Origin of the sequence: Streptomyces sp. G5(2025) (genome assembly GCF_049542075.1) — a bacterium.
GTDB lineage: Bacteria > Actinomycetota > Actinomycetes > Streptomycetales > Streptomycetaceae > Streptomyces.
In genome coordinates this window covers 4,015,805-4,071,631 of sequence record NZ_JBMUZT010000006.1, presented here as the reverse complement: position 1 = coordinate 4,071,631, position 55,827 = coordinate 4,015,805, and the positions used below count along the sequence as shown (strand labels likewise).

At 71.5% G+C, this 55,827-nt stretch carries 51 protein-coding genes and 3 pseudogenes (2 of these 54 only partly in view); 28 read left to right on the top strand and 26 right to left on the bottom strand.

The features are described 5' to 3' along the window. Window positions 1-722 carry the 3' portion of an NAD(P)H-dependent oxidoreductase gene (locus ACOBQB_RS29300; protein WP_423595819.1) on the top strand. Its footprint begins 103 nt before the window's first position, so the window shows 722 of its 825 coding nt (coding positions 104-825); its start codon lies off the left edge, out of view; it ends in the stop codon at window positions 720-722. Between the two features lies 1 nt (window position 723). Here ACOBQB_RS29300 and ACOBQB_RS29295 read toward each other — a convergent pair whose 3' ends face one another. After that, window positions 724-927: a hypothetical protein gene (locus tag ACOBQB_RS29295; protein WP_423595817.1), complete on the bottom strand. Its 204-nt coding sequence runs from the start codon at window positions 925-927 to the stop codon at window positions 724-726. Between the two features lie 233 nt (window positions 928-1,160). Here ACOBQB_RS29295 and ACOBQB_RS29290 point away from each other — a divergent pair, with 233 nt between their 5' ends. The 3 genes from ACOBQB_RS29290 to ACOBQB_RS29280 all read left to right on the top strand — a co-directional run bounded on the left by ACOBQB_RS29290 (window position 1,161) and on the right by ACOBQB_RS29280 (window position 3,191). Then, entirely contained in the window at window positions 1,161-1,526 is a 366-nt protein-coding gene (locus tag ACOBQB_RS29290; protein WP_423595815.1) for a PH domain-containing protein, read from the top strand. 109 nt (window positions 1,527-1,635) lie between these two features. Next, on the top strand, window positions 1,636-2,565 hold the full coding sequence (locus tag ACOBQB_RS29285; protein ID WP_423595813.1) for an SGNH/GDSL hydrolase family protein: 930 nt from the start codon (window positions 1,636-1,638) through the stop codon (window positions 2,563-2,565). 167 nt (window positions 2,566-2,732) lie between these two features. Then, on the top strand, window positions 2,733-3,191 hold the full coding sequence (locus ACOBQB_RS29280; RefSeq protein WP_423595811.1) for a DUF7144 family membrane protein: 459 nt from the start codon (window positions 2,733-2,735) through the stop codon (window positions 3,189-3,191). Window positions 3,192-3,210: 19 nt separating this feature from the next. Here the strand turns inward: ACOBQB_RS29280 and ACOBQB_RS29275 are convergent, their stop codons facing one another. After that, window positions 3,211-4,119, bottom strand: coding sequence for a LysR family transcriptional regulator (locus tag ACOBQB_RS29275; RefSeq protein WP_423595809.1), 909 nt, complete (start codon window positions 4,117-4,119; stop codon window positions 3,211-3,213). Window positions 4,120-4,312: 193 nt separating this feature from the next. Here ACOBQB_RS29275 and ACOBQB_RS29270 point away from each other — a divergent pair, with 193 nt between their 5' ends. Then, on the top strand, window positions 4,313-5,650 hold the full coding sequence (locus tag ACOBQB_RS29270; protein WP_423595807.1) for an SGNH/GDSL hydrolase family protein: 1,338 nt from the start codon (window positions 4,313-4,315) through the stop codon (window positions 5,648-5,650). Between the two features lie 30 nt (window positions 5,651-5,680). On the opposite strand, the gene ACOBQB_RS29265 is transcribed toward ACOBQB_RS29270, so the two are convergent. Both ACOBQB_RS29265 and ACOBQB_RS29260 read right to left on the bottom strand, forming a co-directional pair. Further along, on the bottom strand, window positions 5,681-6,073 hold the full coding sequence (locus ACOBQB_RS29265) for a hypothetical protein (RefSeq protein WP_423595805.1): 393 nt from the start codon (window positions 6,071-6,073) through the stop codon (window positions 5,681-5,683). 49 nt (window positions 6,074-6,122) lie between these two features. Then, the gene (locus tag ACOBQB_RS29260; protein WP_423595803.1) at window positions 6,123-6,542 is read right to left on the bottom strand and encodes an SH3 domain-containing protein; all 420 of its coding nucleotides are present in this window, start codon (window positions 6,540-6,542) and stop codon (window positions 6,123-6,125) included. A 180-nt stretch (window positions 6,543-6,722) separates the two neighbouring features. Here ACOBQB_RS29260 and ACOBQB_RS29255 point away from each other — a divergent pair. The 6 genes and pseudogenes from ACOBQB_RS29255 to ACOBQB_RS29230 form a co-directional block, all read left to right on the top strand. Then, window positions 6,723-6,821, top strand: a pseudogene (locus tag ACOBQB_RS29255) (ABC transporter permease); the annotation flags it as partial. Between the two features lie 131 nt (window positions 6,822-6,952). Then, the gene (locus ACOBQB_RS29250; RefSeq protein WP_423595801.1) at window positions 6,953-7,789 is read left to right on the top strand and encodes a hypothetical protein; all 837 of its coding nucleotides are present in this window, start codon (window positions 6,953-6,955) and stop codon (window positions 7,787-7,789) included. 146 nt (window positions 7,790-7,935) lie between these two features. Then, window positions 7,936-8,394, top strand: coding sequence for an ADP-ribosylation/crystallin J1 (locus ACOBQB_RS29245; protein WP_423595799.1), 459 nt, complete (start codon window positions 7,936-7,938; stop codon window positions 8,392-8,394). After that, window positions 8,369-9,190 carry an ATP-grasp domain-containing protein gene (locus tag ACOBQB_RS29240; protein WP_423595797.1) on the top strand — a complete coding sequence of 274 codons (822 nt, stop codon included), beginning with the start codon at window positions 8,369-8,371 and terminating at the stop codon, window positions 9,188-9,190. Before ACOBQB_RS29245 ends, ACOBQB_RS29240 begins: the two co-directional genes overlap by 26 nt. 125 nt (window positions 9,191-9,315) lie before the next feature. Next, a complete protein-coding gene (locus ACOBQB_RS29235; protein ID WP_423598833.1) occupies window positions 9,316-10,296 on the top strand; it encodes an endonuclease/exonuclease/phosphatase family protein in 981 nt (326 codons plus the stop codon). 77 nt (window positions 10,297-10,373) lie between these two features. Next, window positions 10,374-12,374, top strand: coding sequence for an FUSC family protein (locus ACOBQB_RS29230; RefSeq protein WP_423595795.1), 2,001 nt, complete (start codon window positions 10,374-10,376; stop codon window positions 12,372-12,374). Between the two features lie 28 nt (window positions 12,375-12,402). On the opposite strand, the gene snpA is transcribed toward ACOBQB_RS29230, so the two are convergent. Beyond that, the gene (snpA, locus tag ACOBQB_RS29225; RefSeq protein WP_423598831.1) at window positions 12,403-13,071 is read right to left on the bottom strand and encodes a snapalysin; all 669 of its coding nucleotides are present in this window, start codon (window positions 13,069-13,071) and stop codon (window positions 12,403-12,405) included. 237 nt (window positions 13,072-13,308) lie between these two features. Here snpA and ACOBQB_RS29220 point away from each other — a divergent pair, with 237 nt between their 5' ends. Continuing rightward, a complete protein-coding gene (locus ACOBQB_RS29220) occupies window positions 13,309-14,283 on the top strand; it encodes a LysR family transcriptional regulator (protein WP_423595793.1) in 975 nt (324 codons plus the stop codon). A 197-nt stretch (window positions 14,284-14,480) separates the two neighbouring features. Then, the gene (locus tag ACOBQB_RS29215) at window positions 14,481-15,383 is read left to right on the top strand and encodes a hypothetical protein (protein WP_423595791.1); all 903 of its coding nucleotides are present in this window, start codon (window positions 14,481-14,483) and stop codon (window positions 15,381-15,383) included. A 21-nt stretch (window positions 15,384-15,404) separates the two neighbouring features. Here ACOBQB_RS29215 and ACOBQB_RS29210 read toward each other — a convergent pair whose 3' ends face one another. Then, window positions 15,405-17,504 (bottom strand): PhoX family protein, encoded by a 2,100-nt coding sequence (locus ACOBQB_RS29210; protein WP_423595789.1) that lies wholly within the window; start codon window positions 17,502-17,504, stop codon window positions 15,405-15,407. A gap of 254 nt (window positions 17,505-17,758) precedes the next feature. Here ACOBQB_RS29210 and ACOBQB_RS29205 point away from each other — a divergent pair, with 254 nt between their 5' ends. Further along, window positions 17,759-19,210 (top strand): VWA domain-containing protein, encoded by a 1,452-nt coding sequence (locus tag ACOBQB_RS29205; RefSeq protein WP_423595787.1) that lies wholly within the window; start codon window positions 17,759-17,761, stop codon window positions 19,208-19,210. A gap of 126 nt (window positions 19,211-19,336) precedes the next feature. Beyond that, entirely contained in the window at window positions 19,337-20,992 is a 1,656-nt protein-coding gene (gene metG / locus ACOBQB_RS29200) for a methionine--tRNA ligase (protein ID WP_423595785.1), read from the top strand. A 73-nt stretch (window positions 20,993-21,065) separates the two neighbouring features. Here metG and ACOBQB_RS29195 read toward each other — a convergent pair whose 3' ends face one another. Continuing rightward, entirely contained in the window at window positions 21,066-21,323 is a 258-nt protein-coding gene (locus tag ACOBQB_RS29195) for a hypothetical protein (protein ID WP_423595783.1), read from the bottom strand. A gap of 82 nt (window positions 21,324-21,405) precedes the next feature. Between ACOBQB_RS29195 and ACOBQB_RS29190 the strand changes: the two genes are divergently transcribed. The 4 genes from ACOBQB_RS29190 to ACOBQB_RS29175 all read left to right on the top strand — a co-directional run bounded on the left by ACOBQB_RS29190 (window position 21,406) and on the right by ACOBQB_RS29175 (window position 22,742). Next, window positions 21,406-21,894 (top strand): hypothetical protein, encoded by a 489-nt coding sequence (locus tag ACOBQB_RS29190; RefSeq protein WP_423595781.1) that lies wholly within the window; start codon window positions 21,406-21,408, stop codon window positions 21,892-21,894. A gap of 87 nt (window positions 21,895-21,981) precedes the next feature. Then, the gene (locus ACOBQB_RS29185; RefSeq protein ID WP_423595779.1) at window positions 21,982-22,155 is read left to right on the top strand and encodes a hypothetical protein; all 174 of its coding nucleotides are present in this window, start codon (window positions 21,982-21,984) and stop codon (window positions 22,153-22,155) included. After that, a complete protein-coding gene (locus tag ACOBQB_RS29180; protein WP_423595777.1) occupies window positions 22,152-22,412 on the top strand; it encodes a hypothetical protein in 261 nt (86 codons plus the stop codon). Before ACOBQB_RS29185 ends, ACOBQB_RS29180 begins: the two co-directional genes overlap by 4 nt. 150 nt (window positions 22,413-22,562) lie before the next feature. Beyond that, entirely contained in the window at window positions 22,563-22,742 is a 180-nt protein-coding gene (locus ACOBQB_RS29175; RefSeq protein ID WP_423595775.1) for a hypothetical protein, read from the top strand. A 23-nt stretch (window positions 22,743-22,765) separates the two neighbouring features. Here the strand turns inward: ACOBQB_RS29175 and ACOBQB_RS29170 are convergent, their stop codons facing one another. Both ACOBQB_RS29170 and aspS read right to left on the bottom strand, forming a co-directional pair. Further along, window positions 22,766-23,482, bottom strand: coding sequence for a sigma factor (locus ACOBQB_RS29170; RefSeq protein WP_423595773.1), 717 nt, complete (start codon window positions 23,480-23,482; stop codon window positions 22,766-22,768). 146 nt (window positions 23,483-23,628) lie between these two features. Next, the gene (gene aspS, locus ACOBQB_RS29165) at window positions 23,629-25,392 is read right to left on the bottom strand and encodes an aspartate--tRNA ligase (protein WP_423595771.1); all 1,764 of its coding nucleotides are present in this window, start codon (window positions 25,390-25,392) and stop codon (window positions 23,629-23,631) included. A gap of 177 nt (window positions 25,393-25,569) precedes the next feature. Between aspS and ACOBQB_RS29160 the strand changes: the two genes are divergently transcribed. Continuing rightward, window positions 25,570-27,792 carry a SpoIIE family protein phosphatase gene (locus ACOBQB_RS29160; RefSeq protein WP_423595769.1) on the top strand — a complete coding sequence of 741 codons (2,223 nt, stop codon included), beginning with the start codon at window positions 25,570-25,572 and terminating at the stop codon, window positions 27,790-27,792. Between the two features lie 162 nt (window positions 27,793-27,954). On the opposite strand, the gene ACOBQB_RS29155 is transcribed toward ACOBQB_RS29160, so the two are convergent. The 4 genes from ACOBQB_RS29155 to ACOBQB_RS29140 all read right to left on the bottom strand — a co-directional run bounded on the left by ACOBQB_RS29155 (window position 27,955) and on the right by ACOBQB_RS29140 (window position 32,271). Continuing rightward, window positions 27,955-28,992 (bottom strand): AI-2E family transporter, encoded by a 1,038-nt coding sequence (locus ACOBQB_RS29155; RefSeq protein ID WP_423595767.1) that lies wholly within the window; start codon window positions 28,990-28,992, stop codon window positions 27,955-27,957. An 82-nt stretch (window positions 28,993-29,074) separates the two neighbouring features. Further along, complete coding sequence (locus tag ACOBQB_RS29150) at window positions 29,075-30,031, bottom strand: pirin family protein (protein WP_423595765.1); 957 nt, start codon at window positions 30,029-30,031, stop codon at window positions 29,075-29,077. A 129-nt stretch (window positions 30,032-30,160) separates the two neighbouring features. Further along, window positions 30,161-31,624: a glycerophosphodiester phosphodiesterase family protein gene (locus ACOBQB_RS29145; RefSeq protein ID WP_423595763.1), complete on the bottom strand. Its 1,464-nt coding sequence runs from the start codon at window positions 31,622-31,624 to the stop codon at window positions 30,161-30,163. A gap of 155 nt (window positions 31,625-31,779) precedes the next feature. Next, window positions 31,780-32,271: an SseB family protein gene (locus tag ACOBQB_RS29140; protein WP_223775762.1), complete on the bottom strand. Its 492-nt coding sequence runs from the start codon at window positions 32,269-32,271 to the stop codon at window positions 31,780-31,782. A 121-nt stretch (window positions 32,272-32,392) separates the two neighbouring features. Here ACOBQB_RS29140 and ACOBQB_RS29135 point away from each other — a divergent pair, with 121 nt between their 5' ends. From ACOBQB_RS29135 to ACOBQB_RS29125, 3 genes are all read left to right on the top strand, one after another. Next, entirely contained in the window at window positions 32,393-34,219 is a 1,827-nt protein-coding gene (locus ACOBQB_RS29135) for an acyl-CoA dehydrogenase (RefSeq protein ID WP_423595761.1), read from the top strand. Between the two features lie 119 nt (window positions 34,220-34,338). Continuing rightward, a complete protein-coding gene (locus ACOBQB_RS29130; protein WP_423595759.1) occupies window positions 34,339-35,634 on the top strand; it encodes a M18 family aminopeptidase in 1,296 nt (431 codons plus the stop codon). Between the two features lie 89 nt (window positions 35,635-35,723). Then, window positions 35,724-35,951, top strand: a complete 228-nt coding sequence (locus ACOBQB_RS29125) for a hypothetical protein (protein ID WP_423595757.1) — start codon at window positions 35,724-35,726, stop codon at window positions 35,949-35,951. A 90-nt stretch (window positions 35,952-36,041) separates the two neighbouring features. Here ACOBQB_RS29125 and ACOBQB_RS29120 read toward each other — a convergent pair whose 3' ends face one another. Then, window positions 36,042-36,845 (bottom strand): carbon-nitrogen family hydrolase, encoded by an 804-nt coding sequence (locus tag ACOBQB_RS29120; protein WP_423595755.1) that lies wholly within the window; start codon window positions 36,843-36,845, stop codon window positions 36,042-36,044. A gap of 183 nt (window positions 36,846-37,028) precedes the next feature. Here ACOBQB_RS29120 and ACOBQB_RS29115 point away from each other — a divergent pair, with 183 nt between their 5' ends. Then, window positions 37,029-37,853: a maleylpyruvate isomerase family mycothiol-dependent enzyme gene (locus ACOBQB_RS29115; RefSeq protein WP_423595753.1), complete on the top strand. Its 825-nt coding sequence runs from the start codon at window positions 37,029-37,031 to the stop codon at window positions 37,851-37,853. Window positions 37,854-37,871: 18 nt separating this feature from the next. Here ACOBQB_RS29115 and ACOBQB_RS29110 read toward each other — a convergent pair whose 3' ends face one another. After that, a complete protein-coding gene (locus ACOBQB_RS29110) occupies window positions 37,872-39,179 on the bottom strand; it encodes an MFS transporter (protein WP_423595751.1) in 1,308 nt (435 codons plus the stop codon). Beyond that, window positions 39,176-39,868, bottom strand: a complete 693-nt coding sequence (locus tag ACOBQB_RS29105; protein ID WP_423595749.1) for a GntR family transcriptional regulator — start codon at window positions 39,866-39,868, stop codon at window positions 39,176-39,178. The genes ACOBQB_RS29110 and ACOBQB_RS29105 overlap by 4 nt, the downstream gene beginning before the upstream one ends. 175 nt (window positions 39,869-40,043) lie before the next feature. On the opposite strand from ACOBQB_RS29105, the gene ACOBQB_RS29100 reads away from it, so the two are divergent. Next, on the top strand, window positions 40,044-40,940 hold the full coding sequence (locus tag ACOBQB_RS29100; RefSeq protein ID WP_423595747.1) for a D-alanyl-D-alanine carboxypeptidase family protein: 897 nt from the start codon (window positions 40,044-40,046) through the stop codon (window positions 40,938-40,940). 82 nt (window positions 40,941-41,022) lie between these two features. Here ACOBQB_RS29100 and ACOBQB_RS29095 read toward each other — a convergent pair whose 3' ends face one another. The 3 genes from ACOBQB_RS29095 to pdhA are packed head-to-tail and all read right to left on the bottom strand — an operon-like array spanning window position 41,023 to window position 44,662. After that, window positions 41,023-42,477, bottom strand: a complete 1,455-nt coding sequence (locus tag ACOBQB_RS29095) for a dihydrolipoamide acetyltransferase family protein (RefSeq protein ID WP_423595745.1) — start codon at window positions 42,475-42,477, stop codon at window positions 41,023-41,025. Between the two features lie 11 nt (window positions 42,478-42,488). Then, window positions 42,489-43,469 carry an alpha-ketoacid dehydrogenase subunit beta gene (locus ACOBQB_RS29090; RefSeq protein ID WP_423595743.1) on the bottom strand — a complete coding sequence of 327 codons (981 nt, stop codon included), beginning with the start codon at window positions 43,467-43,469 and terminating at the stop codon, window positions 42,489-42,491. A 2-nt stretch (window positions 43,470-43,471) separates the two neighbouring features. After that, a complete protein-coding gene (gene pdhA, locus ACOBQB_RS29085; protein WP_423595741.1) occupies window positions 43,472-44,662 on the bottom strand; it encodes a pyruvate dehydrogenase (acetyl-transferring) E1 component subunit alpha in 1,191 nt (396 codons plus the stop codon). Between the two features lie 392 nt (window positions 44,663-45,054). Between pdhA and ACOBQB_RS29080 the strand changes: the two genes are divergently transcribed. After that, window positions 45,055-45,717, top strand: a complete 663-nt coding sequence (locus ACOBQB_RS29080) for a response regulator (RefSeq protein WP_423595739.1) — start codon at window positions 45,055-45,057, stop codon at window positions 45,715-45,717. Window positions 45,718-45,868: 151 nt separating this feature from the next. Further along, window positions 45,869-46,315, top strand: coding sequence for a pyridoxamine 5'-phosphate oxidase family protein (locus ACOBQB_RS29075; protein WP_423595737.1), 447 nt, complete (start codon window positions 45,869-45,871; stop codon window positions 46,313-46,315). A gap of 39 nt (window positions 46,316-46,354) precedes the next feature. On the opposite strand, the gene ACOBQB_RS29070 is transcribed toward ACOBQB_RS29075, so the two are convergent. Beyond that, window positions 46,355-47,914 carry a protein kinase domain-containing protein gene (locus ACOBQB_RS29070; RefSeq protein WP_423595735.1) on the bottom strand — a complete coding sequence of 520 codons (1,560 nt, stop codon included), beginning with the start codon at window positions 47,912-47,914 and terminating at the stop codon, window positions 46,355-46,357. 306 nt (window positions 47,915-48,220) lie between these two features. Between ACOBQB_RS29070 and ACOBQB_RS29065 the strand changes: the two are divergent. Further along, a pseudogene (locus ACOBQB_RS29065) lies at window positions 48,221-49,884 on the top strand (protein kinase domain-containing protein). Window positions 49,885-49,964: 80 nt separating this feature from the next. Here ACOBQB_RS29065 and ACOBQB_RS29060 read toward each other — a convergent pair. The 6 genes and pseudogenes from ACOBQB_RS29060 to ACOBQB_RS29035 form a co-directional block, all read right to left on the bottom strand. Further along, on the bottom strand, window positions 49,965-50,507 hold the full coding sequence (locus ACOBQB_RS29060) for a bacterial proteasome activator family protein (RefSeq protein WP_423595733.1): 543 nt from the start codon (window positions 50,505-50,507) through the stop codon (window positions 49,965-49,967). Window positions 50,508-50,572: 65 nt separating this feature from the next. After that, on the bottom strand, window positions 50,573-50,956 hold the full coding sequence (locus ACOBQB_RS29055; RefSeq protein ID WP_423595731.1) for a hypothetical protein: 384 nt from the start codon (window positions 50,954-50,956) through the stop codon (window positions 50,573-50,575). Between the two features lie 191 nt (window positions 50,957-51,147). Next, window positions 51,148-52,125 (bottom strand): NAD(P)H-quinone oxidoreductase, encoded by a 978-nt coding sequence (locus tag ACOBQB_RS29050; protein WP_423595729.1) that lies wholly within the window; start codon window positions 52,123-52,125, stop codon window positions 51,148-51,150. Window positions 52,126-52,314: 189 nt separating this feature from the next. After that, complete coding sequence (locus ACOBQB_RS29045; protein ID WP_423595727.1) at window positions 52,315-53,421, bottom strand: potassium channel family protein; 1,107 nt, start codon at window positions 53,419-53,421, stop codon at window positions 52,315-52,317. Next, window positions 53,409-54,809, bottom strand: a complete 1,401-nt coding sequence (locus tag ACOBQB_RS29040) for a molybdopterin molybdotransferase MoeA (protein ID WP_423595725.1) — start codon at window positions 54,807-54,809, stop codon at window positions 53,409-53,411. The genes ACOBQB_RS29045 and ACOBQB_RS29040 overlap by 13 nt, the downstream gene beginning before the upstream one ends. A 317-nt stretch (window positions 54,810-55,126) precedes the next feature. After that, window positions 55,127-55,827 (bottom strand): annotated as a pseudogene (locus ACOBQB_RS29035) (NTP transferase domain-containing protein) (its annotated part continues 328 nt past the right edge of the window); the annotation flags it as partial.

Genomic DNA, 55,827 nt, shown 5'->3' with positions numbered 1-55,827 from the left:
ACGAGGTGCGGGTGTCCGACCTGTACGCGATGAAGTGGAAGGCGACAGTCGATGCCGATGACTACCCGGATGACTACCCGGAGGGGCACGGGGACGGGGATGCCGGGCTCACGTCTCGGCTGCATGTGATGGCCGCTTCGCAGGAGGCCACCCTCGCCGGGCGGTTGACGCCCGATGTCGCGGCGGAGCAGGAGAACGTGCGGTGGGCGGACGCGGTGGTGTTCCAGTTCCCGCTGTGGTGGTTCTCCGCGCCCGCGATCCTGAAGGGCTGGATCGACCGGGTGTTCACCGCCGGGTTCGCCTACGGGCCCGCCGTGCCGCCGCCTTACAGCGAGGGGGTCCTCGCGGGGCGGCGGGCGCTGGTGTCGGTGACGGCGGGGGCGCGGCAGACGTCGTTCTCGGACCGGGGCATCCACGGGGAGATAGGGGATGTGCTGTACCCGATCCAGCACGGCCTGCTGTGGTTCACGGGCATCGCGCCGCTCGCGCCGTTCGCCGTGGGCGGCGCCGACAAGATGTCCGAGGAACAGTTCGTGGCGGTGCGAGAGGCGTACGCGGCGCGGCTCGACGGGCTGTTCACGGACGAGACCGTGCCGTTCCGTACGCTCGTCGGCGGCGACTACGACCACGACATGCGGCTGTTGCCGGGTGTGGAGGAGCCGGGCGTCACCGGGCTGGGGCTGCACCGCCGCCCGGGGCGCGTACGCGAGCGGCTCACCTGATCTAGTCCCCGGAACCGCTGCTGCCGCCGGTGCTGTTGCTGCGGCCCTTCTTGGCGGCCACGGCGGCCAACTCGGCGGCGACGGTGGTGGCCTTGGCCACCCCGTGGACCCAGCGCGGGCCGCCCCGCGCCGCCCATACGACGGCTCCGAGGCCCGCCGCCGCGATCAGCACCGCCACGCTGAGCACCAACACCATCATCGACATCCCCACCCCACCTGACGCGGGTCTCCGTAGAGCCCTTCGTTCGGGCCCCGATCATCTCAGACCCATGGGCAGAGCTTCACTGATTCACGTCCGGCCGTGCCGCCGGAAAGCCATGGGAAGGGGGCGGGTCACGAGGGCCACGCGGTTAGGGTTGGCCTGATCCCGTGGTTCATCCGGGCCACGGGGCATGGGGAACGATCCACCGCGTGGATCCACACAGTGGGGGGCCTGACATGGCACTTTTCGGCAACGCGCACACCGTCGATCCGGCGAAGGCACAGAACGAGTACGCCCGACTGCTCGGGCACGGCGAGCAGGTGCACGCCGCGTACCTCCTGATACGCGACACCATGCTGTTCACCGACCGCCGCCTGATCATGGTCGACAAGCAGGGGATCACCGGAAAGAAGGTCGAGTACCACTCGGTGCCCTACCGCAGCATCACGCATTTCGCGGTGGAGACGGCCGGCCATTTCGACCTCGACGCCGAGTTGAAGATCTGGATCTCCGGCAACCAGGTGCCGCTGCAGAAGACGTTCACCAAGGGTGTCGACATCTACGAGGTGCAGGCGATCCTCACGCAGTTCGTGGCGCGCTAGGGCCACGCCGCGCGGCTCCGGCCGGAGTTGGCACGCCGATGCCTTCCGCCCGGTGCCGCGCGTGTGCTTGCCTGGGGGTCGTTTCGGCTGTCTGGGGCGGGAGTTGCCGGTGAGGAAGCTGTGGGCCGCGGGGGTGCTGGCCGGGGCGTTGCTGCTCGCCGGGTGCGGGGACCCGGGGGCCGGGGGCGAGGCGGCGCCGCAGAACGTGCCGGACGCCCCGCGCGCCGCGCCGGCCGAGCGCGAGCCCTCCGCGCCGCCGCCCTCGGCGACCTCCACCGCCCGGCAGCGGATCGCCGACAAGCCCGCCCCCAAGGTGCTCTATCTCGGGGACTCCCTGGCCATGGAGAACCAGGACGTCCTGGGCGCCCGGCTCAAGGACCGTCTCGGGGCCCGGTACCGCAGCGCGCCCTACTCCGGCACCACCCTCTGCGACTACCTCGAAGGCGCCGGCAAGGACTCCCTCGTCCCCGACGCCGACAAGGCCGCCGCCCTGGTGCGTGCCGAGCGGCCGGATTACGTGGTGCTCCAGTTCTGGGGCAACGCGTGGGGTTATACGCCGTGCATGGACGGCATCACGTACGACAAGGCGCGCGAGAGGTATTTCGACCGGTACGCCGCCGACGCGAAGTCACTGGTCCAGCAGATCGACGCCGCCGGTGCGGGGCGGACGCGCGTCGTGTGGGTGCTCCAGGGGCCCGATCCGATCTCGCCCGACCGCGTCCGCCGCGTCAATGACCTCTACCGGGCGCAGGCCCGCGCCCCAGATGGTCTCGTGGCCGACGCCGGCAAGGCGGTGGCCCCGGCGTCCGCGCGGTACACCTGGGCGGAGAAACTGCCGTGCACCGCGTACGAGACGCAGCACCCGGCGTACTGCACGGAGCCCGGGCGGGGCGTCACCTCGCTCCACCGCGACGACGACTACCTGCACTTCTGTCTGGCGCCGACCACAGCCAAGTCACGGCCGTGTCCGGCCCGTTCACCGGGCATCCGCCGTATGGCCACCGCCATCGCCGGGGCTCTCGCGTCCGACCTCCGGTAGCGCGTGCGTTCGGCGCGCACTCGGCGCGCGCTCGCCGGGCGGCCGCGGCGGCCCGGCCGAGGGACGCCCATTCGGAGTAGGCCCGGTCGCCGCCCACGGCCCGCCGTCACACGCTGTGAGTCCGCGACAGAGGACTCCGCGACGGAGGACCGAGGAAAGAGGCGGCCATGAGCAGCGCGACGCCCCCTACGCCGGGCGGCCACCCCCACCCCCATACGCCGGGCCACCCCCACCCGGTGGAGGAGAACCCGTGGGCCACCGGCGGCACGATGTTCGCCGGTGTCCTGATGCTGGTGAACGGCGTCCTCGGCGTGTTCGTCGGCATCGCGGGCATCGCCAAGGACGACGTGTACGAACGCGTCGGCGACTACGTGTACAAGTTCAACCTCACCACGTGGGGCTGGATCCACCTGGTGCTCGGGCTCGTCATCGCGGTCACCGGCTGGGGCGTCCTCAAGGGTGCGGCCTGGGCGAAGGCGGCCGGCGTGGCGCTGGCGGCGCTCGGCGTGGTGGCGCAGTTCCTGTGGCTGCCGTACACGCCGGTGTGGGCGTTCATCTCGATCGCGCTCGGCGTCTTCGTCATCTGGGCGCTGTGCACGGACCGTTCGGACGTGGCCGGGCCCTGAAAAGGGACCCGGGGCCGGGCTAGTACGCGGCGGGGCCGCCGTTCGCCGCGACGGTGTCGGAGACCGCGCGGACGAACGCCTCGGAGCGGGCGTTGGTGCCCGCCGTGCGCCAGATCAGCGCGACGTCGGCGGAGGGCACGTCACGCAGTGGTACGAAGACGACGTCGGGGCGGGAGTAGTACCGCTGCACGGAGGCGACCATCGGGGAGATCCCCTGGCCGGTGGCGACCAGTGTCATCAGTTCCTGGAAGCTGGCGACGGCCTGGCCGCGGCGGATCTCGCGGCCGCTGGGCGTGCGGCGCGGCACGTGGAAGTCCCACCAGTAGGCGGGCGCGCCGTTGGCGACGCCGAAGAAGGTCTCGCCCGCCATCTCCTCCAGGGAGACCGACGCGCGTGCGGCGAGCGGGTGGCCGAGCGGCAGGGCGAGGACGCGCGGTTCGTTGACGACGACGGGGCCGACCGTCAGGTCCGGCTCGGTCACCGGCAGGCAGGTGAAGAGCACGTCGATCTCGCCGCCGCGCAGGGGGCCCAGCGGGTCGTGGAACTGCGTCTCGCGTATGGCGATCTCGCAGCCGGGGCAGCGGTCGCGGAACGTCGCGAGGATCGGCGCGGTCAGCGAGCCCGCGCCCGAGCCGAGGAAGCCGACGTGCAACTCGCCCTCGACGCCCCGCGCGGTGTCCTTGGCGCGCGCCACGGCCGCCTCCAGCTGCGCGTGCAACGGCGCCACGTCCTCGTACAACTGCCGTCCCAGGGGTGACATGCGCACCACCCGGCTGGTGCGTTCGAAGAGGGGGGCGCCGATCTTGCGCTCCAGCTTCTTCACCGTCTGGCTGACGCGGGCCTGGGAGAGCAGGAGGCGCTCGGCGGTGCGGCCGAAATGCAGCTCCTCGGCCAGTGTCAGGAAGGTCTCCAGCTCCTGCCGTTCCATCGCATACCCCCTGTGACCTGCGTCGATAAGCGTGAACGCAGGGATCGTTTCATGGATCGCCGTTGATCGGGCCGGGTGGCCGGTGGATCTTTGGAGCACCGGTTCGGCACCCGTGCCGGCACCCGCACCCCGTCTTCTTGGAGCGGGCCTTTCTCTCAACTCTCCGGAGATCACGATGATTTCGCGTGCCCGTATGACCGCCGTCGCCACCGCCACCGCCACCGCCACCGCCCTCGCGCTGACCGCCGGGGCCGTCCTGAGCGGTGCCCATGCCACTTCGCCCGCCACTTCGCCCGCCACTTCGCCCGCCACTTCGGCCGCCACTTCGGCCGCCAAGAAGTCGGAGGCGGGGTGGTCGGCCGCCTGGGCCGCCGCCCCGCAACGGCCCAGCACCGGCTTCAAGGCCAACTGGTCGGAGGCCGGTTTCGACGGGCAGACGCTGCGCCAGGTCGTCCGCGTCACCGAGGGCGGCGACCGGGCCCGTATCAGGCTCTCCAACCGGTACGGCGCCTCACCGCTGCGAATCGAGAGCGCCACCGTCGCGCGGACGGAGAAGGGGGCGGAGAAGAGAGTGAAGAAGGGGGCCGCGGTGGAGAAGGGCTCGGTGCGGCGGCTCACCTTCGACGGGAAGCGCTCGGTCACCATCCCGGCGGGCGCCGACCTGTCCAGCGACGCCGCCGCGCTGGACCTCGCGCCCCGGGAGTCCGTGACCGTCACGCTGCACCTCGCGGGGACGACGGGCCCGGCCACCTTCCACGCCCAGTCCTTCGCCACCAGCTACCGCGCGGACGGCGACCACACCGCCGACACCGGCGCCAAGGCCTTCGGCGAGTCGACGGAGTCCTGGTATTACCTGGCGGGCGTGGACGTGAGCGGCGGCGAGCGCCCGGCCCGGCGGGACGGTGTCGTCCTCTTCGGCGACTCCATCACGGACGGCTTCGCCTCCTCCACCGACAAGAATCGCCGCTGGTCCGACGCTCTCGCCGAACGTCTCGCCGCGGCGGGCGACCAGCGGCCCGTCCTCAACGCCGGCATCGGCGGCAACCTCGTCCTGAACGACTCGGCCTGGTACGGCGAGCGGAGCGCCAACCGTTTCGCGCGGGACGCCCTCGACCTGCCCGGCGTCGGCACGGTCGTCATCCTCGAAGGCCTCAACGACATCGGGTTTTACGAGGGCGACCACCCCACCTACAGGCCCGCTCCGAAGGTCACCGCCCGGCAGCTCATCAACGGCCACCGCGAGCTGATCCGCGAGGCCCGCGCCAAGGGCGTGCGGATCGTCGGCGCGACGCTGCTGCCGCTCGGCGGCTCCGACCACTACGGCACTCACTCGGCGAAGGTGAGCGACGCGTTCAACAAATGGGTGCGCACGTCCGGTGAGTACGACGCGTACGTCGACTTCGACAAGGCCCTCGCCGACCCGGGCGACCCGGAGCGGATCGCCCCCGCGTACGACAGCGGCGACCACCTGCACCCGAACGACGCCGGGTACCGGGCGATGGCCCGCGCGGTCGACCTGAAGTCGCTGTAACCGCCGGGCGCGTTCCCTGGGTTCCCGGGCTCACTCCGTCGTGTAGTAGCGGTAGAACGTCACCGCGAAGACGCTCGCGGCGGCCAGCAGTCCGAAGATCGTGGACCGCACCACGCTCGCCCCGCCCGCGCTGACCAGGAAGCCGAAGCTGATCCCCGCGAACACCGCCCACGACATGGCGCGCAGTTCGCGGGGGAGCGTGGGCGCGATCCGGTGCAGGGCGTACATGAGGACGGCGAAGACGAGACCGGCGAGGACGCCGAACAGGGCGCTCCCGGCGGTGAGCGGGCCGCCGTCGCGCCGGATCAGGCCGGCCCAGAGGCCGTAGACGATGCCCATGGCCAGGGCGAGGCCGGCCCAGCGGGCGGCGTTCGACGTGGCCCGCGAGCGGCGGGTGCGGAAGGCGGGTGCGGCGTGTGCCATGACGGTTCCCTTCTCTGTGCCCTGTCTGTCCGTCCGTGCCGGACGTACGTCAGCGGTCGCGGTACGCGCACGGGTCGTGGTGGCAGTCCCGGTCCCGCCACTGCGGGCACGGGTCGGCGGCGGAGCAGCTCGGCACGTGACGGCCGTGGGTGTCGACGTAGGCCGCGCTCACCCAGCCACGGACGCCGGTCAGCCAGTACCAGTGCGCGTTGCCGTGCACCGTGGTCGTGCCCTTGACGGAGCACTCGACGCGGTCCTGGCTGCCGTGCGGGAGCTTCGCGACGATCCTGCCGTCGGTGCCCGGCCGGTCCCTGACCTTGAGGTCGGGGCCCGAGACGACGGTGCCCCAGATGACTCCGCGGTCGTTGTCGGCGGGGGTCGCGGCGGTGGCCGCGGCCGCGCTTCCGGCGGGTCCGGCGGTCAGCACCGCCGCCGCGCACGCGGCCCCGAGCGTCAGAGCGATTCGCATGATCGGCCTCCTCGTTCCCTGATCCGGGAAACGCCGGTTCATCCAGGAAACACCCGTTCGGCCCAGCGCTCCACCGGAGCCCGCGCCACACCGGAAACCGATGAGTTTCCGGGGCGGACATGAGCGGCACGGCCATCGAGACCGTGGGTCTGATGAAGACCTTCGGCGACAACCGCGCGCTTCCGGCCGGACGGCGGGTTCGTGGGCGTCGTGGCCGGGATCGCGGTCCTGCTCGTCTTCTCCTTCGCGTTCTCCTGGATCTGGACGATCTTCGGGCTGCGGGCCGGTGACGATGCGGTAGTACAGCCGCAAGTAGAGGTGCGGTGGTCGGACCGGCCACGGTGGACGCCGTTGCCCCATATGCAGTCACCCCGGTCGCATCCCGCGTGGCCGGGGCTTTGCCTGTAGACGTGCCGAAAACCGCCCTGTCCGCCGTCCTGCTCGTCCTCGCCTGCCTCCTGGTCCCGCTCGGCGCGCTCTCCACCTGGGCGAAGTACGAGATCGGGGACCGGGACAGTTACGTCGCCACGATGGCGCCGCTCGCCTCCGACGACGCGGTGCGCACGGCGGTGGCGGACGAGGTGACCGGCGCGGTGATGAAGGAGGTCGACGTGGGCCCGCTCCAGGGCGCGGTCGAGGCGTTCGTACGCGACGCGGTGCGGTCGTTCACGGAGACGGCGGCCTACAAGATGGCCTGGGACGCGGCGAACCGCGCGGCGCACGACGCCGTGCGGCGGGCCTGGAGCGACGACTCCGACGGTGCGGTCACCATCGACCTCGCCCCCATCACCCAGCAGATCAAACAGCAACTGGACGACGACGGCGTGCCGTTCGCCTCGAAGATCCCGGTACGGCACACCGAGATCACGGTCCTCCAGTCCAAGGACCTCGGACAGCTGCGGCAGTGCTTCCACGTTCTCCAGGTGGCCGGAGCCCGGCTCGCGGTGGCGGCAGCCGTCCTCGCCGTCACCGGCGTCCTCCTCGCCACGCGCCGCCGCAGGGCGGCCATCGCCACGGCGCTCGGCGCGGCCCTCGCCGCCGCGGCCCTGGCGGCCGCCGTCGCGATCGGCCGCGCCCTCACCCTCGACGACCTGCCCTCCGACATCTCGCGCGAGGCGGGCGCCGCGGTGTACGACGCGCTGACGGCGTCCGTGCGGGCCGCTTCGTGGGTACTGGTGGGCGCGGGGCTGCTGGTGGCCTTGGGGGCGTGGCTGTTTCCCCGGCTGCGCCGAGCGGCGGCCGCGTGAGCGATATCGGGGAGCGGGTGCGGCGGGGCGGGCGGGGCCGGAGGATCGCGTGAGGCCTCACACCACCACGCCTCGCGCCTTCTGCTGAAAGGCCGCGTCGCGAAACTCGCGGGCCAGGGCAGCTCCCCGTCGATTACGGTCCGATGATGCGCACGACCACAGCCACGACCACGGCCACGACCTCGCCCGCCGCCCGACCGACGACCACCCTTTGGCGGCCCACCGGGCCCGAGGAGCTGGACCTCGTCGCGGCGTCCGGGTGGGTGGCCTGGCCGCCACGGCTGCCCGAGCAGCCGATCTTCTACCCGGTCCTGAACGAGGACTACGCGATCCGGATCGCCCGCGACTGGAACGTCCCGGCATCCGGCTCCGGGTACGTCACCCGCTTCGAGGTCGACTCCGCGTTCCTGGACCGCTACCCGGTCCGGCAGGCGGGCGGCGAGACGATCCTCGAACTGTGGGTGCCCGCCGAGGAACTCGGCGAGTTCAACCGGCACATCGTGGGCCGCATCGAGGTCGTCCGTGAGTTCCACGCTGAATTCCACGCTCAGTTCCACTCTGAGTTCCACTCCGAGTTCCGTGCTGCATTCCACGCCCAGCCCTGAACCGGCCGCGCTCCTGGTCCCGTACCCGAGGAGCAGCACCGCCGTGCTGCTCACCGAGGCGGCCGCGCGGCGCGGGCTGCCGGTCGTGGAGCGGGCGCCCGGCGTGCCCAGGGACCTGCACTGGTACGGCGGCCCGCTCGCCGCCGACCGGATCGCCGCCCCCGCCGGCATCGCCCTGCTCGAACCGTCCGACGCCTGGCTCGCCGCCCTGCCGTACGAACTCACCTGCCGCCTCGTCGAGTCGACGACGCTCGGCGAAGCGCGGAAGCTGCCGCGGCCAGCCTTCGTCAAGCCGCCGTCGGACAAGACGCTCCCGGCGGCCGTGTACGCGGACGGCTCCCGGCTGCCGCCGCCGGACGCCGCGGCCCGGATCACGGACGACGCCCCCGTACTGGTCAGTGAGGTCGTCGAGTTCGCCGCCGAGTACCGGTGCTTCGTACGGGACGGGCACGTCGTCACCGGCAGCCGGTACGCGGTGCGCGGGCTGCTCGATCCCGGGCCGCTCACCGCCGGCGCCCGCGCCTTCGCCGGCCGGGTGCTCGCGCGGTGTGCCGGGACGGGGCCGTGCATGCCCGGCGCCGTCGTCCTGGACGTCGGGTCGCTGGCCGACGGCCGCTGGGCCGTGGTCGAGGCCAACATGGCCTGGTACGCCCACTGCTACGCCGCCGACCCGGAGCGCGTCCTCGACGTCGTCCTCGCCGCCACCGGCCCGCACCACGCCGTCGCCCTCGCCGACCGCCCCTTCCTCCGGTCTCCTCGGCCCGGGCAACCGCCGTCCGCCCCGCCCCGTCTCTGAGGGAGGATGCGGGCAGCCAGTGCGGCAGCCAGCCACCGAGACGAGAGGTCCACCCCTTGCGCAGTAGGGACAGCGGGGACAGCTTGACCCTCACCCCCGACGCCGACGCCGACGCCGACGAAGACATGGCGGAACGTGCGCCTCGGCGCCGGGGGCGCGGCGCTGCGTGGGTGGCCGGGCTGTTGCTGGCCGGGGCCAGTGGGGTCCTCGGCTTCCGCGTCGCCGACTCCGACGGCTTCACACCCGTACCGCAGTTGCTCGCCTTCCTGCCCTGGCTGCTCGTGCCCGCCGTCGGCGGCCTGGCGCTCGCCGTGCTCGGCCGCTGGCGGGTCGGCATGGTGTGGGGCGTCGTCGTGCTCGGCCTCGTCGCCTGGTACGTGGAGCCCTACGGCAACACCGACGCGCCGCGCGGCCCCGCCGTCGCCGAGCTGCGCGTGATGACGTCGAACGTCGAGTACGGGCGCGGCACGAAGGGGCTGATCGAGGCCGTACGCGAGGAACGGCCCGACCTTTTGTTCGTCCCGGAGTGCGACCACGCCTGCGCCGCCCTGCTGCGCGAGGAGTTGCCCCGCGCCGACTACCCCCACCGCGAGGCCGTCGCCGCGTACGGCCCCGAGGGCTCCGTCATCCTCTCCAAGGTGCCGCTCAAGGACCCGCACCGCGTGCGGGCCACCCTCGGCATGCCGGGTGCCGTCGCCGACGTGCAGGGCCATCCGGTACGCATCCTGCTCGCGCACCCCATGCCGCCGATGCCCCGCGAGGTCGGCCTGTGGCGCTCGGAGATGCGCAAGCTCCAGGAGTACGCCGCCGCCGGTGACGGCAGGTCCACCATCATCGCCGGGGACTTCAACGCCACCCAGGACCACGCCGCGTTCCGCTCGGTCCTCGACCAGGGGCTGCGCGACGCCGCCCGCCTCGACGGCGCCTCGCGCGCGCCCAGCTGGCCCACCACCGTGCCCGCGCCGCTCGGCACGCAGATCGACCACGTCCTCGCGACCCCGGACTTCGCGGCCCGCGACGCCCGTTTCCTGGAGATCGGCAACACCGACCACCGGGCACTCGTCGTCACGCTCACGCTTCACCGGCCGGAAGCAACAGACCGCTGATCCACCGGCCGTCCACCAGCCGCCTACCGGCCGCCCACCCGCCGGGGCAAGCCACGTAAAGCGGCGATAATGGGCACATGCCCCGTGAGACCCCCGCCGCCCCTCCGGAATCACGCGGCCCGCTGCGCCCGCTCACCCCGCCCGACTGGCTCGTCCGGTCCCTCAAGCCACAGTCCGCGCCCATCCCCTGGGCGGCCGTCGCCCGCGCCTCGGTCGCCATGGCCCTGCCGCTGGCCGTCGGCATCCTCGCCGGACAGCCCACGTACGGCGCGCTCGCCTCCATGGGCGCCCTCTCCGGTGTCATCGGCGACACCGCCGACGCCTACCGCATGCGCGTCCTCAACATCGCCGTGCCGCAGCTCTTCGGCGCCCTCGGCGTCACCCTCGGCTCGCTCGTCTTCGGGCACGGCTGGGTGGCGGTCGGCGCCGTCACGTTCCTGGCGCTCGTCTCCGGGATGATGTCGACGATCGGCGCCGTCGCCTCCGTCGGCGGCCTGCTCCTGCTGCTCAACTGCGTGGTCGGCGCGGGCCTTCCGATGCCGGGCCAATGGTGGCTCGCCCCGGCCCTGATGACCGGCGGCGGCCTCCTCGTCCTCGCGCTCGGCCTGCTCGCCTGGCCGCTGCGCTCCGGCGTCCCCGAACGCGCCGCCGTCGCCGACGCCTACCGCACGGTGGCCGCGCTCCTCGACGCGGCGGGCACGGACACGTACGACGACGCCCGCGCCGCCGTCACGGCCTCCCTCAACCAGAGCTACGACCTCGTCCTCGCCCGGCGCGCCCGCGACCACGGCCGCAATCCGGAACTGGTGCGGCTCGTCGCCCGGTTGAACGCCCTCACCCCGATCGTCGAAGCCGCCCCCGCCACCCACCTGAGCGCCCGCCACGCCTGCGTACGCCTGCCGTCCGAGATCCCCGCCGTCATCCGCGACATGGCGCGGGCCATCGAGCACGGCGGCGGCGCCCCCACCGCCTGGACCCCGGACGCCGAACGCCTCCCCGAGCCCCGCGACCATGCCGCCCGCGCCCTCGACCACGCCGTGCTGCACGCCGTGGAGACGCTGGGCGACGCCGACCCACTCGGTGTCATCGAGGCCGACGACCGCCTCGGCCACCCCGCCGCGCTGCGCGTCCGAGTCCGCCGCGCCGCCCGCAACGTCGTCCTGTCCGGCGCCTCCTGGCGCTACGGCCTGCGGCTCGCGCTCTGCATCGGCATCGCGCAGGCCCTGGTCTCGCTGATCGACGTGCCCAGGTCGTACTGGGTCGCGCTCACCGTCACGTTCGTCCTCAAGCCCGACTTCGGCTCGGTCTTCTCCCGCGCGGTCCTGCGCGCGCTCGGCACGGCCGCCGGCCTGGTGGTCGCCGCCGCCGTCCTCGTCCAGGTGCCGCACGGCTGGTGGGACGTACCCGTGATGATGCTGCTCGCCCCGCTCATCCCGGCCCTCACCACGCGCGGCTACGGCTACCAGACGGCCGCGATCACCCCGGTGATCCTGCTGCTCTCCGACATCCTCAACCACCAGGGCCTCGGCCTGGTCGTGCCGCGCCTGGTCGACAGCCTGATCGGCTGCGCCATCGCGCTCGTCGCGGGGTATCTGCTCTGGCCCGAGAGCTGGGGCACCCGGATCGGCGACCGGCTCGCGGACGCGGTCGCCGACACCGCCGGGTATGTGGAGTCCGCGTTCGGCGCCTCGGTCGAACCGGCCGCCCGGGCCCGGATGCGCCGCCGCCTCTACCGCGACCTGTCCGTCATCCGCTCCGAGTTCCAGCGGGCCCTGACCGAGCCGCCGCCGACCGGTGCGCGCGCCGCCGCCTGGTGGCCGCTGGTCGTCGCCGTCGAACGCATCCTGGACGCGACGACCGCGGCGAGGGTCCGCATCCGGCACGGGGCGCGGCCGCCCGCGCCCGACGAGGTGGCCGAAGTCGCCCGGGAGCTCCGCGAGTTGGCGGTCGGACTGCGGGCGTCGGCGGTGCTCGAAGAGGTACGTACGGAATTCGGCGTCGGCCCGAAGGAGAGCGTGCTGGAACCCCTGCGCCAGGAAGTGGGGGCGGCGAGGGCCATCGCCACCCCCAAGGCATAGCGTTCCCGGCGCCCTCTCGCCAGCGGGCCTAGCGGACCTTGTGCAGCGCCTTCGCCAGACCGTTGGCCCAGAGCTGCTCCACCTTCGACCGCTCCGCCGCGTCCGGCTGGGCGTTCGTGCAGGACGGGCCGGGGCCGCCGCCCGACATCAGCTGGCTGCACGGGCCGTCATAGGTGTCCGGCAGGCCGAGCACGTGCCCGGTCTCGTGCGTGGTGACGCGGGTCGAGTCGAACTCCTTGTTCTGCGCGTAGTCCAGGAAGATGTAGCCCTTGCCGTGCCCGTCGGTGCTCGCGTATGAGCCGCGCCTGTCATTGCCCTCGCGGTAGCTGAAGCTGGCGCCCGAAGTGCCCTGCTGGAGCTTGACGTTGGAGACGGCCGCGTTCCATATGGACGTGGAGTTCGCTATCTGCCGGGCGAAAGTGGGCGCCTTGGACGCGTCGTAGACGACGGTCACGGACTTCGCTCCGGGGTTGGCGGCGCGCTTCTCGGCCACCGCCTTCACGACGGCCTCGAAGAACGCCTTGTTGGCCTTGGCCTCCCGCGCCGAGCCCTCGTACTGGGCGGCGTACGAGGCGGAGGGGGCCGTTGTGGCAGACGTGGCCGATGTGGCAGACGGGGCCGCGGTGGCCGACGTGGCGCCGAGTCCGGCGACGGTGAGGCCGAGGACGGCCGCGACGGACAGGTATCGCTTGTTCATGCCGCTGGTGCTGCTCATGTGTGGGGGGCTCCCTACTCGTTCGACCGACCGTGGGGGGTCGATGAAAGGTGAACTTTTCGGTGGCTGTGAGTCTCGGGGAGCGTGGGGCGCGTGGGGATGATGGCAACTCGCGATAGCACGGAGCTATCACCCGGTCCCGGCCTGCCCAGATCGGCTGGTTCTCATGGGGTTTGGGTGTCTGGTGCGGCGGCCGTACCGCCTCTACGCTCAACGGCCATGGAGCTTGAGGTCCGGCACCTCCGGGCGCTGTGCGCCATCGCCGACACCGGCAGCCTGCACAAGGCGGCGCGTGAGCTCGGCATGAGCCAGCCGTCGCTGACGACCCAGCTGCGCCGCATCGAGCACGCGCTCGGCGGCCAGCTCTTCGCCCGCGAGCGCACCGGCTGCCGGCCGACCCCGCTCGGCCGGGTCGTCCTGAGCCGGGCCCGTCCCCTCGTCACGGAGATGCGCTCCCTGGTCGCCGAGACCAGGGCGGCCGCCGCCCGCGCCGCCGAGGGCCCGCGGCTGCGCATCGGCTCCACGGCGAGCCGCGCCATACCGGGCTGGCTGCGCCGGCTGCGGGTGCGGCTGCCCGGCACGGAGATCTCGCTCCAGATGGACGTGTCCGCCAACGCGCTGCTGCGCATGGTGGCCGCGGCCCAGCTGGACGTCGCGTTCGTGCACGAGGTCGAGGGCAGCCCGCTGCGGCTGCCGGAGACCCTGCGAGGACGTGTCCTCCTCGACCGCGAGCCCCAGTTCGTCTCCCTCGCCGTCGACCACCCGGCGGCGGAGCGGCCCGTGGTCCGGCTCTGCGACCTCGCGGACGACCGCTGGATGGTCGACCCCACCGTCGACGGCGAGTGGGACGGCCTGCGCCGCGTTCTGGCCTCGGCCGGCCTCAACCCTCCTGTGCTGCACGGCGATTACCTCACCGCCGCGTCCCTCGTCGCCACCGGCGAGGTCGTCACGCTCTGCCAGCCGACCTCGCGGGCCCGCGCCGACATGGCCGTACGCCCCCTCCACGGCGACCCCCTCGGCGTACGCCTGATGGTGACGGCCCGCACGGAGGAGGAGCTGAACGCGGTCTACGGCGAGCTGGAGGCCGCCTACTGGGAAGCGGCCCGGCAGTCCCCCGCCTACACGGAGTGGCTGCTGCGCTCCGGCGACGCCCGCGGGGCGGCCGGCGGGCCGATGATCCCGGCCGGCAGGTGACGTTCGGCGCGACCACGCTGACCTGCGCTTTTCGCCGCTTTACGGTACTGGGTCACGTCAGGTGGCCACTTGTTACCTTTCCTACGGATGACGCACACATGGCGCCCGTAACTTCGTAGCTGTCGCCACCGCAAAGGGGCACAGACACGGACAGCCGGTCCGACCAGCAATACCGACCAGCTTTAAGGGGCCACGTCATGCGCGCCACCCGCCGTACGTTCCGTACCGCCGCCATCGCCACCGGAGCGATCGCAGCTTTCACCGTCGTCCCGGCCACGGCCGCCTTCGCCGCGGATACCCCGAACACCCCGGTCACACCGCCGACCAACTCCACGGACGCGACCACGGGCACGGCAACAGGCACGGCTACGGGCACCGACACCAACACCGATGCCCCGAAGCCGGACGACGAGCGCGTCCACGTACGCGACGTGAAGCTCGCCGACGGCTCACTCGCCAAGGTCTACAAGCTCGGCCCGCACCACTACCAGGCCGACATCATCGCCCACGGCACCAAGCTCGACACCCTCGACGCCAACGGCAACCCCGCCCGCGGCGAGAACAACGGCCTGCACGTCATCCTCAACCCCGACGGCACCCTCAAGTCCTGGGTCGAGGACGCCAAGCCGAAGCCGACGCCGGACGACAAGCGCGTTCACGTACGCGACGTGAAGCTCGCCGACGGCTCACTCGCCAAGGTCTACAAGCTCGGCCCGCACCACTACCAGGCCGACATCATCGCCCACGGCACCAAGCTCGACACCCTCGACGCCAACGGCAACCCCGCCCGCGGCGAGAACAACGGCCTGCACGTCATCCTCAACCCCGACGGCACCCTCAAGTCCTGGGTCGAGGGCGGCACCCGGCACGGTGAGGCCGCCAAGCCGAAGCCCGCGTCGAAGCCGCAGTCGGCGTCGAAGCCGCAGCCCCAGAACGGGTCCCACCGGGTCGTCCCGAAGGGTGGCGTCAAGGCGGGTGCCGAGGGGGTCACCGCCGGTTCTCCCGACGAGGCGCCGCTGATCGCCGCCGGTGGCGGCATGGCCGCCCTGGGCGCGGCCGGGCTCGGCTTCGCGGTGTACCGACGCAGGCACGACGGCTGAGCCCGGTCCGCTCCCTGCCGGTCAGACGCCGATGTCGCGACCGTCCTCGCGCCACACCGACACGACCGACGGACGCACCAGCCGGCCGGGGCCGTCGGGCCAGGCACTCGCGGGCTTCTCGACGGACGCGCCGTCCACCTCGCCCGGGTGCTGCACGGCGACGAGCACCCGCCGGTCCTGGATGAGCGGACCGCAGGTCTCGGCCCCGGTCGGCATGGTCAGGAACTGCTTGAGCTCACCGCGCCGCTCGCCGCGCGTGGCGACGCCGAACAGGCCGTCGTGCGAGCCGAGTTGGTTGCCGTCGGTGGACAGCCACAGGTTGCCGTGCGGGTCGAAGGCGACGTTGTCCGGGCAGGAGATCGGTGAGACCCGGTCCTTGGGGAAGCCCGCGAAGTACGTCGAGGGGTCGTCCGGGTCACCGGCGACCAGGAACAGCGACCAGGCGAAGGTCGTGGCGTCGGCGCGGTCGCGGCGCTCGGTCAGCTCCAGGACCTGCCCGTGCTTGTTCAGGTTGCGCGGGTTGGCCTCGTCGGCACCGGCCTTGCCCGCCTTGCCGCGGTCGGAGTTGTTGGTGAGCGCGACGTACACCTTGCCGGTGCGCGGGGACGGCTCGATGTCCTCGGGGCGGTCCATCTTCGTGGCACCGACCTTGTCACCGGCGAGGCGCGTGAAGACGTACACCTCCTCGGCGGTCATGCCCTCGACGTGGCTGACGGCCTTGCCACCGGGCCCGGCCGTGGCCAGCGGAATCCAACGGCCGCTGCCGTCGAACTCGCCGTCCTTCGGCAGCGTGCCCTTCCCGTCGATCTCGGCCGCCGGGGAGTCACCGGTCAGCTTGGCGACGTACAGGGTGCCCTCGTCGAGCAGCGTGAGGTTGTGCTCGTGCGCGGCACGGGACGTGCCCTTGGCCATGCGCTTGCTGCTGACGAACTTGTAGAAGTAGTCGAACTTCTCGTCGTCGCCCATGTAGACCACCGGGCGTCCGTCGTGCGTCAGACGCGGCTGCGCGGCCTCGTGCTTGAAGCGGCCGAGCGCGGTGCGCTTGCGGGGCGTCGAGTCCGGGTCGTACGGGTCGAGCTCGACGACCCAGCCGAAGCGGTTGGCCTCGTTGGGCTCCTTGGCGAGGTCGAAGCGGTCGTCGAACCGCTCCCACTTCCGCTCGGAGGCGGCACCGGATACGCCGTAGCGCTTGAGGCGAGCGGCGGCCGTCGGGTCGGTCACCTTCACCGCGTTGGCGAAGTACTGGTTGAAGTTCTCCTCGCCGTGCAGCGTGGTGCCCCAGGGCGTGGTGCCGCCGGAGCAGTTGTTGAGCGTGCCGAGGACCGTGGTGCCGCGCGGATCGGCCTTCGTACGGACCAGGTCGCTGCCCGCGACGGGGCCGGAGAGGCGGAAGCGGCTGGTGGCGGTGAGGCGGCGGTTCAGGTGGTGCCGGGTGACGGCGGACAGCTTGCCGCTGCGCCGCTCCCCCTCCACCACGACGACGGAGAGGCCGTGCGCCGCCCAGGCGATCTCGACCTGCTCACGGGTCGGGTTCTCGGGGTCGTACCCCTTGAACATCAGGATCTCGTCCGTGTACTCGTGGTTGGCGACGAGGACCTGACGGCCGTGCTCGTTCCGCAGCGGCAAGAGGGACAGGAAGTCGTTGTTGTAACCGAACTGCCCGGCCTGCGCCTTGGCGGTCTGCCGGTCCGGGTCGAAGGCGGGCGCACCGCGCAGGATGGGCTCGCCCCAACGGATGACGACGTTCTGCTCGTAGCCGGCGGGGACGGTGACGGCGTCCGTGGTGTTCGGCGCGACGGGCGTGAACCGCAGGCCGCGAGCCCCTCTGCCCTTGCCGGCCTTTTTGTCCGTGTGTCCCTCAGGCACCGCCGCGGCCGCCTCGCTGACTCCGGGGCCCGCTATGAGGCTGCCGCCCGCGGTGGCGGCGACCGTCACGACGGCGGCGGCGCGCATCATCGAACGGCGGCTGAGCGCACCGGCGATGACATCGCCGACGTACTCGTTCTCGCTGGTGTTGGGCACCTCGCCGAAGCAGGCGTCGCCGCAGCGGAAGCGGCAGGTCAGGGCGGAACGGCCGCCGCTCCCCTGATGCGAGGTGATGATCGGCAGCAGCTTGGGCACGGATCCTCCGTCGTCATGGCGTGGCTTGATTCCGCCGTGAGGCTAGGTGTGGGTTCCGGCACGGCGGCGGCCTGCGGGTGAACGGAGAGTGAATCCGTGGCACATGGGAGGAAGTTGACAGGATGGTGACGCGAGGGGTGGCCGGACGGCGACCCTGCCGAAGATCGCGTACGGCGGCGGCTAACCTTACGTGTCCGCCCTGGCCAGGGATTCCAGGGGTTTTCGGGAATCAACTCACGCGAAGGGTTGCGCACATGGGCATTCTGAGTCGCCTGCGGAACGCGTTCGGACGGTCACGCAAGGAGAGTGTTCCCGAGGCACGGGAGCCTGAGCGTGCGACCGCGGCCGGGGAGCCGCACCCCGCGGAGGACGTGACGCTGCCGTCCCCGTCACCGGAGCCCACCCCGGAGCCGGCCCACAAGGCCACGCTCCCGTCCCCCAGCCCCGAGCCGACGCCCTCCACGGTCGACGACCTGGTGGCCGCGGCCTTCGACAACGTCACGGTCCCGGCACAGGGCCCGGACCGCTCAACGCCCCCGGCCCCGGAGCCTGAGCGTAAGCCTGCGGCGGCTGAGCCGGAGCGTAAGCCTGCGGCGGCCAAGGCAGAGCCCGAGCCTGCGGCGGCCGAGGCAGAGCCCGAGCCTGCGGCGGCTGAGCCGGAGCGTAAGCCTGCGGCGGCCGAGGCGGAGCCCGAGCCTGCGGCGGCCGAGCCGGACGCGCCTACCGCTGCGGCCGAATCGGAACCTGAGCCGAAGCCCGAGCCCGAAGCCGCCACTGCCGACGAAGCCCCGGTCATCACACCGCCCCCGGCGGAGCCCGAAGCCGCGGCGCAGCCGGAAACCCCCGCCGAACCCACCACCCCGGCGGAGCCCAAGGCCAAGCCCGAACCCACCAGCCCGGCGGAGCCCGAAGCCAAGCCCGAACCCACCACCCCGGCGGAACCCGAAGCCAAGGCCGAACCCGAAGCTCCCACCGAGCCCAAGGCCGAGCCCGAACCGCAGACCCCGGCGGAGCCACCCGCGGAGCCCTCCGCCAAGCCCGCCCTCTCCGCCGCCAAGGTGAAAGCCAAGGCCCCCGCCCTGGCCACCGCCTACAAGGCCGCCGGCGCCGCCCTGCGAAAGAACGACCTCACAGGGACCCGCGCCCCGGTCTACCTCGTACTGGACCGCTCCGGCTCCATGCGCCCGTACTACAAGGACGGCTCAGCCCAAAGCCTCGCCGACCAGACCCTCGCCCTGGCCACCCACCTGACCCCGACCCCCGAGGCCACGGTCCACCTCGTCTTCTTCTCGACCGACATCGACGGCACCGCCACCCTCACCCTCCCCGACCACGAGGGCCGTATCGACGAGCTGCACGCCGCCGCGGGCCACATGGGCCGCACCAGCTACCACCGCGCGATCGAAGAGGTCGTATCGCACTACGAGAAGTCGGAGCACAAGGAGAACGGCACCCCCGCCCTGGTGATCTTCCAGACGGACGGCGCCCCCGACGCCAAGGGCCCCGCGACCCAGGCCCTGGCGGACGCCGCCGCGCACCCGCTCTTCTTCCAGTTCATCGCCTTCGGCGACCACGACGCGAAGGGCTTCGACTACCTCCGCAAGCTCAAGGCGGGCAACGCCGCGTTCTTCCACGCGGGCCCCACGCCCCGCGAGCTCACGGACAAGGAGCTGTACGAGGGCCTGCTGGCGTCCTGGCGCCCGTAGCCCCGACGGTGGACCCGGCAACCTGGCAGCCTGGAGCAACCAGGCGCCCGGGAGCAACCGGAGCAGCCGGGTCCACCCCTGATATCGAGGTGAGTGGATCTTCATGAGGCCGTTAGGATTTCGACCATGGCGGCCACTGGATCCGAGAAGCAGGGAGCGGACGAGAACGCGAAGGCGTTCTACGTCTCGACCCCCATCTACTACGTAAACGACGCTCCTCACCTGGGCCACGCCTACACGACCGTTGCAGGGGACGTGCTCACGCGCTGGCACCGTCAGCGCGGCGAGAAGGTGTGGTACCTCACCGGCACGGACGAGCACGGTCAGAAGATCATGCGCACGGCCGAGGCGAACGACGTCACCCCCCAGGAGTGGTGCGACAAGCTCGTCACCGAGGCCTGGAAGCCCCTCTGGGAGCACCTGAACATCGCGAACGACGACTTCATCCGCACCACGGAGAAGCGTCACACGGACCGCGTGCAGGAGTTCGTCCAGGATCTCTACGACAAGGGCGAGATCTACAAGGGCGGGTATGAGGGCCCGTACTGCGTGGGCTGCGAGGAGTACAAGCTCCCCGGCGACCTGATCGACGGCGAGGGCCCCTTCGAAGGCCAGAAGCTCTGCCCGATCCACAAGAAGCCGGTGGAGCTCCTCAAGGAGGAGAACTACTTCTTCAAGCTCAGCGAGTACGGCGACAAGCTCCTCGCCCACTACGAGGCGAACCCCGGCTTCATCCAGCCGGAGTCGGCGCGCAACGAGGTCGTGAACTTCGTCAAGCAGGGCCTTCAGGACCTCTCCATCTCGCGCTCGACGTTCGACTGGGGCGTGAAGGTCCCCTGGGACGACAAGCACGTCATCTACGTCTGGGTCGACGCCCTCCTGAACTACGCCACGGCCGTCGGCTACGGCGCGGACGAAGAGAAGTTCGCCTCGACCTTCCCGGCCGATGTGCACCTGGTCGGCAAGGACATCCTCCGCTTCCACGCGGTGATCTGGCCCGCGATGCTGCTCGCGCAGGGCCTCCCGGTGCCGGGCAAGGTCGCGGCGAACGGCTGGCTGATGGTCGGCGGCGAGAAGATGTCGAAGTCGAACCTGACGGGCATCAAGCCGCAGGACCTGACCTCGCACTTCGGCGTGGACGCGTACCGCTGGTACTTCCTGCGCGCCATCGCCTTCGGCAGCGACGGCTCCTTCTCGTGGGAGGACTTCTCCGCCCGCTACACCAGCGAGCTGGCGAACGACTACGGCAACCTCGCCTCGCGCGTCGCCGCCATGGTCGGCAAGTACTTCGGCGGCGAGCTGCCCGCGGCCACGGCTGCCGGTGACGCCGAGAAGGCGGTCCAGGACGGCCTGGCGAAGGCCGTCGCGGACGCCGACCGCGCGATCGGCGAGGAGCTGGACTTCCAGTCCGGCATCCTCTCGATCTTCGCCTTCGTCAAGCAGGTCAACGGCTACATCACGGAGCAGGAGCCGTGGAAGGTGGCCAAGACTGCATTCCCTGATGCTGCTGACGCAGCGGGCAGCTCCGAGGGCAAGGCCCGCCTCGCGACGATCCTCTACACGGCGGCGGAATCCCTCCGCGCGGTGGCCGTGCTCCTCAACCCCGTGATGCCGGAGACCTCCCAGAAGCTCTGGGACTCCCTCGGCGCGGAGGCCTCCCTGGGCGCGCTGGCCGACCAGCGGATCGAGGACGCGGCCACGTGGGGCCGCCTCACGCCTGGCGTGACGGTGACGAAGGGCGCGGTGCTCTTCCCCCGCCTGGAAGAGAAGCCGACCGCGTAGCGGCACGCGCCGGACCACAAAAGAGTCCCGCCACGCCCCGGATCACACAGGGCGCGGCGGGACTCGTCGCACGTCAGGCGCCGTCGCCGTCACCGTCGAACAGGCCGGCCGCGTCGGTCACCTCGTAACAACGGTCGAGCCGCACCGCGAGGCGGTCGAGGTCACCACAGGACCGCACCCGCTCCCGGTCGGCTTCCGACAGCTCGATGCCGCGCCAGTCGAGCGTGCGCAGGATGACCTTGGCCTGCTCCTCGGCCCGTGCCTCGTCACGGCCCTCTTCCCGCACCTTCTCGGCGACCTCATGCCGGAAGAAGTAGTTGATCGTCGTCATCAGGTCCCCCCAGATTTTCTTCGCCCGGGGGTCACCAGGCCTGACCCGGTCGCCTTCACCGCCGCTACCCGTACGAATCGGCATGCCGGACGCGTCGACGTTCTACAGCGGCTCGCGCGAGGCGTACGACACGCATCGCGCCGCCCTCGAAGTCATCACCGGAAAGACGGACTACCGGGGCGAGGACCCGGGCCTGGCCGCGTTGATGTACCAGCTGGACATGGCCATCTTCTGGCCGTCGATGATCGCCTGCTGGCAGGCCGTGGCCGTGGCCGGCGCCCACGGCCTCACCGCCGCGGAGATCGCCCCGTACGCCTCGGAGAACTTCGCGGGCATGGGCCACTTCATCGACTTCTACGCCCCCCGCATCGACGCGGACTACCACGAGGGCGACGTGGACCGCAGCTCGATGGGCCTGGCCAGCATGGACCACGTCCTCCACACGGCGACGGACGCGGGGGTGGACACCGCGTTCCCTGAGGCGGTCCGCGACATCTTCCGCCGCGTGGTGGAGGCAGGCCACGGGGCGGACAGCTTCAGCTCGGCGGTGGAGCTGGTGAGGAAGGGATGACACCCCCGGCCCCCGCCCCCGCGGGGCGGCGGCCCCGGCCCCGGCCCCGGGAACAGGCACCTGAACGTTTCCTCCACGCTCGAAAAAGTGATCGCAGGCCCGTTCGCCGACTCCCCGCCCCACGAAACCGCTTGGCTTCGCCTCATGGTCACCTCACGCCATGAGGCCTCCCACCGGATCTTCCAGGAGCGCCCGGAGATCCTCGGCCCCGTCTTCGGGCTGCTCGGCGTCCGGCCGGAGCGGAATGGAGAGAACTCATGACGTTCGTCAGCTACTTCCCGGGCCGGGGCACACTCCGCGAGCAGGCCTACTTCGAGGGCAGGGCCGAGGGGGCGGCCATGGCCGCCGGTGCTGTCGTCCGCCTCCTCGACCAGCGCCTCATCCCCCTCCCCGACGACGCCCGCGAGCACATCACCACCTGCACCGACCTCGACGTCCTCGCCCGCTGGCTCGACCGGGCCTTCACCGTCAACACCGTCGAGGAACTCTTCGCCGAGGACACGCCCCCGGCGCCCTAGACGCCGGGCAATACCTCCCGTCCGCCTGGAGGGGGAGAGGCGTTGGGCAACGTGCCGTGACTCGCGGTTTACTTCGCGGTGAGCTAAGTCATGCGGAGAGACGGCTTGATTTGACGCCGTCTTCACACTCCCCTACGTAAGCTTCACTGCATGGCCACGACTCCCTCCCCCGCCCGGCGACGCACCGCCGACGAGGTCAACGAGGAGATCCGTGCGCTGTGGCTGGGTGCCGGTGGACGGCTGCGGCCCGACGAGCGTCGGGTGTATGAGCAGCTCGTCACCGAATGGGCCGAGGCCGAGGCTGATTCCTCGCCCACCCACGCCGCCTGAGGGACCACCCCTCAGGGCGGGCGTCACCAGCCCAGCGCCGCCGCGTCTCCCATCACGACCACCGGTTTCCGATCCGGCTCCAGCGTGCGGAGCAGTTCCCTCCTGCGCGCTTTCGGCAACGACACGCACCCTTGCGTGGGCCCTCCGGGGTCCACATGCAGCCAGATCCCGCCACCTCGGCCCGCGCCCGGCGGCCGGGTCCAGTCCAGCGGTGTCGTACCGGGCCCGCGGCTGTAGTTGACCGCGATGACGTAGTCGAAGCAGCCCTCCAGCGACGCGCCCCCGAAGCCGGTGCCGCGCGCCGTGAACGCCGGGCCCCTGTCGTACGGGAACGTGGGCCCACGGTCGGGGAGTCGGCCGCCCGCGTCCGCCAACCCATAGACGCCGACGGGGGACTTGAGGTCGCCCCGCGCGGGCAGCGCCCGCACCGCGACCGCGAGGGACTGCTCCAGGTCGACGCCCTCGTACACGTCGAACGGGCCCGGCCGCTCCGGGAGTTCGCCGTGCGGGACCTCGCCCCGCCAGCGCCGCCGCCACCAGGAGGTGTGCGTGGTGACGAGGACCTTCCTGACGTACGCCTGCGGATGCTCGCCCGCGATCCGCGCCCACTTGGGCCACACCTTGGCGAGCGCCGTCCGGAGCAGGTCCTCGGCGAGGTGGGCGTCGCCGGTCAGCAGCCAGGCGACGCGCAGCAGCCGGGGTCCCGCGGCGGCGACGAACTCCTCGAAGTCGCCGCGCATCGCTCCCCCGCCGTCGTTCCGTCCGGTATCCCACACCCCTCGAACGCGGTGGGTCAGGGGTCAGGCTGCCCCGGAACGAAAAGAAGGGCCCCGGAACCGTCAGGTTCCGGGGCCCTCCTTCGACGCTGCCAGTGCGCCCGACGCCGCTACTGCGCCGCGGGCTTGCGCAGCGCGATGTTCAGCTCACGCAGCCGCGACTCGTCCAGCTCGGTCGGCGCGCCCATCATCAGGTCCTGGGCGTTGCCGTTGAGCGGGAAGGCGATCGTCTCGCGGATGTTCGGCTCGTCGGCCAGAAGCATCACGATGCGGTCGACGCCCGGCGCGATGCCGCCGTGCGGCGGGGCGCCGAGGCGGAAGGCGCGCAGCATGCCCGCGAACTCGTGCTCCACGGTCTCCGCGTCGTAACCCGCGATCTCGAAGGCCTTCAGCATGACCTCGGGCTCGTGGTTGCGGATCGCGCCGGAGGACAGCTCGATGCCGTTGCAGACGATGTCGTACTGCCAGGCGAGGATGTCGAGCGGGTCCTTCTCCTGAAGGTCCTTCATGCCGCCCTGGGGCATCGAGAAGGGGTTGTGGGAGAAGTCGATCCTGCCGGTCTCCTCGTCCTTCTCGTACATCGGGAAGTCGACGATCCAGCAGAAGCGGAAGACGCCCTCCTCGAAGTGGCCCGCGCGCTTGGCGGCCTCGACGCGCACCGCCGACATGATCTTGGAGACCTCGTCGAACTCGCCGGCGCCGAAGAAGACCGCGTGGCCGGCCTCCAGGCCGAGCCGCTTGGTCAGCTCCGCGACGTTCGCCTCGGTCAGGAACTTGGCGATCGGGCCGGTCAGCGAGCCGTCCTCGGCGACGCGCACCCAGGCGAGGCCCTTGGCGCCGTGCTCCACGGCGTAGTCACCGAGGCCGTCGAAGAACTTGCGGGACTGCGAGGCCGTGTCCGGCACCGGCAGCGCGCGCACGTGCTTGCCCGCGAAGGCCTTGAAGCCGGAGCCCTCGAAGATGTCGGTGATGTCGTGCAGTTCGAGCTTGGCGCGCAGGTCCGGCTTGTCGTTGCCGTACTTCAGCATCGACTCGCGGAACGGGATGCGCGGGAAGGGCGAGGTGACCTCGCGGCCGCCGCCGAACTCCGTGAACAGCTCCGTCATCAGCTTCTCGATGGGCTGGAAGACGTCTTCCTGCTCGACGAAGCTCATCTCGACGTCGAGCTGGTAGAACTCGCCCGGCGAGCGGTCCGCGCGGGCGTCCTCGTCGCGGAAGCACGGCGCGATCTGGAAGTAGCGGTCGAAGCCGGAGATCATCAGGAGCTGCTTGAACTGCTGCGGGGCCTGCGGCAGGGCGTAGAACTTGCCGGGGTTCAGGCGGGAGGGGACGACGAAGTCACGGGCGCCCTCGGGGGAGGTCGCGGTGAGGATCGGCGTCGCCATCTCGTTGAAGCCGAGGGCCACCATCTTCGAGCGGATCGAGGCGATCACGGCGCTGCGCAGCATGATGTTGCGGTGCATGCGCTCGCGGCGCAGGTCGAGGAAGCGGTACTCCAGGCGGCGCTCCTCGTTCACCCCGTCCTCAGCGTTGATCGTGAAGGGCAGCGGGCCCGCGGCGCCGAGCACCTCGACCTCCGCGGCCTCGATCTCGATCTCGCCGGTGGGCAGCTCCGGGTTCACGTTGTCGGCGCCGCGGGAGACGACCTTGCCGTCGACGCGGACGACCGTCTCCTTGGACAGCTTGTCCAGGACCTCGGCGGCCTTGGTGCCCGGACGGGCCACCAGCTGCGTGATGCCGTAGTGATCGCGGAGATCGATGAAGAGAATGCCGCCCAGGTCTCGGCGATTGTGCAGCCAGCCGCTGAGCCGGACGTCGGTGCCGACGTCAGAGGCGCGGAGCTCGCCGCAGGTGTGGGACCTGTACCGATGCATCGTCGTTCATCCAGTCTTCGCGAATAGGGGAGAGAGCAGACCCTCCCAAGGCTACCGTCCGGGCGAAGATCGGTTTCCGGATATCCGCCGGGACGACCTGCCCGGCGCCGCCTCCCCGGGCCCCGTGGCGCCCGGGCTCGGTGGCGGCGATGGCGTACATCTTCCTAAAGTGGGTCAATGCGCACCGACGATCCCCCCTCGCAGGTGGGGAACGACCCCCTCTCGCAGGTGGAGGGCGATCCCCTGCCCCCCGTGCGGGAGGTCCTGGCCGCCATCGCGACCGGGCTGTGGCGCTGGGACAACGCCTCCGGGACCGTCACGCTGGACGCGGAGGCGGCCCGGCTCCTCGGCCTGCCCGCGCACGCCCAGACGCTGACCGAGGCGGCCGTGCGCTCGCGCTTCCACCCGGTCGACTGGAACGAGATCTACGGAACCGTCCAGCTGGCCGTCGCCGAGGGCACCCTCGCCGAGGCCCGGCTGCGGATCATGGACGACACGGGGCGGCGCGTGCTGCGCACCGTACGCAGCCGTTCCAAGCCCGTGCTGCACGACGCGACCGAGGCGTACGAGCTGATCGGCACCCTCCAGGAGGTGACCGAGCCTGGGCCCGGGACCGCCGCCCGCACGCCCGTGACCGGTGACTGGCGCCGCTCCCGCGAGGCGTTCCTGCTGGACGCGGGCCGCGCGCTCGCCGAGGCGCGCTCCACGGAGGAGGTGCTGCGGGTCGCCGCGGGGCTCTCCATGCCGGGGTTCACGCCCGACGGGCTCGCGGTCTTCGGGGCGGCGGGTGACCGGCTGACGATCATCGGGCACCACGGCCACCAGCCGGGGGACGAGGGGCCCTTCTCGGCGATGCCGCTGGACACCGACTATCCGGCGGCCGAGGTGGTGCGCACCGGCCGCGCGGTCTATCTCTCCTCGCCGGAGGACTACCGCCGCCGCTACCCGGCGGCCTGGTCGCTGGCCCGGCGCTTCGAGCGGCAGTCGTGGGCTTTCCTGCCGCTGACGGTCGCGGGCCGCACGATGGGCGCCTGGATGGCGGCCTTCGCGTACCCCGTCTCCTTCACGCCCGACGAGCGTTCCGTCCTGACGACGGTCGCCCGGATGCTGGCGCAGGCCCTCTCGCGGGCCGGGGTCGCGGAGTCCGAGCGGGAGCTGACCGAGGGCCTCCAGCGGTCGATGCTGCCGATGCTCGGCCCGCAGATCCCCGGGATGAGCGTGGCGGCCCGCTATGTGCCGACCGGCGGCGGTCTCCAGGTCGGCGGCGACTGGTACGACATGATCCCGCTGCCGAGCGGCCGCATCGCCTTCGTCATCGGCGACGTCCAGGGGCACGACGTGCGCGCGGCGGGCCTGATGGGGCAGCTGCGGATCGCCTTGCGCGCGTACGCCTCCGAGGGGCACCGTCCGGACGCGGTGCTCTCCCGGGCCACGCGCTTCCTGTCGGGCATCACGGAGTCCATCACGTACGGGTCCAGCGGCAGCGGCGCCGACGAGACCACGGTGTACGACCCGCGCTTCGCGACCTGCCTGTACGTCGAGGCGGACCCGGCGACCGGCGTCCTGGAGATCGGCCGCGCCGGTCACCCGGAACCGGCGATACGCATGAGTGACGGAACGGTTCTGCAACGTCCTACGGCGGGCGGGCTGCCGCTGGGCATCGACCCGGACGCGGACTACCCCACGACCCGCCTCGTCCTGGAGCCCGGCGAGACCATGCTGATCTGCACCGACGGCCTGATCGAGACCGGCGGCCACGACCTGGACAGCGGCTGGTCGCGGATCAGGACGATCCTGGAGGAGTACGAGGGCGAGCCCGACGACGGCGAACACGGCGACGGCCTCGAACAGCTCGCGGACTCCCTCGTGCAGGCCGTGCACGGCCCCTCCTCGCACTACACCACGGGCCCGCTCGCCGACCGCCGCGAGGACGACATAGCGGTCCTGCTGCTGAGCCGGACCAGCCGCCCCGAGCAGCGCATGGACGCCCGCCGCACGGTCCTGACGATCGCGCAGGCCGAGCCGGAGCGCATCGCGGGGGCCCGCCGCCACCTGCGGGACCTGCTGCACGACTGGTCGGACGACGACCAGGTCGACTCGGCGGTCCTGATGGTCTCGGAGATGCTCACGAACGTCCTGGTGCACACCGACGGCGACGCGCTGCTCGTCGCCGAGGTCAGCGGTGAGCCGGGGGCGCGGCGGCTGCGGGCGGAGGTCGCGGACGGCAGCGACGACCTGCCGCACAAGCGGCATCCTGGTGAGCTGGCGTCGTCTGGGCGGGGGCTGGTGCTGATGGAGTTGCTGGCGGATGCGTGGGGGGTTGATCCGCGGGGGGACGGCAAGAGCATTTGGTTCGAGTTGTATGAGGGGGCGGGAGCCTCCGGCGGTGGGGCGGAGTAGGGGCGGGTGGGTGGCTCGGGGTGGTGGTTTGGGTGCGGGTGCGTGGGGGCTGAGCGCGCCGTTCCCCGCGCCCCTTACGGGGCGGGTGGCCCGGGATGGTGACTTGGGTGCGGGTGCGTGGGGGTCGAGCGCGCCGTTCCCCGCGCCCCTTACGGGGCGGGTTTAAGGCGTGGCTGTGTAGCGGGAGCGGAGTTCCGCCAGGATGCCGAAGGCCGCTGCCGTCAGCGGGACCGCCAGGAGCATGCCGATGATGCCGGCGACGGACGCCCCCGCGGTGATCGCCAGCATCACCACCGCCGGGTGCATCTGCACCGTCCGGCTCTGGATGACCGGCTGGAGGATGTGGCCCTCCAGGACCTGTACGGCGAGGACCACGCCGAGCGCCCAGAGCGCGATGGCGAAGCCGCGGTCGGCGAGGGCGACCAGGACGGCGACCGCGCCGGACATAACGGCGCCGAGGTAGGGGATGTAGGCGCCGACGAAGACGAGTGCGCCGAGGCCCACGGCTCCGGGGACGCGCAGGATCAGCAGCCCGACGGTGATGCACAGGGCGTCGATGAACGCGATGATCGTCGTACCCCGCATGAAGCCCTCGATGGCGCCGAAGGCCCGGTGCGCCATGGCCTCCACGGTGTCGGCGGAGTCGCCGGGAGAGAGCGAGCGCAGGGCGGCCATCGCGCGCCCGGAGTCGCGCAGGAAGAAGAAGACGAGCAGGAGCGCGAGCACTGCCATGGCGATGACCTCGCCGACGACGCTGAGCCCGCTGAGCACCCCGGACGCGGCGGTCCCGCCGAACTTGCCGAGCAGTTCCTTGGCGTTGGACGCCATGTCGTCGAGCGAGGTGCCCGCCGCGCCGAAGTACTTGGCGACGTCGGTAGCGGCCTGCTTCAGGGAGGCGATGATCTGGTCGCCGGTGTCGATCAGGGCCTTCGCCACGATGTACGTGACGCCGCCGACGACCGCGACGACGGCCGCGCAGGTCAGCCCGGCGGCCAGGGAGCGCTGCACCTTCATCAGGAGCAGGCGCCGGTACAGCGGCCCGAGGAGCGCGGTGCCGAGGAGCGCGAGCAGGACCGGTGTCACGGCCGTCTTGAAGGTGACGCACAGCCAGACGCCGACGGCGGCCACACCGACCACGAGCAGGACGACCACGCACCAGGCGGCCAGGCGCCGGACGGGCTCGGGGAGAAGGGTCTGCACCCTCCCACCCGAGCACGCGTCCCCCGGTCGCGCACGTCACGTACGGCTGGCTGCCGTGCGCGCCACCCGGAGGACGTACGGCTTACATGCCGTGGACGGCCGGGACCGAGCCGAGGAGGCCCTTCTGGAAGTCCTCGAAGGCCTGCTGGAGCTCGGCCTGCGTGTTCATCACGAACGGGCCGTAGTGCGCCATCGGCTCGCGGATCGGCTGCCCGCCGAGCAGGACGACCTCCAGGTCGGGGGTGTGCCCGTCCTGCCGCTCGTCCGCCCGCACGGTCAGCGAGGAGCCCGCGCCGAAGACCGCCGTCTGCCCGCTGTGCAGCGGGCGGCGCTCGGCACCGGCCGTGCCGCGTCCGGCGAGGACGTAGGCGAGGCCGTTGAAGTCCGCGCGCCAGGGCAGCGTCACCTCGGCGCCGGGCCGCACCGTCGCGTGGATCATCGTGATGGGCGTGTGCGTGATGCCGGGGCCCTCGTGGCCGTCCAGTTCACCGGCGATGACGCGGAGCAGCGCGCCGCCGTCGGGGGAGGCGAGCAGCTGGACCTGGCCGCCGCGGATGTCCTGGTAGCGCGGGTCCATCATCTTGTCCTTGGCGGGGAGGTTCACCCACAGCTGGAGGCCGTGGAAGAGGCCGCCGGACATGACGAGGTCCTCCGGCGGCGCCTCGATGTGCAGGAGGCCGGAACCCGCCGTCATCCACTGGGTGTCGCCGTTGCGGATGGTGCCGCCACCGCCGTTGGAGTCCTGGTGGACGAAGGTGCCGTCGATCAGGTACGTGACCGTCTCGAAGCCGCGGTGCGGGTGCCAGGGCGTGCCCTTCGGCTCGCCCGCCTCCCACTCCACCTCGCCCATCTGGTCCATCATGATGAACGGGTCGAGGTACTTGTAGTTGATTCCCGCGAAGGCCCGGCGCACCGGGAACCCCTCGCCCTCGAAGCCGCTGGGCGCGGTCGTCACGGCGAGCACGGGGCGTGCCACGGCGTCGGCCGGCGCCACCACTCGGGGCAGGGTCAGCGGGTTCTCGACGGTCACTGCAGGCATGGTCGGGACCTCCTTGTGCGCTCACTTTAGTTGAACGTAGAACTTTCTGCCACTTGAACGAACGAGACCCGGAGGGCATTCCCTCCGGGTCCCAGGGGTGGCTTGATCTGTTCCGCTCAGGAACGCCGCTTACGGCCCGACCGGCTCCAGCTGGAGATAGTCCAGGTTCCAGTTCTGGAACGCGCCCGCGTCGAGGGACAGCCGTACGTGGTGGTGGCCGCGGGTCAGGTGCCGCGCGTCACCACTGTCCTGAAGCACCAAGGCGTGGTGGGCCGTCGTGTTGGCGACGGGCACGGCCCTGCCGGGCGGGCCGCCGTCGTAGGCGAGCCGGTAGGTGCCGGCGGGCGCGTACGGGGACGACACCCGGGCCTTGAGGGTGTAACGCCCGTCCTTCGGTACGTCCACTCCGTACGTGAGCCACTCCGAGCCGCGCATCCAGCACACCACCACCGCTCCGTCGTGGTCGCAGATGTCGACGTCCTCGCCCGGCCGCCCCGGCCCGTCACCCCGGTTCCCGGGGTCGATGTCGTGGTAGGCCCTGCCCCTGCCGCCGGGGGCGTAGTTCTCTCCCTGGACGCGTACCGCGCCGGGCGGCACCGGGTCGGCGACACCCCTGGTCAGGTAGGACCTGAGCGCCTCGACGTTGTCGGTCTGGATCACCGTCGCCTGGTAGCCGGCGATGAGCGCGCCCCAGCCGCGCGCGGGGTCGATCAGCGAGGCCTCGTCGGTGAACCGGGCCGCGTAGCCCTCGCGCATGGTGTTGAACCACACGCGGCCGGTCGCCCGCAGCTCCTGGACGAAGGCGGGGGCGGCCACCTTGTCGCGTACGTCGTCGAAAACGACCTCGAACGCGGGCGGCCGGGCCGTCCCGAACTCCGCGACGGACGCCGCGTTGGCGTCGTCCACCAGGTGCATGTAGAGCGCGCCCCGATGGCCGTCGAGGAACGCCCGCACCTCGGGCACCGGCGCCCTGGACTTGAAGAGGCCGTTGCGCACGGTGCCGGTCTCCTCAAGGACCCGCCAGACGGCCTCGCGGTCCTGCCAGGCCCGGTCGAGGTTGACGAGGCCGAGCGTGCGGGCGGCCAGTATGGCCTCGGCGAGGGTGGGGACGCGCTCGCCGGTGACCGCCGCCTGACGGCCGCCGAGGCCCACGCGCAGCCGCAGGCCGCTCAGCTGGGCGTGGGTGAGGTCGGCGACGCGGCCGGTGCCGTTCGTGGTGCGGTCCACGGTCTCGTCGTGCATCAGGACGGGGACCTTGTCCTTGGTCAGCCGGACGTCGACCTCGACGATCTCGGCGCCGTCCGCGAAGCCCGCGCGGATCGCGGCGAGGCTGTTCTCGGGCGCCTTGCGCCACTGTCCCCGGTGGGCGGCGGTCATGACGCCCGCTGTGGGCCCGCGGTCGAGGAAGTCGCGGTGGGCGCGGTCGGCCGGGGTCTCGGCGGGCGCCCCGTGGGGGGCGGCCCCTGCCGTCGCCCCCGTGGCCGGCGGTGCGGCGCACAGCAGTGCCGCGCACAGGACGGCGGCCACCAGAGCGGTGACGCGGCGGCCGCCCGGGGCGGCGACAGCGCGGCGCGAGATCATGGACGCGGGCATAGCCGAGAGCTTCCCTCGTCCGTCGGCGGGCCGAACCCACCCTGCCGGCCGTTCACCTGACGGGGCGGCAGCTGCCGTACCCCGCCCGGCCGCCGGACGTCAGCCGTACCGCACGGCCGCGTCCGGGCCCTTGAAGTCCGGGCCCTTGAAGGACGTCAGCCGTACATCCGCCGCATCGCGAAGTCGACCATCTGCTCCACGGCCTTCGCGTCGAAGACCATGCGGTGCTCGCCCTCCATGTCGAGGACGAAGCCGTAGCCGGTGGGGAGCAGGTCGATGACCTCCGCGCCCGTGATCACGAAGTACTTGGAGTCCTTGCCCGCGTACCGGCGCAGCTCCTTGAGGGAGGTGAACATCGGGATGACGGGCTGCTGGGTGTTGTGCAGCGCGAGGAAGCCGGGGTTGTCGCCGCGCGGGCAGTAGACCTTCGAGGTCGCGAAGATCTGCTGGAAGTCCTCCGCCGACATCGAGCCCGTGGTGAAGGCGCGCACCGCGTCGGCGAGCGAGGGGGGCGAGGGCTCGGGGTAGAGGGGAGGCTGCTGGCCGTACCCACCGCCGGGCATGCCCTGCGTCTGCTGCGGAGGCGGCTGCGCGCCCGGCGGGGCGTACTGCTGCTGGGCCCCGGGGTTCTGGTCGTAGCCATACATGGGGCGAAGCCTACTGAGTCACAGATGGGCGGTTAGGGGTTGCGTCTTATTACCGACGGGTAGCATCATCGTAGCTACTCGCTGGTATTCCATCCCTTTTCCTGCTTACGGAGCCTTCGCCATGGGCCACTACAAGTCGAATCTCCGCGACATCGAGTTCAACCTCTTCGAGGTGCTCGGCCGCGACAAGCTGTACGGCACCGGCCCGTTCGCGGAGATGGACGTCGACACCGCCAAGAGCATCCTGGAAGAGCTGCGCCGCCTCGCCGAGAACGAGCTGGCCGAGTCCTTCACGGACGCCGACCGCAACCCCCCGGTCTTCGACCCGGAGACCAACACCGCGCCCGTCCCGGCGTCCTTCAAGAAGAGCTACCAGGCCTTCATGGACTCCGAGTACTGGCGCCTCGGCCTGCCCGAGGAGATCGGCGGCACCACCGCACCGCGCTCCCTGATCTGGGGCTACGCGGAGCTGCTGCTCGGCTCGAACCCGGCCGTGTGGATGTACTCCTCCGGACCGGCGTTCGCGGGCATCCTCTTCGAGGAGGGCAACGAGGCGCAGAAGAAGGTCGCCTCGATCGCCGTCGAGAAGCAGTGGGGCTCCACGATGGTCCTGACCGAGCCGGACGCCGGTTCGGACGTCGGCGCCGGCCGCACCAAGGCCGTGCAGCAGGCGGACGGCTCCTGGCACATCGAGGGCGTGAAGCGCTTCATCACGTCCGGCGAGCACGACATGTCGGAGAACATCCTCCACTACGTCCTCGCCCGCCCCGAGGGCCACGGCCCCGGCACCAAGGGCCTCTCCCTCTTCCTGGTCCCGAAGTACGAGTTCGACTGGGAGACCGGCGAGCTGGGCGAGCGCAACGGCGTCTACGCCACGAACGTCGAGCACAAGATGGGCCTGAAGGCCTCCAACACCTGCGAGATGACGTTCGGCGACCGCCACCCCGCCAAGGGCTGGCTGATCGGCGACAAGCACGACGGCATCCGCCAGATGTTCCGCATCATCGAGTTCGCGCGGATGATGGTCGGTACGAAGGCCATCGCGACACTGTCGACGGGCTATCTCAACGCCCTGGAGTACGCCAAGGAGCGCGTGCAGGGCCCCGACCTCGCGCAGTTCATGGACAAGACCGCGCCCAAGGTCACGATCACCCACCACCCGGACGTGCGCCGCGCGCTGATGACGCAGAAGGCGTACGCGGAGGGCATGCGCGCGCTCGTGCTGCACACCGCGGCCGTCCAGGACGAGATCCAGGTCAAGGAGGCGGCGGGCGAGGACGCATCGGCACTGAACGCCCTGAACGACCTGCTCCTGCCGATCGTGAAGGGCTACGGCTCGGAGAAGTCCTACGAGCAGCTGGCGCAGTCGCTCCAGACGTTCGGCGGCTCGGGGTACCTCCAGGAGTACCCCATCGAGCAGTACATCCGCGACGCCAAGATCGACACGCTCTACGAGGGCACGACCGCGATCCAGGGCCAGGACTACTTCTTCCGGAAGATCGTCCGCAACCAGGGCGCCGCGCTGAACGGCCTCGCCGAGGAGATCAAGAAGTTCCTGGCGGTCGGCACGGGCGGCGAGACGCTGGCCGCCGCCCGCGAGGAGCTGGCCAAGGCCGCGGTCGAGCTGGAGGCCATCGTCGGCGTCATGCTGACCGACCTCGCGGCCACCGAGCAGGACGTGAAGTCCATCTACAAGGTGGGCCTGAACACCACGCGCCTGCTGATGGTCTCGGGTGACGTCGTCGTCGGCTACCTGCTGCTGCGCGGTGCCGCGGTCGCCGCCGAGAAGCTGGCGACGGCCTCCGCCAAGGACAAGGCCTTCTACGAGGGCAAGATCGCGGCGGCGAAGTTCTTCGCGGCGAACGTCCTGCCGGGCGTCGCCACGGAGCGCAAGCTCGCCGAGGGCGTGGAGCTGGGCCTCATGGAGCTGGACGAGTCCGCGTTCTAGGACGCTCCGGCAGTCGGGTCTGTCCCGCTGCCCGGCTGTCCGTTTCGCCTGATACGGCCGTGGCCCGCCCCGTTTGAACACGGGGCCGGGTCGCGGCCGTCCCTCGTTAGGCTGACTCCATGAGTACAGCGCCCCGCTTCGACCGCGGTCACACCGAAGACCTCATGTCCTTCCTCGCGGCCGGCCCCACGCCCTACCACGCCGTGGCGAGCGCGGCCGAGCGCCTGGAGAAGGCCGGTTTCCGCCAGGTCGAGGAGACCGACGCGTGGGACGGCACGACCGGCGGCAAGTACGTGCTGCGCGGCGGCGCCATCGTCGCCTGGTACGTGCCGGAGAGCGCCGCCCCGCACACCCCCTTCCGCATCGTCGGCGCCCACACCGACTCCCCGAACCTCCGCGTGAAGCCGCTGCCCGACGCGGGCGGCCACGGCTGGCGCCAGGTCGCCGTCGAGATCTACGGCGGGCCGCTGCTCAACTCCTGGCTGGACCGGGACCTCGGCCTCGCCGGCCGCCTCTCGCTGCGCGACGGCACCTCGCGGCTCGTGGACATCGACCGGCCGCTGCTGCGCGTGCCCCAGCTGGCCATCCACATGGACCGCTCCGTCCACACCGACGGGCTGAAGCTGGACAAGCAGAAGCACATGCAGCCCATCTGGGGCCTGGGCGACGACATCCACGAGGGCGACCTCATCCGCTTCCTGGAGGAGGAGACCGGCCTGCCCGAGGGCGAGGTCACCGGCTGGGACCTCATGACGTACTCCGTGGAGCCCCCCGCCTTCCTCGGCCGCGACCGCGACCTGGTCGCGGGCCCGCGCATGGACAACCTCCTGTCGGTACACGCGGGAACGGCCGCCCTGGCGGCCGCGTCGAGCCGCGACGACCTGCCGTACATCCCCGTCCTGGCCGCCTTCGACCACGAGGAGAACGGCTCGCAGTCCGACACCGGCGCCGACGGCCCGCTGCTCGGCTCGGTCCTGGAGCGCTCGGTGTTCGCGCGGGGCGGTACGTACGAGGACCGGGCCCGCGCCTTCGCCGGGACGGTCTGCCTCTCCTCCGACACCGGTCACGCCGTGCACCCGAACTACGCGGAGCGGCACGACCCGACGCACCACCCCCGCGCCAACGGCGGCCCCATCCTCAAGGTCAACGTCAACAACCGCTACGCCACGGACGGCGCCGGACGCTCGGTGTTCGCCGCCGCGTGCGAGAAGGCGGGCGTGCCGTTCCAGTCGTTCGTCTCCAACAACGCGATGCCGTGCGGCACGACCATCGGTCCGATCACCGCGGCCCGGCACGGCATCAAGACGGTCGACATCGGCGTGGCGATCCTGTCGATGCACAGCGTGCGCGAGCTGTGCGGCGCGGACGACCCGCACATGCTGGCCAACGCGCTCGTGGCCTTCCTGGAGGGCTGAGAGCGGCGGAGAAGTCCGCTTTCCCGTGTGGTGGTGGCAGAGGCGGGTACACGGTGCAGCGCAGCCACGACCACAGGGAGGCGGTCCATATGGGCCTGGGCGGATGCATCATTCTCATCGCCGTGGGCGCCATTCTCACGTTCGCGACCGACTGGAAGATGGAGGGCTTCAACGTCACCGTCGCCGGTCTCGTGATGATGGCGGTGGGCCTCATCGGCGTCGCCGCGTTCACCAGCATCGCGCGGCGCAGGCGAGCGGTGGTACCACCGGTGGCACAGACGGTGGTGGACCCGGAGCAGGAGCGCAGGGGTTACTGAGGGGCGGCCCCGTAAGGGGCGCGGGGAACTGCGCGAACAACCACGACGCCCCCGCACCCGCACACCGGAGGGGCAGGCCCCCGAGGCCTCTCAGCGCCGCGGCGGGCCAACCCCCAGAAGCCGGTCCTTCAGCGCCGGAAACTGTTCCCGCGTGGCCAACACCTTCGCCGGGTCCACCTCCACCGTGAGGACCTCCTCGCCGTCACCCGCCTCCGCCAGCACCTCACCCCACGGATCGACGACGACACTGTGCCCCGCCTGGGGCACACCCGCGTGCGTACCGCCGGTGCCACAGGCAAGGACGTACACCTGGTCCTCGACCGCCCGCGCCCGCGCCAACAGCAGCCAGTGCTCGCGCCGCCGCGCGGGCCATCCGGCCGGCACCACGAACATCTCCGCGCCCGCGTCCACCAGCCCCCGGAAGAGCTCCGGGAAGCGCAAGTCGTAGCAGGTGGCGAGGCCAAGAGTGGTCGACGGCGTCCGTACCGTCACGAGCTGCGAGCCCGCGCCCATCAGCACCGCCTCGCCCTTGTCGAAGCCGAAGCGGTGGATCTTCCGGTAGGCGGCGGCGAGTTCACCGTCCGGGGAGAAGACGAGAGAGGTGTTGTAGAGGGGGCCTTCCGGGTCACGCTCGGGGATGGACCCGGCGTGCAGCCAGATCCCCGCGTCCCGCGCCGCCTTGGCCATGGCCTCGTACGTGGGCCCTTCCAGCGGCTCCGCCTCGCTCGCGAAGGACTCGTACGCGAAGGCACCGGTCGTCCACAGCTCCGGCAGCACCACGAGGCCGGACCGCTCCCGCGCCGCCACCTCCCGCACCAGTGAAGGCACGCGCTCCCTGCGGGAATTGGCGGATTCGCCCTCGTCCACGGCGATCTGGATGAGAGAGGCGCGCACACTACCACCGTCCTGGCATTCGATCCGTCGTCACCGTCAAACACAGCCTACGATCGTCACACGAAACCACTGCCGGGGTGACTGCGGGCAGCGTACTGTGATTTTCCGGGGCGGGGGACCTCCCCGAGTCCCCACGCCGCCGCCCAGCCACCCACCGCCCGCGTACGACCGCCGAGGGGTCCCGTGAGTCTCCATCCCAGCCTGCAAACCTACGCCGACGCCTGGACCCACTCAGTGGAAGCGATATCCGAGTTGGTCACACCGCTCGCCGAAGGAGAGTGGAACTGGGCCACTCCCTGCCCCGGCTGGTCCGTGCGCGACATCGTCTCCCACGTCATCGGCCTGGACTGCGAGATGCTGGGCGACCCGCGGCCGATCCACAGCCTGCCCCGCGACCTGTACCACGTCCAGACCGACGGCCAGCGGTACATGGAGATGCAGGTCGACGTGCGCCGCCACCACACCGCGCCGGAGATGACCTCCGAGCTGGAGTACACGATCATCCGCCGCACCCGGCAGCTGCGGAACGAGTCGCGTGACCCGAGCACCAAGATCCGCGGCCCCCTCGGCTCCGAGCAGACCCTCGAACTGGCCATGCGGATGCGGGCGTTCGACGTATGGGTGCACGAGCAGGACCTGCGGACGGCGCTGAGGAAGCCGGGCAACCTCGACTCCCTGGGCGCGTACGTCGCCCGTGACCTCCTCCTGCAAGGGCTGCCGAAGGTCGTCGCCAAGAAGGCCGGCGCGCCCGCGAACAGCGCGGTCGTCTTCGACGTGAGCGGCCCCGTGGAGTTCCTGCGCACGGTCCGCGTGGACGCCGAGGGCAAGGGCACGGTGGACAACGCCCCCTCGCTCGGTCCGCTCGCCACCATCGCCCTGGACTGGGACACGTACTTCCGGCTCGCCTGCGGCCGCGTCTCGTACGCAGCCGTCGCCGACCGGGTCAAGACCGAGGGCGACCACGACCTGTCCGAGGCGATCCTGCGCAACTTCGCCGTGACCCCGTGACGCCGTGACGCCGCAGTGTCACGCGGGTACGTGGACCGCCTCCACCCGGGAGGCGACCAGCTGCTCCCGCTCCCGCCGCACCGCCCGCCCGCGCAGCCGCAGGATCTGGCAGAGCCCCACCGCCTCCAGGACGAAGACCGCGCAGAAGGCGACCCGGTAGTTGTCCCCGGTCGCGTCGAGCAGCAGGCCGATCGCGAGCAGCGTCGTCATGGAGGCGACGAAGCCGCCCATGTTCGTGATGCCCGAAGCCGTGCCCTGCCGCTCGGGCGGGTTCGCGGGCCGCGCGAAGTCGAAGCCGATCATAGAGGCGGGCCCGCAGGCGCCGAGGACCGCGCACAGCACGATCAGCAGCCACATCGGGGCATGCTCCCCGGGGTGGGCCAGCGTGGCCGCCCAGACCGTGGCCGTCGCCCCGATCGTGCCGATCGCCAGCGGCAGGCGCGCCGCGTGGTGCCGGGCGACGATCTGGCCGTAGACCAGGCCGATGACCATGTTGGACAGCACGACGAGGGTGAGCAGCTCGCCCGCGGCCGCCCGGGTCAGGCCCTGCGCCTCGACGAGGAACGGCAGGCCCCACAGCAGCAGGAACACCATCGCGGGGAACTGCGTGGTGAAGTGCACCCACATCCCAAGCCGGGTGCCGGGCTCGCGCCACGACAGGGCGATCTGCTCGCGCACGAAGGCCGCGCCCGTGTGCCCGACCGGTTCCGGCTCGTGCCCCTCGGGGTGGTCCTTCAGGAACAGCGTCATCAGGACGAGGACGACGACACCGCAGAGCGCGCTGCCCGCGAAGGCCGCGGTCCAGCCGACGGAGTGCAGCAGCCGGGCCAGGACGAGGGTGGAGACGAGGTTGCCCGCCATGCCGACGAGGCCCGCGAGCTGGGCGACGAGCGGGCCGCGCCGGGCCGGGAACCAGCGGGTGCCGAGCCGCAGGACGCTGATGAAGGTCAGCGCGTCACCGCAGCCGAGCAGGGCGCGGGACGCGAGCGCCATCGCGTACGAAGGGGAGAACGCGAAGCCGAGCTGTCCGACCGTGAACAGCACGACCCCGATGGTCAGCACCTTCTTGGTGCCGAGCCGGTCGACCATCAGGCCGACGGGTATCTGCATGCCCGCGTACACGAGCAGCTGGAGTATGGAGAAGGTGGAGAGGGCGGACGCGTTGACGTGGAACCGGTCGGCGGCGTCGAGGCCGGCGACGCCGAGCGAGGTCCGGAAGATGACGGCGACGAAGTAGACGGCGACGCCGATCGACCAGACCAGCACGGCCTTCCTGCCGCCGGGTGGATCTCCGGGCAGGCGGACGGAGGCGGAGGCGGAACTCACCGCACCTCACCCCGCGCCAGGTTCTGGAACCACCCGACGTGGCGGGTGACGACGGCCACCGCCGCCTCGGCGTCGCCCGCCACCAGCGCGGCGAGGATCTCCTCGTGCTCCGCGAGCGTCTTGGCGATCCGGTCCGGGTGCGAGTGCATCACGGCGACGCCCATCCGCAGCTGCCGGTCGCGCAGCTGGTCGTAGAGACGGGAGAGGATCTCGTTCCCGCCGCTGCGCACGATCTCCGCGTGGAAGCACCGGTCGGTGACGGCCGCGGCCGTGAAGTCCCCGGCGGCGGCCTGCACGCGCTGCTGCTCCAAGAGCTCGCCGAGCCGGGCGAGCAGGCTCGCGGGCGCCGGCACCGCCTTGCGCACCGCGTGGGTCTCGACCAGGAGCCTGGTCTCGACGACGTCCGCGATCTCCTGCGCGGAGACGGGCAGCACGAGCGCCCCCTTCTTCGGGTAGAGCCGCAGCAACCCCTCCACCTCCAGCTTCAGCAGCGCCTCGCGCACCGGCGTACGGGAGACGCCCACGGCCTCGGCGAGTTCACCCTCGGTGAGGAGCGTGCCGCCCTCGTAGCGGCGCTCCAGGACGGCCTGCTTGACGTGCGCGTAGACGCGCTCGGCGGCGGGGGGCCGCTTGAGGGCGGTGACCGGGGCAGCGGCGGTGGCAGTAGCGGTGACGGCGGGGGCTGGCATGCGCACAGCATAGATACAACAGGTATACGCAGGAACCCCGGTCCACATGGCGGAATCCCGCGTACTCCGCGCACTTTCCGGGCCGCCGCGCACATCCATTGCCCTCTCTCGTGCGTCTAACGGGAAAGCGGCCCCCTCACGTGGCCGCAGTCCAGGGGCATTTGGAGCAGAGATCTTGAATACCGGCATCAAGGGCGTACGTCGCGTATCGGCCGTCACCATCACCGCGAGCTCGATACTGGCCGCCGGCGCCCTCACCACTCCGGCCCACGCGGCCACACCGCCGAAGCCGTCCATCGTCGCCAAGGGCGGCTATGTGATGAACAACGGCACGGGCAAGACCCTCTTCACCAAGTCCGCCGACACCCGCCGCTCGACCGGCTCCACGACGAAGATCATGACGGCGCGCGTGGTGCTCGGCCAGCGGAATCTCAACCTGGATTCCAAGGTCACGGTCCAGAAGGCGTACAGCGACTACATCGTCGCCAACAACTACGCCTCGTCGGCCCGCCTGATCGTCGGCGACAAGGTCACCGTCCGCCAGCTGCTGTACGGCCTGATGCTGCCCTCCGGCTGCGACGCCGCGTACGCGCTCGCGGACAAGTTCGGCAAGGGCTCGACCCGCAAGGCCCGCGTGCAGAACTTCATCGGCCAGATGAACTCCACGGCCAGGACGCTCGGCCTGACGAACACTCACTTCGACTCGTTCGACGGCATCGGGCACGGCCAGAACTACTCGACGCCGCGCGACCTGACGAAGCTCACGCGCAGCGCGCTGAAGTACTCCACGTTCCGCACGGTCGTGAAGACGAAGTCGACGAAGCAGAAGGTCACCACCAAGTCCGGTGGCTACCGCTACATGCCGTGGGAGAACACGAACAACCTCCTCGGCTCCTACCGCGGCACCATCGGCGTGAAGACGGGCTCCGGCCCCGAAGCGAAGTACTGCCTCGTCTTCGCCGCGACCCGGGGCGGCAAGACGGTCGTCGGCACGGTCCTGACCTCCTCCTCGGTGGCCAACCGCACCTCGGACGCCAAGAAGCTGATGGACTACGGCTTCAAGGTCGCCTGACGTCCGGCGCGTACGAGAAGGGGGCCCGCCGCGGACATCGCGGCGGGCCCCCTTTCGCGTTTCGTACTCTGCTCGGCCGGTGCTACGTCCAGGTCAGCAGCCGCTTCGGCCGCTCCAGGACCGCCGCCACGTCGGCGAGCACCTTGGAGCCCAGCTCGCCGTCGACCAGGCGGTGGTCGAAGGAGAGCGCGAGCGTGGTCACCTGGCGCGGCTTGACCTTGCCCTTGTGGACCCACGGCTGGAGCTTGATCGAACCGACCGCGAGGATCGCGGACTCGCCGGGGTTCAGGATCGGCGTGCCCGTGTCGACGCCGAAGACGCCGACGTTCGTGATCGTGACCGTGCCGCCCTGCATGGCGGCGGGCGAGGTCTTGCCCTCCCGGGCCGTGGAGACCAACTCGCCGAGCGACTCGGCCAGTTCGGGCAAGGTCTTGGCGTGCGCGTCCTTGATGTTCGGCACGAGCAGGCCGCGCGGGGTGGCCGCGGCGATGCCGAGGTTCACGTAGTGCTTCTGGACGATCTCCTGGTTGGCCTCGTCCCACGTGGCGTTGACCTCGGGGTGGCGCTTGATCGCGACCAGCAGGGCCTTGGCGATGAGCAGCAGCGGATTGATCCGCAGCCCCTCGAAGCCGTACTCGCCGGGGTCCCGCTTGATCTCCTCGATCAGCTTCATCGTCCGCGTCACGTCGACCGTCACGAACTCCGTGACGTGCGGCGCGGTGAACGCGGAGTCGACCATCGCCTGCGCGGTGGCCTTGCGGACGCCCTTGACGGGGATGCGGGTCTCACGGGCTTCCGCACCGGTCGCGGGAGCGGAGGCGGGGACGGCCGCGGGGACGGTCTGCGGCGCGGAGGCCTCGGCCGGCTCCGGACGGTCCTGCGGCTGGGCGGCCGGGGTGGCCGCCGCGTGCACGTCCTCGCGCGTGATGATCCCGTCGGGCCCGGACGGCGTGACCCTCGCGAGGTCCACGCCGAGGTCCTTGGCGAGCTTGCGCACCGGGGGCTTGGCCAGCGGCCGGGTGCCGTGGCCGTTCACCTCGGGCGGCGCCACCGGCTGCGGCTCCGGCTCCGGCTCCGGCTCCGCCACGGGCAGGGGCACGGGGACGTCCCGCGCGTCCTGTACGCCCGCCTTGCGTGCGCGGCGCTTCGTCGAGGACTCGGCGACTCCGTACCCCACGAGGACGGGCTGGCGGGCCGCCGGGGCGGCCTCCTCCGCGGGGGCGGGCACGGCGGCCTGCGGGGCGGACTCCTCGGCGGGGGCGGCCGGGGCCGCGCCGCCCGAGACGTCCACGGAGATGATCACCTGGCCGACGTCGACCGTGGTGCCCTCGGGGAAGCGCAGCTCCCGTACGACACCGTTGAACGGAATGGGGAGTTCGACGGCGGCCTTGGCCGTCTCGACCTCGCACACGACCTGGCCGTCGGTGACGGTGTCACCGGGCGCCACGTACCACTTGAGGATCTCCGCCTCGGTGAGCCCCTCGCCCACGTCGGGCATCTTGAACTCGCTCAGAGCAGCGTCTGTCATCGTCGTCACGACCCTCTCCCTCAGTACGCCAGCGAGCGGTCGACGGCGTCGAGCACCCGGTCGAGACCCGGCAGGTACTCCTCTTCGAGGCGCGCCGGCGGATAGGGGGCGTGATAGCCGCCGACCCGCAGCACCGGGGCCTCCAGGTGGTAGAAGCACCGCTCGGTGATCCGGGCGGCGATCTCCGCGCCCGTGCCGAGGAAGACCGGGGCCTCGTGAACGACGACGAGCCGCCGCGTCTTGACGACCGAGGCCTGCACGGCGTCGAAGTCGATCGGCGACATGGAGCGCAGGTCCAGGACCTCCAGGGACTTGCCCTCCTCCTCGGCGGCCGCGGCCGCCTCCAGGCAGACCTTCACCATCGGGCCGTACGCGGCGAGGGTGAGGTCGCTGCCCTCGCGGGCGACGACGGCCTTGTGCAGGGGCCCGGGGAAGGCGTCCGTGTCCACCTCGCCCTTGTCCCAGTACCGCCGCTTGGGCTCGAAGAAGATGACCGGGTCGTCGCTCTGGATGGCCTGCTGCATCATCCAGTAGGCGTCCGCCGAGTTGGACGGGGAGACCACCTTCAGGCCCGCCACGTGCGCGAAGAGCGTCTCGGGTGACTCGCTGTGGTGCTCGACGGCGCCGATGCCACCGCCGTACGGAATGCGGATGACGACCGGCATCTTGATCTTGCCGAGCGCGCGGGCGTGCATCTTCGCGAGCTGTGTGACGATCTGGTCGTACGCGGGGAAGACGAAGCCGTCGAACTGGATCTCCACCACCGGGCGGTAGCCCCGCAGGGCCAGGCCGATGGCGGTGCCGACGATGCCGGACTCGGCGAGCGGGGTGTCGATGACCCGCTCCTCGCCGAAGTCCTTCTGCAGTCCGTCCGTGACGCGGAAGACGCCGCCGAGCTTGCCGACGTCCTCGCCCATGACGAGGACCTTGGGGTCGTTCTCCAGCGCCGTGCGCAGCGATTCGTTGATCGCCTTGGCGATGGGCAGCTTCTGGACAGCCATGGCTACTTGACCTCCCCGCCCGCGGGGGCGTCGGCGAACGACGCCTGGTACGCGGCGAACTGGGCGCGCTCCTCGTCCACGAGCGCGTGCCCGTCCGCGTAGACGTTCTCGAAGATCGCCATCAGCTCCGGATCCGGCATCGCCCGCACCACCTCTCGCACCCGCTTGCCCAACGCTTCGCTCTCCTCGTCGAGTTCCGCGAAGAATCCCTCATCCGCGTGACCTTCGGACTCCAGGTAGGCCCGCAGCCGCAGGATGGGGTCCTTGGCCTCCCACGCCACCCGCTCGTCGTCGTTGCGGTACTTGCTCGGGTCGTCGGACGTGGTGTGCGCGCCCATGCGGTACGTGAACGCCTCGATCAGCGCCGGGCCCTCGCCCGCGCGGGCCCGCTCCAGGGCCCACTTGGTGACGGCGAGCACGGCGAGCACGTCGTTGCCGTCGACCCGCAGGCCGGGGAAGCCGTAGCCCTGCGCGCGCTGGTAGAGCGGCACCCGGGTCTGCCGCTCGGTCGGCTCGGAGATCGCCCACTGGTTGTTCTGGCAGAAGAACACGACGGGGGCGTTGTAGACGGAGGCGAAGGTGAAGGACTCGGCCACGTCGCCCTGGCTGGAGGCGCCGTCCCCGAAGTACGCGATCACGGCGGAGTCGGCGCCGTCCTTGGCCACGCCCATCGCGTAGCCGGTGGCGTGCAGCGTCTGCGAACCGATGACGATCGTGTACAGGTGGAAGTTGTTGCTGTTCGGGTCCCAGCCGCCGTTGTTCACACCGCGGAACATGCCGAGCAGGTTGGTGGGGTCGACCCCGCGGCACCAGGCGACGCCGTGCTCGCGGTACGTGGGGAACACGTAGTCGTCGTCGCGCGTGGCCCGGCCGGAGCCGATCTGGGCGGCCTCCTGGCCGAGCAGCGAGGCCCACAGGCCCAGCTCGCCCTGGCGCTGGAGAGCGGTGGCCTCGGCGTCGAAGCGGCGGGTGAGGACCATGTCGCGGTACAGGTCGCGCAGTTCCTGCGCGGTGATGTCGGCGACGTACGACTCGTACTGCGCGTTCTCGACCCGCTTGCCCTCCGGGGTCAGCAGCTGTACGAGCTCCGGCTCCGTGCTCTTGTGCGGCGCGGCCTTCTTCGCGCCGGCGCGCTTGCCGCCGCCGGTACTGCTGCGGCGCGGTTTGCGCGCGGCGGTGCTCTCCACGGTCACGTGTGCTCCTCCGTCGGTCCGGCTCCCGGGGGTTACCGGGAAAACCAGTACGGCTCGCCTGGTCCGTGCCCGCGCACGGGGTGGGTGCGTCTCGGCCGGGAACAGGCGTGACAGGTGTCCCGGCGAACGCCCTGCACAATGCACGTTACCCAGTGCGTACCAATTCTGTGAAACCCCATCTGACCTGCGAATTTGCTTGGATTTCCAAGTAAATGGCGGCTCGCTGACTGCTCGGATTTCCGAGTAGAGCGAGAATGGGGGAACACTTCCTGGTCACAGCACTGATCACAGCCTGGCAGGGGGCCGGAACACGGGCACGTTATCCCGGCCACCCCGGCCTCGGGAAGGGTTCCGACCGGGCGGCGAAAGAGATCGTGTGTGAGACTGGCTCCGTGCGCGAAGAAGGAAAAATTACGGTATTTCTCCTCGACGACCATGAAGTGGTCCGCCGTGGCGTCCACGAGCTGCTCTCCGTGGAGTCCGACATCGAGGTCGTCGGCGAGGCCGGAACGGCTGCGGACGCCCTGGTCAGGATCCCCGCGACGCGACCTGACGTGGCCGTGCTCGACGTGCGCCTGCCGGACGGCAGCGGGGTGGAGGTGTGCCGCGAGATCCGTTCGCAGAACGAGGACATCAAATGCCTGATGCTCACCTCGTTCGCCGACGACGAAGCTCTCTTCGACGCGATCATGGCGGGCGCCTCCGGTTATGTCCTCAAGGCGATCCGTGGCAACGAACTGCTCACCGCCGTGCGCGACGTGGCGGCCGGCAAGTCCCTGCTGGACCCCGTGGCCACGGCCCGGGTCCTGGAGCGGCTGCGCGACGGCAACAACGCCAAGGGCGACGACCGCCTGGCCAACCTCACCGAGCAGGAACGCAAGATCCTCGACCTGATCGGCGAGGGCCTCACCAACCGCGTGATCGGCGAGCGGCTGCACCTCGCCGAGAAGACGATCAAGAACTACGTCTCCAGCCTGCTCTCCAAGCTGGGCATGGAGCGCCGCTCGCAGGCCGCCGCGTATGTGGCGCGCATGCAGGCGGAGAAGCAGCACTGACGGGACGCGGCACGGACACGGCGGCACTGCGGGGCCCGGCGGCGGACACTGCGGGGACAACTGCGGGCCCTGCGACAGGGGACTTACGTCCCGTTTGATGGGGGCGGGGGCCTCTTTTGCGACATCCCGTCCGTGGACGAGGGTGGGAGTCATGTCCAGCGACCCCACCAGCCCCGCCGACGATCAGCTCGCCTTCGAGCTGCTGCGGCGTACCGACTACGGCCGCGTGGCGACCAGCATGCGCGCGCTGCCCTTCCTCGCGGCGGCCCGTCACATCGTCGTCGGCGGGAAGATCCTGCTGCGCATGCACAAGGGCTACGGCTACCACCAGGCCTGCGTCGGGAGTGTCGTCGCGTACGGCGCGGACAACCTCGACGTGGCATCGGCCCGTGACGGCCAGTGGACCGTGCAGTGCATCGGCCTGTGCGAGGCCGTCGAACCGACCAACGCCGAGCTCGAACTCTTCGGTTCCACGCCGCACTTCGCGGACGGCGAGCTCTTCGACCCGGTGTACCTGCGGATACAACCGCAGGTCACCAAGGTGCATACGCTGCACGCGGGCCATGACCGGCGGCTTCATCGGGTCCGCGTCCGCTGAGCCGCCGGGTCGGGCATACGGGACGTCCGGCGTCCGGGGTCAGGACACGCCGCCCTCGGGATCCTCCGGGTCCCCGCCCTCGTCCGGATCCGTCGGGTCCGAGGTGGGCTGCGTCGGGTCCGAGGTGGGCTGCGTCGGGTCCGTGGTCGGCTCCGTCGGGTCCGTCGTCGGCTGCGTCGGGTCCGTGGTCGGCTGCGTCGGGCGCCCCGTCGGCTGCGACGGACCGGTCGGCTGGTTCGTCGGCGGGGGATAGCCGGTCTGGCCCCCGGTCCCGTCGCCCGGATCCGTCGCCTCGCCCGTCGTTTCCTTGTCGGGGCTCTTGCTGGGCTCCTTCTCCTGCGACTGCTTCGTCGAAGGAGTCACCGGAGTCTTGTCCTTGTCCTTCGTGCCGGTGTTCGCGCTCAGCGCGAAGGCGACGCCCACCGCGATCGCGATGACCGCGAGCACGGCGAAGATCCACATCTTGCCGCGGCCGCCCTTGCCGCCGTGGTGGCCGCCCTCGAAGCCGCCGTCGTCGCCGCCCGGCGGACGCAGCATCGGGCCCGGGATCTGCGCGGTGCCGGAGTCGGGGTGCGCCATCGCGCCCGCCCCCGCGGCCCCCATCGCCGCGGTGCTGCCGCCCTCGTGCGCCTCGACGGGGCCGGTGTTCCAGGTCCCCGTGTGGCCGCCCTGCTCGTGCAGCATCTGGAGGCCGTACTGGACGAGGCCGCGCATCTCCTCGGCGGTCTGGAACCGGTCGTCCGGGTCCTTGGCCAGGGAGCGCATGACGAGCCCGTCCAGCTCCGGCGGCGCCTGGTCCGAGACCTGCGAGGGCGGTACGGCCTGGTCCTGGACGTGCTGGTAGACCACGGAGAGCGGCGTCTCGCCGGTGAACGGCGGCCGCAGGGCGAGCAGCTCGTAGAGGAGACAGCCGGTCGCGTACAGGTCGGAGCGGTGGTCGACGGCCTTGCCGAGCGCCTGCTCGGGCGAGAGGTACTGCGGCGTGCCCATGACCATGCCGGTCTGGGTCATCGTCGACTGCGCGCCGTGCAGGGCGCGCGCGATGCCGAAGTCCATCACCTTCACCGCGCCGGTGTGCGTGATGATCACGTTCGCGGGCTTGATGTCACGGTGCACGATGCCGTGCTGGTGCGAGTACGCGAGCGCTTCGAGCACCCCGGAGACGATGATGAGCGCCTGCTCGGGCCCCGGCGCCTCCGCGTTGAGCAGCAGATCGCGGATCGTGCGGCCCTCGACGATCTCCATGACGATGTACGGGACGACGCTCGGCCCGACGACATCTTCACCGGAGTCGTACACCGCGACCACCGCGTGGTGGTTGAGACCCGCGACCGACTGGGCCTCGCGCGTGAAGCGGGCCTTGGAGACCGGGTCCTCGGCGAGGTCGGAGCGGAGCAGCTTGACCGCGACGGTGCGGCCCAGACGTACGTCCTCGGCGGCGAACACCTCTGCCATGCCGCCCCGGCCCAGTCTGTGGGTCAGTCGGTACCGGCCGTCTCCGACGAGCCCGCCGTTGCCCCACAACTCGGGCGCGTCAGACATTCCGCCGCCAGACGCCTCGGGGTCGGACGGGCCCTGAGCGCGCTGCGTCTGTGCCATCAGTCCTCGCCGTCGTTTCTGGTCGTGGTACTTGGTGCTGAGTACGCCGCTGTACGGGTACTCCGACGGGCCACGCTACAGCCTTCACACCACCTGCCGGTTCGAGGTGGACCGGACATAAAAGCGTTCCCGGGCCCTCACGCGCGAACTTGTAACGCTTCCGAGACGCTTCTTGCGCGTACGGTCACGGAACGGGCACCGAGCTTGACGCGTCATCGTCCTGGGGCAGACTTGGCCAGGAATAGCGGGTAATCGATCACCAGCCGCGGAGCCGTCCGGTTGCCGCGCCGATGGGGGACGCACGAGATGAGCAGCCAGGACGGCGCACAGGGGCGGTACGCGGGGCGTTCGCTGGCCGGCGGCCGCTACCAACTGCGCGATCTGCTCGGCGAAGGCGGCATGGCCTCGGTCCACCTCGCGTACGACGCCGTTCTCGATCGCCAAGTCGCGATCAAGACGCTCCACACCGAACTGGGCCGCGAGCAGTCCTTCCGCGAGCGCTTCCGCCGCGAGGCGCAGTCGGTGGCGAAGCTCACGCACACGAACATCGTGTCGGTCTTCGACACCGGTGAGGACACGCTGTCCGACAGCGGCTCCGCCGCGGGCGACGGCGCTCCGATGCCGTACATCGTCATGGAGTACGTCGAGGGCAAGCCGCTCGGCTCCGTGCTCGACGCGGCCGTCGCGCAGTTCGGCGCGATGCCGACCGACCAGGCGCTGAAGATCACCGCCGATGTGCTGGCGGCGCTGGAGATCAGCCACGAGATGGGGCTGGTGCACCGCGACATCAAGCCCGGCAACGTCATGATGACCAAGCGCAACGTCGTCAAGGTCATGGACTTCGGCATCGCCCGCGCCATGCAGTCCGGTGTCACGTCGATGACGCAGACCGGCATGGTCGTCGGCACCCCGCAGTACCTCTCGCCGGAGCAGGCGCTCGGCCGCGGCGTCGACGCGCGCTCCGACCTCTACTCTGTCGGCATCATGCTCTTCCAACTGGTCACCGGGCGGCTGCCGTTCGAGGCGGACTCACCGCTGGCCATAGCGTATGCGCACGTCCAGGAGGAGCCGGTCGCTCCGTCCTCGATCAACCGCTCCCTGCCGCCGGCGGTCGACGCGATCGTCGCCCGCGCGCTGAAGAAGAACCCGAACGAGCGCTTCCCCACCGCCGAGGCCATGCGCGACGAGTGCCTGCGCGTCGCCCAGTCCTTCCAGGCGGCGGCCCCCAGCATCGTGCCGGGCGCGCCGACGGCGAGCGGCGCGGGCGTCAGCTCGGCGGTCTTCCCGCCGGTCGACTCCTCGCTCCCGCAGCAGGGCGGCAGTGTCCAGACGCCGTACCAGCCGGGTCCTACGGCCCCCCGTCCACCCCGGCCCCGACGCCGGGGTACGGCTACCCGCCGCAGCAGGGCTACCAGACCCCGACGCCCACCAACGCGTACGCGCCGCAGCAGGGGGCGCACACCCCGCCGCCGTACAACCTCTCCCCCCAGCCGGCCACGACGACGTCCCCTTCGGGCTCGGGCGGCGGCGGCAAGCGGCGGAACATGCCGGTGATCGTCGGCTCGATCGTCGTCGCGCTCATAGCCATCGGCGGCCTGATCACCGCGCTCACCCTCAACAACGGCGACGACGACGGCAAGGAAGCCTCCGGGGACAAGTCGAAGACACCGGTGGCGGGGCACAAGGGGCCCGAACGCAACAACACCATCGAGGTCGAGGAGTGCAAGGAGCCCGAGACGTCGTACAACGACGAGAACAAGGTCAAGGTCCCCGACTTCACGTTCAAGGACTGGAAGTCCGTGCTCTCGTGTCTCCAGGCCGCCGGGTGGGAGTACGAACCGCGCCGGATCAATGAGAACGCCTATGGGGAGGACACCGTCATGCGGCAGGTCCCCAAGGAGGGCTCGGACATCGACCCGAAGAACCCTCCGGAGTTCCAGCTGGACATCTCCACCGGTAACCCGGCTTAGTTCTTCCGGCCCCTGCGGCGAGGGCCCGGTACGCGTCGTTCCGCGTACCGGGCCCTCGCCGCACCCGTCGTATGCAGGTCCTACAGGTAAGGCCCCCCCGTACGGCCCGCGAGGCCGCCCTCCTCGTCGTCATCGCCGCCGCCCATGCCGGGCGGCAGTGCCCGGCGCATCTGCTCCAGCTGGGCCCGCGCCGCCATCTGCTGTGCGAACAGCGTCGTCTGGATGCCGTGGAAGAGGCCTTCCAGCCAGCCGACCAACTGGGCCTGCGCGATGCGCAGTTCCGCGTCGCTGGGGGTCGCCTCCTCCGTGAAGGGCAGGGAGAGCCGCTCCAGTTCCTCGACGAGCTCAGGGGCGAGGCCGTCCTCCAGCTCCTTGACCGAGCTGGCGTGGATCTCCTTGAGGCGCACCCGGCTCGCCTCGTCGAGAGGAGCCGCCCGCACCTCCTCGAGGAGCTGCTTGATCATGCTGCCGATGCGCATGACCTTGGCCGGCTGTTCGACCATCTCCGTCACCGGTACCTCGCGGGATTCGTCGTCTCCGCCACCACCGAGAGCCATTCCGTCCTGGCCCACGACCAGGACTTGGGGGCTCTCCGGTGACCGTTCGCTCCTCGGCATCTCCATGCCGCCATTCTCTCGCACCCGTACACCACACATCGGTGGTGCCCCCGTAAGACGGTGATCCACCCTCAGTCGCGTCGTAGGCGCAGCCCCAGGAAGCCGAGGCCGAGGCCGATGAGGATCAGCCCGCCGCCGAGCGGCAGGACGCGCAGGGCCGGGAGCACCGGCTCCGTGGGCGCCGGCCGCCCGGCGTCGGCCACGGTGTCGTGCTGCGTCACGTGGACCTGTCCCGTGTCCCTCGGCGGCACCGAGGGCGGTGGTGCGGACGGTGGCGGATCGGGCAGCGGCACATCGGCGCGCCCCGGCCGTGCGCGGCCCTCACCCGCGCGGCTCCCGGCCCGGGGCGTCTCGTCGACGGTGGTGACGGGCCCCCGGGGGGCGGGGGCGGACTGGGCCGCGTACGTCACGGCGGCGGGTACGAACGCCGCCAGGACCGCGCACAGCGTCGCCACGAGGACCGCACGAAGAGTACGAGGAGTACCAAGAGTCACCCACGAAACAGCCACCGCGCCGGCCGCCTCCCGCTGTCGGGACACCAAGGGTCAGTCGGGAGACCCGAGGTCAGAGGATCATCACGCCAGTGACAGCGTCACACGGCACGACGATTGCGGCACCCTGACCGCGCCCGCCCGGGGTATGGCCGCTACCGCGTGAGCAGCACCTTTCCGATGTGGCTGCTCTCCTCCAGGACCCGGTGCGCCGCCGCCGCGTCACTCATCGGCACCGTGCGGTCGACGATCGGCCGTACGTGGCCGCCGGCGATCAGCGGCCAGACGTGCTCCCGCACCGCCGCGACGATCGACGCCTTCTCCGTGGCGGGGCGGCCGCGCAGCGACGTGGCGGTGACGGCGGCGCGCTTGTTGAGGAGCGTGGCGATGTTCAGCTCGCCCTTGACGCCGCCCTGCATGCCGATGATGGCGAGCCGGCCGTTGACCGCGAGGGAACGCACGTTCCGCTCCAGGTACTTCGCGCCCATGTTGTCGAGGATGACGTCCGCGCCGGCCCCGCCCGTGGCCCGCTCGATCTCCTCCACGAAGTCCTGCTCGCGGTAGTTGATGAGGATGTCGGCGCCGAGCTCCTGACAGAACGCCAGCTTCTCCTTGGTACCCGCCGTGACGGCGACCTTCGCGCCGACCGCCTTGCCCAGCTGGATCGCCATGGTGCCGATACCGCTCGAACCGCCGTGCACGAGCAGCGTCTCGCCGGGCCGCAGGTGGGAGATCATGAAGACGTTGGACCAGACGGTCGAGGTCACCTCGGGCAGCGCCGCCGCCGTCACGAGGTCGACGCCGTCGGGTACGGGGAACAGCTGACCGGCCGGGACGGCGACCTGCTCGGCGTAGCCGCCGCCCGAGAGCAGGGCGCACACCTCGTCGCCGACCGCCCAGCCGGAGACGCCTGGGCCGAGCGCGGTGATGCGGCCCGCGCACTCCAGACCGGGGTACGGAGAGGCGCCGGGCGGCGGGCTGTACGCGCCCTGCCGCTGGAGCAGATCGGCGCGGTTCACGGCGCCGGCCACCACCTCGACCAGCACCTCGCCCTCACCGGGAACGGGATCGGGCACCTCGGCCCACACGAGCGCTTCGGGGCCGCCGGGTTCGGGAATCGTGATCGCATACATGCGGCCGAGGCTACTCCCGCGCCTGGCAGAAACACGCGGTACCGCGCGCCCCGCCAAGGCCGCGGGGAACGGCAGCCCCGTCAGGGCGCGGGGAGCTGCGCGACCCGCCACGACGCGCCCGCACCCGTACCGGGACAGCCCGCCACCGCACCGCGCCGCGCCCGCCGCGCCCGCCGCGCCCGCAGGATCTCAGTCCGTCGGCAACGGCCTCGCGTCCGGCGCGACCACCGTCCCCGGCGTCGCCCGAACAATCGTGATCAGTCGGTCCGTCAACTGCAGCTTCCCGACGGCCGGATCGTCGTACCCCAGCACCCGATGCCCGCGTACGACACTCACGACCAGGTCGTCCGTCTCCCGGACGCCCCGCCCCACCTCTGCCTTTATGACCGGCCGCTCGACGAGGTCGAGCCCCGTGCCCTGCTGGATCAGGTCCTCCATGACCATGCCCGCGCTCGGGCTCAGCACGGAGAGGCCGAGTAGCCGTCCCGCCGCGCTCGCGCTGGTGATCACCGCGTCGGCCCCGGACTGCCGCAGCAGCGGCGCGTTCTCCTCCTCGCGCACCGCGGCAACGATCTTCGCCCCGCGGTTCAGCTGCCGAGCGGTGAGGGCGACCAGCACCGCCGTGTCGTCGCGCTGCGTCGCGATGATGATCTGGCGGGCCCGCTGCACCTCCGCACGGAGCAGCACGTCGCTGCGCGTGGCGTCGCCGACGACACCCGCGTACCCCTCCGCCGTGGCCGCGTCGATCACCTTCGCGCTGGGGTCGACGACCACGATCTGCTCCGGCTTCAGGCCGGTCGCGCAGACGGTCTGGATCGCCGAGCGGCCCTTGGTGCCGAAGCCGACGACGACAGTGTGTTCACGCAAGTTGGACCTCCAGCGGGACAGACGCCATTCCTCGCGCGTCCGTTCCGTGAGCACTTCGAGGGTCGTGCCGACCAGGATGATCAGGAAGAGCACGCGCAGCGGCGTGATCAGGAGGATGTTGGTGAGCCGAGCGCTGTCGCTGTACGGCACGATGTCGCCGTAACCGGTGGTGGAGAGCGTCACCGTGGCGTAGTACGCGGCGTCGAGGAAGTCGACCCGCTGGTCGGAGTTGTCGTGGTAGCCGCCGCGGTCGACCCAGACTATGAACGTCGTCAGGGCGAGTACCAGCAGAGCCATCGCCAGCCGCCGGGTGACCTGGCGCAACGGCCGTTCCACCACGCGCTGGGGCAGCTTGATCCGGTGGGTCGTGTGATGCTCGGCGGGGTCGCGGGCGATCGCGTCGCTGCCGGGAAGTTTCACGTGAAACACCCCCCGCTGCCACCCTGGGTCCACGGCAGGTCGAGGATCTCCAGCTCCTGGCCCTTGCGCGCACCGCCGGGCGGTACGACCGCGAGCCCGTCGGCCGCCGCGATGCCGCGCAGCATCGCCGGGCCGTTGAACCGCAGCGGCACGGCGTGCTCGGCGCGCAGGGTGACGGGCACGAGGCGGGTGTCGTGCGGGTGCCCCTGCACGTCATCGCGTACGGGCGCGGTGTACGCCGCCTCGGCCGCGCCGCCGCCGGGCCCCGCCGCACGCCCGATGAGCGTACGCAGCAGAGGTTCGGCCAGCGTGAGCAGTCCGGAGACCGCGGCGAGCGGGTTGCCCGGCAGTCCGACGAGGTACCGGCCGGGGCGGATGCGGGCCAGCAGCATCGGGTGTCCCGGGCGCACGGCGACGCCGTCCACGAGCAACTCCGCGCCGAGGCGGCGCAGCGTGGGGTGGACGTGGTCGACCGGGCCCGACGCCGTGCCGCCCGTCGTGACGATCAGGTCGGCTGTGGAGGTCGCGAGCGCCTCGTGCAGCGCCTTGGCGTCGTCGCCCAGCCGCCGGACCGAGATGACCTCGGCGCCGAGCGCGCGCAGCCAGGGCGGCAGCATCGGCCCGAGCGCGTCCCGGATGAGGCCCTCGTGGGGCAGTCCCTCGGTCAGCAACTCGTCGCCCAGTACGAGGACTTCGGCGCGGGGCCGGCGGACGGCGCGGAGCGTGTCGTACCCGGCGGCCGCGGCGAGCCCGAGCACGGCCGGGGTGACCAGGGCCCCGGCGGGCAGGAGACGGTCGCCCGAACGGCACTCCTGGCCGCGCGGACGGATGTCCTGGCCCGGCACCACCTCGCGCAGCGCGTGCAGCCTGCCCTTGTCGTCGATGCGGCCGTGCTCGCTGCGCAGCACCGCCGTGGCATCCCGCGGGATGCGGGCGCCCGTCGCGATGCCGACCGCCTCACCGTCCCCGAGCGCTTCCGGGGCGCCGTGTCCGGCGAGGACGCCTTCACCCCGTACGGCCCAGGGGCCCGGGCCCGCGACGGCCCAGCCGTCCATGGCGGAGGTGTCGAACGACGGCAGGTCGGTGAGGGCAGCGAGCGGGGCGGCCAGGGTCAGGCCGAGGGCCTGGTCCAGCGGGACCGACACCGGGTCGCCGCCGGTCCGGGGCACGGTCTGCGCGGCGCGGGCGCGGGCGGCGGGCCAGGGCGTGACGTCGTGGTGTCGGGCCTGGCCGGGGGCGGGGGTGGTCCGCGGAGCCAGCCCAGGCTGTGGGGCAGGCGTGGGGGTCGCCGCGGCCGGGGGCGCCGAGCGGGGGACGGCACGGTGGCCGTCCCGGCACTCGTTCACCAGGGCCAGGGCCTCGTCGAGCTCGGCGTCCGGCGCGGGGTGGCCGCTCATCCGACGTCCGGATCGGTGCGGGGGGTGGCGGTGGCGCTGGGGGTGGTAGCGCTGGGGGTGGTGGGGCGCGTGGGGCTGGGGGTGGTGGGGGTGGGGGTGGTGGGGCGCGTGGCGCTGGGGGTGGCGTCGGGCGTGGCGGGCGGCGTGGTGGGCGGCGTGGCGCTGAGGGTGGCGGGCGGCGTGGCGGGCGGCGTGGTGGGCGGCGTGGCGCTGAGGGTGGCGGGCGGCGTGGCGGGCGGCGTGGCGGGCGGCGTGGCGCTGAGGGTGGCGGGCGGCGTGGCGCCGGGCGTGGTGGGGGGCGCGGCGCCGGGCGTGGTGTCGGGCGTGGTGTGGGGCAGCGCCTCGGGAGCGGCGCCGGAAGCGGGCTGGGGATGTGCGCCGGTGGCGGCCTCTGCTTGCGCCGCGCCCGGCATCGGGTCCTGTCGGTCCTCGTCCGCCCAGCGGGCCGCGAGCGCCGCGGCCTTGCGCGCCGCCTCGGCCACCGCTGCGGCACCGTCCGCCGTCCCGCCCCGCGCGGCGGCCTGCGCCGCCGCGTAGCCGACGAGGAAGGTGGTCAGCGGCGCCGCGGGCCTGGCCACGCCGTGCGCGGCATCGCGTGCGAGGTCGAGGAGGGCGCCGGTATCGACGTCGAGTTCGATGCCCAGCTCGTCCTTGACTGCGGAAATCCATTCGTCCAACACGTGCCCATGCTCCCTGATACGCGCCCGTGCGGCGGCGATGTCGTCCCAGGTGTCGCAGTCGAAGGCCGCCACGGGGTCATCGACCCTGGTCAGATCGAGCCGCGCGGTGAGCAGCCGCAGGGGGCGCCCGGCGAGTCCGGAACCGTACTCCGCGGCCTCGCGGGTCGCACGGAGCTCGTGGGTCACACGGGTCCCGTGGGTCGCACGGAGCTCACGGAGCTCACGGAGCTCACGCCGCAGCGAAGCACTCCGGTAGGCGGCGACGAGCGGCTGATCACGGCCCCCGGGGTCGGTGAGGACCGCCCCGTCCGCGCCGCTGTCGCACAGGGCGGCGAGCA

Excerpts from the sequence above, each read along its gene's own strand:
- ACOBQB_RS29160 (WP_423595769.1), top strand. The coding sequence starts at position 25,570 with ATGCGCACCGACGATCCCCCCTCGCAGGTGGGGAACGACCCCCTCTCG.
- ACOBQB_RS29175 (WP_423595775.1), top strand. The coding sequence starts at position 22,563 with ATGGCCACGACTCCCTCCCCCGCCCGGCGACGCACCGCCGACGAGGTC.
- ACOBQB_RS29190 (WP_423595781.1), top strand. The coding sequence starts at position 21,406 with ATGCCGGACGCGTCGACGTTCTACAGCGGCTCGCGCGAGGCGTACGAC.
- ACOBQB_RS29075 (WP_423595737.1), top strand. The coding sequence starts at position 45,869 with ATGTCCAGCGACCCCACCAGCCCCGCCGACGATCAGCTCGCCTTCGAG.
- ACOBQB_RS29195 (WP_423595783.1), bottom strand. The coding sequence starts at position 21,323 with ATGACGACGATCAACTACTTCTTCCGGCATGAGGTCGCCGAGAAGGTG.
- ACOBQB_RS29180 (WP_423595777.1), top strand. The coding sequence starts at position 22,152 with ATGACGTTCGTCAGCTACTTCCCGGGCCGGGGCACACTCCGCGAGCAG.
- ACOBQB_RS29145 (WP_423595763.1), bottom strand. The coding sequence starts at position 31,624 with ATGCCCGCGTCCATGATCTCGCGCCGCGCTGTCGCCGCCCCGGGCGGC.
- snpA (WP_423598831.1), bottom strand. The coding sequence starts at position 13,071 with ATGAACAAGCGATACCTGTCCGTCGCGGCCGTCCTCGGCCTCACCGTC.
- ACOBQB_RS29050 (WP_423595729.1), bottom strand. The coding sequence starts at position 52,125 with ATGTATGCGATCACGATTCCCGAACCCGGCGGCCCCGAAGCGCTCGTG.
- ACOBQB_RS29230 (WP_423595795.1), top strand. The coding sequence starts at position 10,374 with ATGCCCCGTGAGACCCCCGCCGCCCCTCCGGAATCACGCGGCCCGCTG.
- ACOBQB_RS29280 (WP_423595811.1), top strand. The coding sequence starts at position 2,733 with ATGAGCAGCGCGACGCCCCCTACGCCGGGCGGCCACCCCCACCCCCAT.
- ACOBQB_RS29125 (WP_423595757.1), top strand. The coding sequence starts at position 35,724 with ATGGGCCTGGGCGGATGCATCATTCTCATCGCCGTGGGCGCCATTCTC.
- ACOBQB_RS29090 (WP_423595743.1), bottom strand. The coding sequence starts at position 43,469 with ATGGCTGTCCAGAAGCTGCCCATCGCCAAGGCGATCAACGAATCGCTG.
- ACOBQB_RS29215 (WP_423595791.1), top strand. The coding sequence starts at position 14,481 with ATGCGCGCCACCCGCCGTACGTTCCGTACCGCCGCCATCGCCACCGGA.
- ACOBQB_RS29205 (WP_423595787.1), top strand. The coding sequence starts at position 17,759 with ATGGGCATTCTGAGTCGCCTGCGGAACGCGTTCGGACGGTCACGCAAG.
- ACOBQB_RS29270 (WP_423595807.1), top strand. The coding sequence starts at position 4,313 with ATGACCGCCGTCGCCACCGCCACCGCCACCGCCACCGCCCTCGCGCTG.
- ACOBQB_RS29290 (WP_423595815.1), top strand. The coding sequence starts at position 1,161 with ATGGCACTTTTCGGCAACGCGCACACCGTCGATCCGGCGAAGGCACAG.
- ACOBQB_RS29060 (WP_423595733.1), bottom strand. The coding sequence starts at position 50,507 with ATGGAGATGCCGAGGAGCGAACGGTCACCGGAGAGCCCCCAAGTCCTG.
- ACOBQB_RS29130 (WP_423595759.1), top strand. The coding sequence starts at position 34,339 with ATGAGTACAGCGCCCCGCTTCGACCGCGGTCACACCGAAGACCTCATG.
- ACOBQB_RS29140 (WP_223775762.1), bottom strand. The coding sequence starts at position 32,271 with ATGTATGGCTACGACCAGAACCCCGGGGCCCAGCAGCAGTACGCCCCG.
- ACOBQB_RS29265 (WP_423595805.1), bottom strand. The coding sequence starts at position 6,073 with ATGGCACACGCCGCACCCGCCTTCCGCACCCGCCGCTCGCGGGCCACG.
- metG (WP_423595785.1), top strand. The coding sequence starts at position 19,337 with ATGGCGGCCACTGGATCCGAGAAGCAGGGAGCGGACGAGAACGCGAAG.
- ACOBQB_RS29275 (WP_423595809.1), bottom strand. The coding sequence starts at position 4,119 with ATGGAACGGCAGGAGCTGGAGACCTTCCTGACACTGGCCGAGGAGCTG.
- ACOBQB_RS29040 (WP_423595725.1), bottom strand. The coding sequence starts at position 54,809 with ATGAGCGGCCACCCCGCGCCGGACGCCGAGCTCGACGAGGCCCTGGCC.
- ACOBQB_RS29235 (WP_423598833.1), top strand. The coding sequence starts at position 9,316 with ATGGCGGAACGTGCGCCTCGGCGCCGGGGGCGCGGCGCTGCGTGGGTG.
- ACOBQB_RS29150 (WP_423595765.1), bottom strand. The coding sequence starts at position 30,031 with ATGCCTGCAGTGACCGTCGAGAACCCGCTGACCCTGCCCCGAGTGGTG.
- ACOBQB_RS29295 (WP_423595817.1), bottom strand. The coding sequence starts at position 927 with ATGTCGATGATGGTGTTGGTGCTCAGCGTGGCGGTGCTGATCGCGGCG.
- aspS (WP_423595771.1), bottom strand. The coding sequence starts at position 25,392 with ATGCATCGGTACAGGTCCCACACCTGCGGCGAGCTCCGCGCCTCTGAC.
- ACOBQB_RS29260 (WP_423595803.1), bottom strand. The coding sequence starts at position 6,542 with ATGCGAATCGCTCTGACGCTCGGGGCCGCGTGCGCGGCGGCGGTGCTG.
- ACOBQB_RS29105 (WP_423595749.1), bottom strand. The coding sequence starts at position 39,868 with ATGCCAGCCCCCGCCGTCACCGCTACTGCCACCGCCGCTGCCCCGGTC.
- ACOBQB_RS29070 (WP_423595735.1), bottom strand. The coding sequence starts at position 47,914 with ATGGCACAGACGCAGCGCGCTCAGGGCCCGTCCGACCCCGAGGCGTCT.
- ACOBQB_RS29135 (WP_423595761.1), top strand. The coding sequence starts at position 32,393 with ATGGGCCACTACAAGTCGAATCTCCGCGACATCGAGTTCAACCTCTTC.
- ACOBQB_RS29245 (WP_423595799.1), top strand. The coding sequence starts at position 7,936 with ATGCGCACGACCACAGCCACGACCACGGCCACGACCTCGCCCGCCGCC.
- ACOBQB_RS29170 (WP_423595773.1), bottom strand. The coding sequence starts at position 23,482 with ATGCGCGGCGACTTCGAGGAGTTCGTCGCCGCCGCGGGACCCCGGCTG.
- ACOBQB_RS29220 (WP_423595793.1), top strand. The coding sequence starts at position 13,309 with ATGGAGCTTGAGGTCCGGCACCTCCGGGCGCTGTGCGCCATCGCCGAC.